This is a genomic window from Bradyrhizobium macuxiense (assembly GCF_001542415.1).
GTDB lineage: Bacteria > Pseudomonadota > Alphaproteobacteria > Rhizobiales > Xanthobacteraceae > Bradyrhizobium > Bradyrhizobium macuxiense.
This window is the reverse complement of record NZ_LNCU01000073.1, coordinates 59,154-116,163: the sequence shown is the minus strand read 5'-3', so window position 1 is coordinate 116,163 and position 57,010 is coordinate 59,154. Positions and strand designations below refer to the sequence as shown.

Genomic DNA, 57,010 nt, shown 5'->3' with positions numbered 1-57,010 from the left:
ATCGGGAAGCCCATCTTCCCGATGCCGATGAATCCGATATCCATGAGTTGTTTCCTCTGTGTTGTGTGCGAGGCAGCTTGTCTCGAACTCGATGTCGTCCCTGCGAAAGCAGGGACCCATAACCCCAGGACGGAATTATCTCATTCAACTGGGGCCACAGCCGTCGTAGCGACAACGTGCTGTGGTTATGGGTCCCGGCTCGCGCTTCGCTTGGCCGGGACGACAACGAGGGAATGCGCTGCTCAGGCCTTGTCGAGCTCTGCGAACACTTCGCGCGCGATGCGGAAGCTGTCGACGCCGGCGGGGATACCGGCGTAGATCGACACCTGCATGAAGATCTCGCGGATCTCGTCGCGGGAGACGCCGTTGGTCAGCGCGCCCTTGATGTGCGCCTTCAACTCGTGCGGCCGGTTGAGGATCGAGATCATGGCGAGATTGAGCATGCTGCGCGTCTTGCGCGGCAGTTCCTCGCGGCCCCACACCGCGCCCCAGCAATATTCCGTGACGAGCTCCTGGAACGGCTTGTTGAAGCTGTCGGAGTTCTTCAGCGCGTTGTTGACATAGGCCTCGCCGAGCACCGCCTTGCGGATCTCGAGCCCCTTGTCGTGCGTTTTCTGGTCCATGATGTTTCCTCACGTTGATGCGATGGTTCGGCCGGGACGTTACGGGGTCGAAACGCCGCAGTCACGCCTTCGTGTTATGCGTATTTCCCGGTGTGGGTTACGCCGCGGAACGGGTGCCTCAATGGCGCCGTTGTGGTAGGCTGACGTGCCGGCAACCCGGAGATTTGATTGAGCGGTGCCAACCTCGACCCGTCAGAGAATACGTCACGCGCAGCGCGCGACAGCGACGCGATCGCGCGGCTGAAACTGACGGAGGCTCTGCAGCGGGCAAAATTTGCGATCGCGTGGGAACGGGCCTGGCCGCATCTGGCGCGGTTCCTCACGGTCGCGGGCCTGTTCCTGGTCGCGTCATGGGCCGGGCTGTGGTTGGTGCTGCCGTTTGCCGCACGCGTGGGCGGCACGGCCTTGTTCGGGCTTGCCGCGCTCGCGGCGCTGGTGCCGCTGGTGAGCTTCCGCTGGCCGGCCCGCGAGGAGGGGCTGAGTCGGCTCGATCGCGGCGCCGGCATCCGCCATCGTCCGGCGACCACGCTTTCCGATACGCTCACGACGCAGGATCCGTTCGCGCTGGCGCTGTGGCAGGCGCAGCGCGAGCGCACGCTGGCCTCGATCAAGCGTATTCGCGCCGGCCTGCCGCATCCGCGCGTCGCGCTGCACGATCCCTGGGCGCTGCGCGCGCTGGTGATCGTGATGATGGTCGCAACCTATATCGCGGCTGGCGACGAGCGCGGCCTGCGTGTCGCCTCGGCCTTCGACTGGAACGGCATCATGGCGCCGGCCAACGTCCGGGTCGATGCCTGGGTGACCCCGCCGGATTACACCGGCAAGCCGCCGATCATCCTGTCGAACGCCAACAAGGACGCCGCCGCAGCCGAGAACGGCGCGCTGGCGGTGCCGGCCGGCAGCACGCTGCTGGTGCGCTCCAGCGGCGGCGCCATCGACGTCGTGGCCGGTGGCGGCGTGACCGAGGTCGCGGCCACCGAGGAGGCGCCCAAGGGCACCAGCGAGCGGCATTTCAAGATCGCCGGCGACGGCACCGCGCATGTCCGCGCGCCGGCCGGCCAGCCGCAGTGGAAGTTCTCCGCGATCCCCGACCGGGCGCCGAGCATTGCGCTCGCCAAGGATCCGGAGCGGCAGGCGCATGGCGCGCTGCAGCTGTCCTACAAGCTCGAGGATGATTACGGCGTCACCGAAGCCCGCGCGCAGTTCGTCGCGCGCCCGAGCGAGGTCCAGAAGGATCCGAGCCGCGACGGCGACAAGGCCGCGGCGCCGCGCCCGTTATTCGAAGCGCCGCAATTCCCGCTGGTGTTGCCGAACGCGCGCACCCGCAACGGGGTCGGCCAGACGGTGAAGGACCTCAGCGAGGACCCCTATGCCGGCGCCGACGTGACGCTGACCCTGACCGCGAAGGATGAGGCCGGCAACGAGGGCAAGAGCGAGCCGTTCAACATGCGCCTGCCCGAGCGCGTGTTCACCAAGCCGCTCGCGCGGGCGCTAATCGAGCAGCGCCGCATCCTCGCGCTCGACGCCAACCAGAACGGGCAGGTCTTCGCCGCGCTCGACGCGCTGATGATCGCGCCCGAGATGTTCACGCCGGAGACCGGCTACTATCTCGGCATCTACGATGTGAGCCGGCAGCTAGAGGCGGCACGCACCGACGACCAGCTGCGCGAGGTCGTCGCCAGCCTGTGGGCGCTAGCCGTCACCATTGAGGACGGCAATCTCAGCGACGTCGACAAGGCGCTGCGCGCGGCGCAGGACGCGCTCAAGCAGGCGCTGGAGCGTGGCGCGAGCGACGAGGAGATCAAGAAGCTCACCGACAATCTGCGCGCGGCTCTCGATAATTTCCTGCGCGAGCTCGCCGAGCAGTCGCGCAACAATCCGCAAGCCCTGGCGCGGCCGCTCGATCCCAACACCAAGATGCTGAGTCAGCAGGATCTGAAGAACATGCTCGATCGCATGGAGCGACTGTCGCGCTCCGGCGACAAGGATGCGGCGAGGCAACTGCTCGATCAGATGCAGCAGATGCTGGAAAACCTGCAGATGGCGCAGCCCAATCAGGGCGACAACGACATGGAGCAGGCGCTCAACGAGCTCGGCGACATGATCCGCAAGCAGCAGCAGTTGCGCGACAAGACCTTCAAGCAGGGCCAGGATTCGCGGCGTGACCGAATGCGCGGCAAGCAGGGCGACCAGTCGATGTCCGACCTGCAGCAGGATCAGCAGGCGCTGCGCGACCGGTTGAAGAAGCTGCAGGACGAACTCGCCAAGCGCGGCATGGGACCGGACCAGCGCGGCCAGAAGGGCCAGAAGGGCCAGAAGGGCAATCAGGCGCAGCAGGGCCAGCAAGGCGGCGATCAGGGCGATCAAGCCGACCAGGGTGATGACGGCGACGGCCTCGATCAGGCCGATTCCGCGATGGGCGACGCCACCGGACGGCTCGGCGAAGGCAATAGCGACGGCGCGGTGGACTCGCAAGGGAGAGCGCTGGATGCGCTACGCAAGGGCCAGCAGAGCCTCGCCGAAGCCATGCAGCAGGGCGACGGCGACCAGCCGGGCGACGGCCAGGGCAACCGCGCCGGCCGCCAGCAGAGCGGCGGCAACCAGACCGACCCGCTGGGCCGGCCACTGCACGGCCGCGAATTCGGCGACGACTACACGGTGAAGATCCCGGGCGAGATCGACGTGCAGCGCGTGCGCCGCATTCTCGAAGAGCTGCGCCGCCGCCTCGCCGATCCGTCGCGGCCGCAGACCGAGCTCGACTACATCGAACGGCTGCTGAAGGATTATTGAACTTCGGCGTCATTGCGAGGAGCGGAGCGACGAAGCAATCCATGTCTCCGCATGCGGCGCGATGGATTGCTTCGCTTCGCTCGCAATGACGGTGTCCGAGCTATTCCTGCGCAACACCCTCGTCATGCGCGGGCTTGACCCGCGCATCCATCACACTTCGCAACAATGGATTTCTTGGCGATGGATTGTCGGCGCAAGCCCGGCAATGACGAACTACGGCGTCTTCCTTGCCGCCAGCGCGTCCGCCACTGCGGTGCGGATATCCGCCACCGAGAACGGTTTCGTCACCACGTCGTGCACGATCGCATTGAGGCCGGAGGCGCGCTCGCGCTGATCGGCAAAGCCGGTCATCAGCAGGATCTTCAGGTCCGGGAAGTCGCGCGCCGAGGTGAGTGCCAGCGCGATGCCGTCCATGACAGGCATCTGGATGTCGGTGAGCAGGAGATCGAAGGCGCCCTCGTCGCGGCTCAGGATCTCGAGCGCCTCGGCGCCATCCTGCGCGGTCACGGTTTCGTGGCCGTCCATGGCGATCGCGCGCGCCACCAGCGTGCGCATGGAGTCTTCGTCGTCGGCAATCAGGACACGCGGCATGACGATCAATCGGTTCCTGGAGGGGTCGATAGCGGCCTCAGGCGCGGCCGCCTGTCAGATCCCGCTTGTTGAAGAAGCGTACGTCGATATTGCGGCCTTCGGGCGGCGGCGAGGCGAGGCGTGACTTGAAGAATGCCTGCTCGCCGGGATTGAGCATCGATTGTTCCAGCACCGCGTTCCAGGCGTAGATCTCGCTGCCTTGCGCGTCGCGGACCGAGAAGCGCAGCCGCGGCAGCTCGACCGACTTGCGCGTCTGGCCGACGATCATGCCCTCGATCACCAGCACGGACTTGCCGTCGACGGTCTCGCTGGTGACTTTGATATCCTTGAACGCGAGTCCGCGCAGATTCACGTCGAGTCCGACCATCTTGTAGAACAGCGCCGTCTGCGGCAGCAGCCGCACCACATCGTTGCGCCAGACCAGCAGCGCGACGACCAGCGCGGACATTGCGGCGCAGGCGGTCGGCAGGGCGCCGACCACGGGCATGAAGGGAATTCGGGGCAGGGAGGGCAGGCGCACCCGGGCCCGCCGGAACAGCCCCGCGAGGCCGAAGCGGCGCCGGGTTCCATCGGTTTCCTGGACCTCGGCATGGGCCTTGGCGTCTTCCCTGGCCACCTCGGGCCAATCCCGGGCGGCGTTATCGCCCTCGGCCGGCCAGTCGGCCGAAATCGAGGGGCTCTCGACCACGGGGGTCTCTTCGGCGTCGTCGCGGGCCATCGCCTCCCATTCGGCGGCAGCGTCGGAGCCGGCATAGGGGGCGGCCGCCGCCATGGTGGCCACCGGAGCCCCGACGGCATCCTCGGGGCGTGCGAGCCAGACCTCCTTGCAGCGGGAACAGCGGACGGTGCGTCCGGTCTCGCCCAGGGTGGCCAGCTTGATGGCGTAGGATGTTGTACAATGCGGGCAAATGATGTGCATGGAGCCGAATCTTCATCGTGTCTCTCCCCGGATGCTACCTGGCGACCGTTAACGAATCGGAAACCATAACCGAAGCAAAACCCTGCTGTGTGGTTCGCGGCCGGTTCGCCGGCCGGCGGGCCCGTTGTGCAGGGGTTTGGGCTGTTGCCCATCTCGAACGGAGCTAGCGCTTGGTTCGGTTCGAACATGTCGGTTTGCGTTACGGGCTCGGCCCGGAGATTTTGCGCGACCTCTCCTTCATGATCCCGGCGCACTCGTTCCAGTTCCTCACCGGACCGTCGGGCGCGGGGAAGACCTCGCTGCTGCGGCTGTTGTTCCTGTCGCTGCGGCCGACGCGCGGGCTGGTCAACCTGTTCGGCCACGACGTCTCCTTGCTCAACAAGGACCAGATCGCCGACCTGCGCAAACGCATCGGCATCGTGCTGCAGGACTTCCGCCTGCTCGACCACATGACCACCTATGAGAACGTGGCGCTGCCGTTCCGGGTCATGGGTCGGGACGAATCGAGCTATCGGCGCGAGGTGATCGATCTCCTGAAATGGGTCGGCCTCGGCGAGCGCATGGATGCGCTGCCGCCGATCCTGTCGGGCGGCGAGAAGCAGCGCGCCGCGATCGCGCGCGCGGTGATCTCGCGGCCGCAATTGTTGCTGGCGGACGAGCCGACCGGCAGTGTCGATCCGACGCTCGGACGCCGCCTGCTGCGGCTGTTCATCGAGCTCAACAAGTCAGGCACTGCGGTCATCATCGCGACTCACGACATCACGCTGATGGATCAGTACGAGGCGCGGCGCCTGGTGCTGCACCAGGGACGGTTGCACATCTATGAATAGGAGCGAGGAGCAGGTGTCGCTGGTCGATCTCGGGCGCGAACGCCCGCAGGTCCCGGCGACGGCGCGCAACATGTCGCCGATCGTGCCGCGCGCCTCGATCGCCGGCCGCGCGCTGGTCGCGGTCGTCGCGATCATGACCTTCCTTGCCTCGATCACGACCGGCGCCGTGCTGCTGGTCAGCGCCTCGGCGGCCGAGTGGCAGTCGGAGGTCGCAAGCGAGATCACCATCCAGGTGCGGCCGGTGGCCGGACGCGACCTCGATCGCGACGCGCAGGCCGCGGCGGACGCGATGCGGGCGCAAGCGGGAATTGTCGAGGTGCGTCCGTTCACCAAGGAGGAGTCAGCCAAGCTGCTCGAGCCGTGGCTCGGCAGCGGGCTCTCGATCGATGAATTGCCGGTGCCACGCGTCATCGTCGCGCGGGTGCAACCGGGCACGACGCTCGATCTCGCCACGCTGCGCGCGCGGGTGACGCAGGCCGCGCCGACCGCGAGCGTCGACGATCACCGCGCCTGGATCGAGCGCATGCGCTCGATGACCGGCGCCACGGTGTTCGCCGGCGTCGGCATCCTGATCCTCGTGATCATCGCCACCATCATCTCGGTGTCGTTCGCCACCCGCGGCGCGATGGCGGCCAACCGTCCGATCGTCGAGGTGCTGCATTTCGTCGGCGCCGGCGACAGCTATATCGCCAACCGCTTCCTGCGGCACTTTCTCCGGCTCGGTCTCGAAGGCGGGTTGATCGGCGGCGGCGCGGCGATGCTGGCGTTCGGCTTCTCGGAATCGATCGCCAACTGGTTCTCCGGCACGCCGGTCGGCGACCAGTTCGCGGCGCTGCTCGGCACGTTTTCGCTGCGTCCGTCGGGCTATCTGGCGCTGGCGGCGCAGGCGGTGCTGATCGCGGCGATCACCGCATGGGCGTCGCGGCGCACGCTGTTTGCGACCCTCGACGATATCGACTGACGGCGGCGAGATCACGATCATGATGCCGGCCTTGTGATGCGCCGCTTGAGTGTGACCTGTCGCGCATTCGCTTCCGCGTTGTCGCGGGAAAACCGGTTTCCACTTTTCCGGATCATGCTCTAAAATCCCCCGGGGGGAAGGACAACTGCATCACATGAGTTCGCAGACCGACGATACGTCGCCGAACGGCCGTGCCGTGCGCCCGCGGGGCCGGTTGCGCGCGACCGTCGTCGCGGCGCTGGCCCTGGCCTTCGTCGCCGCGGCCGTCGGTTTCGTCGGCTTCCTGTCGCAGCTACGCGGCGTCGAGGCCGATCCGCCGCATGATGCCGACGGCATCGTGGTGCTGACCGGCGGCTCGTCGCGGGTGTCGGATGCGATGGAGCTGCTGGCTGCCGGCTACGGCAAGCGGCTGTTGATCTCGGGCGTGCATCCGACCAATGACGCCGGCGACATCTCGCGCTCGGTGCCGGACAGCCGGGGCCTGATGAGCTGCTGCGTCGATCTCGACCACTCGGCGGTGAACACGCGTAGCAATGCGGCGGGGACGCGCCGCTGGGTGCGCGCGCGCGGCTTCAAGTCGCTGATCGTGGTGACCTCCAATTATCACATGCCGCGCGCCATCGTGGAACTGTCGCATGCGATGCCTGATGTCTCGCTGATCCCGTTCGCCGTGGTCGGCGACAAATGGCGCGACGAGCCCTGGTGGACGAGTGGCGCGACGTTTCGTCTGCTGCTATCGGAATACGCCAAATATGTCGCCGCGGAGGTGCGGGTGCGGCTGGCCGATGTCGGCCTCGACCTGACCTCGGATCTCGGCGAGCCGGCGGCCGCGCCGCACCGTCCGACCACGGCGCAGGCGAATTGATGTATCTTGCACCGTCATTCCGGGATGGTGCGTCAGCACCAGACCTCGGATACACAATCGTGTATCGGGGAATCTCGGATTCTCAGATGCGCGATTGCGCACCAGAGTTCGCTACGCGCCCCGGAATGACGATGTAGAGGATAGTGTGTTGAGATGGCTCTGATCTTCCTGCGCTCGCTTGTCTTCAACGTGCTGTTCTACCTGGTGCTGGTGGTGATCTGCATCATCGCGCTCCCGGCGCTGCTGCTGCCGCGGCAGGCCCTGATGGCGCTGGAGGCCTTGTGGGCAAACACCAGCCTGTTGCTGATGCGCGTCATCTGCAACATCAGGATCGAATTCCGCGGCGTCGAGAAGATTCCGCAGGGCCCGCTGATCATCGCCTCGAAGCACCAGTCGTTCTGGGAGACTTTCGCGCTGGTGCGCTTCTTCGAGTACCCGCTGTTCATCCTCAAGCGCGAGCTGATGATGATCCCGGTGTTCGGCTGGTATCTCAAGAAAGTCGGCATGATCTCGGTCGAGCGCGGCGGTGGCCCGCGCTCGCTGATCAAGACGTTGAAGCGCGCGGCAGCGGAAGTGAAGCTCGGCCGCCAGCTCGTGATCTTCCCCGAGGGCACGCGCACCGCGCCCGGCGCGCCGCCGAACTACAAGGCCGGCGTCGCGCAGATCTATGCCGAGAGCGGCGTGCCGTGCTTGCCGATCGCGCTCAATTCGGGGCTGTTCTGGCCGCGCCGCACCTTCATGCGCTATCCGGGGACGCTGGTGGTCGAATTCCTCGATCCGTTGCCGCCGGGCCTCCCGCGCGACGAGTTCATGACCCGCCTGCGCGACCAGATAGAAACCGCCACTACCCGCATCGTCGAGGCCGCCCGCGCCGAGCAGGCGCAATTGTTCGGCGGGGTGCCGAGCCCGGCGAAGGGGTAGGGCACTGACTTCAATTCAATAGGTCGAGCGGCGCACACGGTGCACCTCTCCCGCTTGCGGGCAGGGCAATCGCATATGGGCTCGATCACTCCACACACTCGTCATGCCCGGCCTTGGGCCGGGCATCCACGTCTTGCTTTCCGCGAGAGAAAGACGTGTATGGCCGGGACAAGCCCGGCCATGACGATTGTGGCAGCGCCTGCGCCAAGCTTCCCGGCGTCATATGCGATCGCCCTACGCAAGCGGGAGAGGGAGTGCAGTCTTCGCGAGACTCCTCACCGCATCACGAACGGATTCGCCGGCACGTCCGTCGCGGTCGAGATCCAGACGCTCTTGGTCTCCTGATATTCGCGCACCGCGTCGATGCCGCTTTCGCGGCCGACGCCGGAGAACTTCATGCCGCCGAACGGCATCATGTAGCTGATGGCGCGGTAGGTGTTCACCCACACGGTGCCGGCGCGCAGCTGCTTCGGCACGCGGATGGCGCGGGCGAGATCCTTGGTCCAGATGCCGGCGGCAAGGCCGTAGATCGTGTCGTTGGCGATGCTGATGGCATCTTCCTCGGTGTCGAAGGAGATGATCGACAGCACCGGCCCGAACACCTCCTCGCGCGCGATCCGCATGGTATTGTCGACGTCGGTGAAAATGGTCGGCTCGACGAACTGGCCGCCCTTGATGCCGTCGCCGGATGCCGGCTTGCCGCCGAGCAGGCAGCGCGCGCCTTCGGCCTTGGCGATGTCGATGTAGTCGAGCACCTTCTTGTACTGCGCCGGCGTCGTGATCGGGCCGACATTGGTGTCCGACTGCATCGGATCGCCGATCTTGGCGGATTTCGCGAGCTCCAGCACGCGCGCGACGAACTTCTCCTTGATCGAGCTCTGCACCAGGAGGCGCGATCCGGCGATGCAGGTCTGGCCGGTCGCGGCGAAGATGCCGGAGATCGCGCCGGCCGCGGCGGCCGTGAGGTCAGCATCCTCGAACACGATGTTGGGCGATTTGCCGCCGAGCTCGAGCGAGACACGCTTCAGGCTCTTAGCCGCGGTCTCGTAGACCTTGGCGCCGGTCGTATCCGATCCCGTGAAGGTGATCTTGGCGACGCCGGGATGCGAGATCAGCGCGGAGCCGGCCTCGGGCCCGAAGCCGGTCACCACGTTGAAGATGCCGTCGGGAATCCCGGCTTCCTTGGTCAGGGCGGCGAATTCCAGCGTGCTGGCTGAGGTGAACTCCGACGGCTTGACGATCACGGCGCAGCCGGCGGCAAGCGCGGCGGCGCATTTCCAGGCGACGAACAGCAGCGGCGAATTCCACGCGGTGAGCGCTGCGACAACGCCGACCGGCTCATGCGTCGTGTAGGCGAAGGTCTCCGCCTTGTCGATCGGCACGAGGCCGCCTTCGAGCTTGTCGACGAGCCCGCCGAAATACCACCACCACTCCGGATGGTAGCGCAGCTGGCCCAGCATCTCGGCCATCAGCTTGCCGTTGTCGCGCACCTCGATCTCGGCGAGACGCTCGGCATTGGCGGCGACGAGGTCGCCGAGCTTGCGCATCACCTTGCCGCGTGCGGACGCCGTCATCTTCGCCCAGGGGCCGCGCCACATCGCCTCGTTGGCGGCCTTCACGGCCTTGTCGGCATCGGCGGCCGTGCCGCGCGGGATCTTGGCCCAGGCCTCGCCGCGATAGGGATCGATCGTCTCGAACCACTCGCCATTGGCGGGGTCGACATACTGGCCGTTGATGTAGAGCTGATAGGTCTTCACGATATCCTCCCACGCGTCGAGGCAGTGTTGGTTTAAGGAAACGATATCACGCATTGCGCGACGCCGTCATAACGCAGTCGCGTGAGCGGAGTTGCAAACGGGGGCCTGCCGCCGTCAGCCGCGCACGGCGGCAAGCTCCGCCGCAATGATGGCGCCGAGCGCCATGTCGCCTTGCTGCCCGAAGCCGTGATGCACGACGCTGCCGTCGCGTCCGATCAGGATGCTGGTCGGCGTTCCCTGCATGCCGTAGCGCTGCATGGTGACCGGTATGGGCGTGCCGTCTCCGGCCTCGTCGACGCCGATCGGGAAGGTCAGCCGGTACTCGTGGATGAAGGCCTCCAACGACACCGGGGTCATCGCGGAATGGTGCTCGAACACGGTGTGCAGGCCGATGACCTGCAGGTCGGAATGCTTGAACAGCTCGAAGGCGCGCTGTGTCTGCGGCGTGCCGTGCGCGACGCAACCGGGACACAGCATCTGGAATGCATGCAGCAGAACCGGGCGGCCGCGCAGCGCCGCCAATGTCAGGGGCTCGCCGGTGTTGAACCAGCGCGACACTGCGAGTTCCGGTGCGAGAGTCACAGGCGATTTCCTTGCGTCTGCCGTCGGCGGCAGGTTGGCAAGATCGGGACTGCTCTGTCAACGACCGAAGTTCAGGACGAGGTTGACTGTGCCCGGCGCGCGCGGCGCGCCGCCCTTCGTCTTGAGGTCCAGAGCCGGGCGCGATCGAGATAGAGATAGACCACCGGCGTGGTGTACAGCGTCAGGATCTGGCTCAGGATCAGGCCGCCGAAGATCGCGATGCCGAGCGGCTGGCGCAACTCGCTGCCTTCGCCCATGCCGATCATCAGTGGCACCGCGCCGAACAGGGCGGCGAGCGTGGTCATCATGATCGGCCGGAACCGCATCAGGCAGGCTTCGTAGATGGCCTCGCGCGACGACAGCCCGCGCTGGCGCTCGGCATCGAGCGCGAAGTCGATCATCATGATCGCGTTCTTCTTCACGATGCCGACCAGCAGGATCACCCCGATCATGCCGATGATGTCGAACTCCGTATGCGACAGCATCAGCGCCGCTACCGCGCCGACGCCGGCCGAGGGCAGGGTGGACAGGATGGTCAGCGGATGAATGTAGCTCTCGTACAGCATGCCGAGCGAGATGTAGATCGTCGCCAGCGCCGCGAGGATGAGATACAGCTCGTTCGCCAGCGACTGTTGGAAGATCTTGGCGGCTCCCGCGAACGCGCCATGAATGCCCGTCGGCATGCCGATCTGCCGCATCGTGGTCTCGAGCACCGTGGTTGCCGTGCTCAGCGAGACGCCGGGCGCCAGGTTGAAGGAGACGGTGCTGGAGACCAGCAGATCCTGGTGGTTGACGACCAGCGGTGTCACGCCATGCTCGAATCGGGCGACGCTCGACAGCGGGATCATCGTCTCAGCGGCGGTGCTGACCGCCGTTCCAGTGGAGGAGCTGCCCTTGCCGGTGGCGCCGATCGAATTGGTCGCGAGATTGCGCACCGCATTGGCCGCGACCGAATTCACCGAGCTCTTTTGCGAGGACGAGGCCACCGTTCCGGCAACCGCGTTGGTGGTCTGCGAACCGGTCGCCGATCCACCCGACCTAGAGATATAGACCTGCCTCAAGGTTTCGGGGTCCTGCGAATAGCGTGGCGCGACCTCCATGATGACGTGATACTGGTTGCGCGCGACGAAGATCGTCGAGACCTGGCGTTGCCCGAAGGCATCGTAGAGCGTGTTGTCGAGCTGGCTGACCGTGATCCCGAGGCGGGCGGCGGTATCGCGATCGATGATCAGGTTGCTTTGCAGCGCCTTGTTCTGCTGATCGCTATTGACGTCGGTGAGCGTCGATTCCTTCTGCAACGCTGCGACGAGCTTGGGCGTCCATTCATTCAGCTCCTCGAATGTCGATCCCTGCAGCGTGTATTGATACGCCGCATTGCCGGAACGCCCGCCGGCGCCGAGATCGCCGATCGATTGCAGGAACAGGGTGGCGCCCGCCACCTCCGAAAGCTTGTCGCGCAGCCGCTCGATCACCTGATCGGCGCGTAATTTGCGTTCGTCCATCGGCTTCAGCGATGCGAACACGGTTCCGGTGTTGGTGCCGCCGCCCGGGCCCGCACCGCCGCCGCCGGTGAAGCCGACCGCGGTATCGACCGCCGGATCCTTTTTGACGATGTCGATGAACTGCGTGAGCTTTTGCCGCATCAACTGAAATGACGTGCTCTGGTCGGCCTGAATCGAGCCGATCAACAGTCCGGTGTCCTGCTGGGGGACGAAGCCCTTGGGCACGACGCCGTAGAGATGGAAGTTCAAATAGAGGGTCGTGCCCAGGATCACCATCACCAGCACCGGGTGGCGCAAGGCGATGGCGAGCGTCCAGCGGTAGCCGCTCAACATCAGATCGAAGACGCGCTCGCAGGCCCGGTAGATCCACCCGTGCGACTGGCCGCGCTCGGGGCGCAGCAGCACGGCACACATCATCGGTGTCGTCGTCAGCGAGACCACGAGCGAGATCACGATCGCGATCGTGATCGTCATGGCGAATTCGCGGAATAGGCGGCCGACCAGGCCGCCCATCAGCAGGATCGGGACAAACACCGCGATCAGCGACACGCTCATCGACAGCACCGTGAAGCCGACCTCGCGGGTGCCCTGCAGCGTCGCCTCCAGCCGCGACATCCCCGCATCCATGTGACGGGTGATGTTCTCCAGCACGACGATGGCGTCATCCACCACGAATCCGGTCGCCACCGTCAGCGCCATCAGCGAGAAGATGTCGAGCGTGTATCCCAATAGATACATCACGGCGAAAGTCGCGATCAGCGACACGCCGACGGCGACGACCGGCACCAGCGTGGCGCGCGCGTTGCGCAGGAAGGCGAACACGACGAGAATCACCAAGGCGACCGCGATCAGAAGCGTGATCTCGACGTCGTGCAGCGAGGCCCGGATCGTCTTCGAGCGGTCGACCGCAAGCGTGATGTCGATCGCGGGCGAGACCGAGGCCTTGAGCTGCGGCATCAGCCCCTTCACGTGATCCACCATCTGGATGATGTTGGCGCCGGGCTGCCGGTACACGATCATCACGATCGCCGCCTTGCCGTTGGAGAGGCCTAGCGTGCGTACATTCTCCACGGAATCGATGACGTCGCCGACATCGGTGAGGCGCACCGGCGCGCCGTTGCGATAGGCGACGACCAGCGGCTTGTAGTCGTCAGCCTTCCTGGCCTGGTCGTTGGCGTAGATCTGGTAGCGCCGCTCGCCGACGTCGATGCCGCCCTTGGGGCTATGCGCATTGGCGCTGGAGAGCGCGGCGCGGACGTCCTCGAGCCCGATGCCGTATTGATAGAGCGCCGACGGGATCAGCTCGACGCGCACCGCGGGCAGCGATCCGCCGCCGACGGAGACTTCGCCGACGCCCGCGACCTGCGACAGTTTCTGGGCCAGCACCGTCGAGGCGGCGTCATAGAGCTCGGCCGGCGTCAGCGTATCCGAGGTCAGGGTGTAGATCAGGATCGGCGCCGAGGCCGGGTTGAACTTGCGGTAGGTCGGGTTGGTTCGCAGGTTGGTCGGCAGGTCGGCGCGCGCGGCGTTGATGGCGGCCTGCACATCGCGCGCGGCGCCGTTGATGTCGCGATCGATGTCGAACTGCAGCGTGATGCGGGCCGAGCCGAGCGAGCTGACCGAGGTCATCTCGGTGACGCTGGCGATCTGGCCGAGGTGACGCTCGAGTGGGCTAGCCACCGTGGCGGCGACGTCCGCCGGACTGGCGCCGGGCAGGGTCGCCTGCACCATGATGGTCGGGATGTCGACATCGGGCAGCGGCGAGACCGGCAGCTTGAAGAATGCAATGACGCCGGCCACCACGAGTCCCAGTGACAGCAGCGTGGTAGCGACCGGACGGCGGACAAAAGGGGCGGAGAGATTCATCGAATTCGCGATCGGCGTCGTTGCGGCTGAGCTTCTATCCCTCCGCGTCGCGATGCAAAAGCCCAAATGTCAAAGGCCGCCGCCATACCTCCGCCGCGATTTCGTTGCTGCGAGCAGCGGCGCTGTACTCACCAGGAGGACCGTCGGAATGCGAGGGCGCGCCCTTCAGACCGCGTCCGGGTCGCTCTTTTCTCCACGCGTCGCGCCGCTCTCGCGGAGCCATGCCGCGATGTCGTGTCGTTCGGCCTTCTCCGCGATATCGAGCGGCGTCTGGCCGGTCCAGGGAGCGAGCCAGTTGAGGTCGGCGCCACGCTCCAGCAGATATCGCGCGGTGGCGAGCTGCCCGCCATGACAGGCATTCCAGAATGCTCCGGAAAGTTCGTCGGTTTCGAGGGCGGGATCGGCTTCGAGCCGGCGCGTGAGCTCAGGCATCAGGCCCAGTGCGGCCTCGTGCCACAGCTGCGTGCGCGCGCCGCGTTCGGCCAGCCGTCGCGCCGCCGCCCATTGCCCATAGCCGACCGCCGACGACAATGGCGGGCCGCCGTCGATCGATGAGCCGTCATGGTCGATATCGGCGCCGGCATCGAGCAGCGCATCGATCAACGTCACGTCGTCACTGCTGGCTGCCCAGTGCAGCGCGGTCTCCTGGTGCCACATCGCGACCGCCGGCGCATCGAGGTCGGCACCCGCCGCAGCGAGGATCTGCACGGTCTCGGCCGCATTGGGATTGTGCCCCGGCCAATCGGCCAGCAAATGCAGCGGGGGCCGTCCGCCGCTCTTGTGATCCTCGACCACGCACAGCGCAAGCCGGGGATCGGATGCGAGCAACTCGCGCAGGCGCTCGGATTTGCCGGCCTTGATCACCGCCGTGAACTCGGCGGCAAGCGGCTCGTCACTCCGGAGCCTTGGTCGATCGGTGGTCATCGTCGGCCTCCTGTTCGAAGACGCCGGAACAGATATGGCGGATATTACACGCGCTCTCCGCGTCCGTCTGTGACGCCGCGTCCCCCGGTCCGCGCGTCAGTCAAGCCGGGTCGAGCCCGCCTGCCGGATGGGTGTCGCGATGCAGCGGGCCGGCATCGTGCAGCATCACCGCAAGCTGATGCAGCTGCGGATCGCGAAAACCCTGCTTCTCGATTGAGGTCACGGTCGAAAGCACATAGTCACGGTTGTTGCCGGAGCGGCCGTGGCCCTGCTGCACCAGGCGCAATTGCTCGATCAGCGACAGCCGTCCGGCATATTGCACATGGCCGCGATCGACCACATAGGCGAGCGCGCTCACCCGCTGCCGCGCCTCGTTCTCGAGCCAGACCGAGCGCATCACCTCGCGGTAGACGTGGGTGGTCTGCTCGCGCGCGCGCAAATAGGCGATCGTGTCGTTGCGCTGTGAGGCGGCGACGCGGAACGCGATGCCGCGGCAGGCGCCGCCGCGGTCGAGCCCCAGCACCAGGCCGGGCTTTTCCGGCGTTCCGCGGTGATCGAAGGAATAGACGCAGAGCGCGCGGTGCTCGCCGATCAGCCGCGCCGGCACCTGTTCGAGGAAGGCGAAGCCCGGCTTCCACATCAGCGAGCCGTACCCGAACACCCAGAGGTCGCCGTCCGACGGATCGGGTGAGGGGGGACTGTTTGCTGCCATGGCGGTGATGGGCTAGCAGAACGAATCGCCCAGGCGAAGCGAATTCCGCGCTGTTTCCGGAGCTTGCTGCTGCTTAGATTTTGACAAATTCGCCCGCCAAAGGACCGGAATGTCCGACACAACCTCCGCGCCACGCCGGCGCTCGCGTTTTGGCCTCTACTTCGTGCCTGTCCTGGTCCTCATCGCCGCGGTGGCGTGGAGCGGGTTCTGGTTCTTTGCCGCGTCCCAGGTCGGGGTGCAGGCCGATGCCTGGCGGGCCCACGAGGCGGAGGCCGGCCGTGTTTATGATTGCGGCAACCGTTCGGTGGCGGGGTACCCGTTCCGGCTCGAGGTCCGCTGCTCGGATCCGAGCGTGATGCTGGTTTCCCAGACCGCGTCCCCGCAAATGTCGTTCGTGGCGCGGCTCGCCGAGATCCTGGTCGTAGCGCAGATCTATGATCCCAAGCTCGTGATCGCGGAGTTCAAGGGGCCGGCCACGCTCGCCGAACGCGGCGCCCAGCCCTCGCTGTCGATCAACTGGAGCAAGGGGCGCAGCAGCGTGGTTGGACTGCCGGCGGTGCCGCAGCGCGCTTCGCTGGTGTTCGACGATCTCGCCATCGACCGGATCGGCGGCGCCACCCCGGCGCCGGTCGCGCGCGTCGCCCATGTCGAACTGCACGGACGGCAGGTCGACGGGCCGACGCCGGACAGCCCGGCGATCGAGACCGTGTTGCAGATCTCGAACGGCACATTGCAGGACGTGCATCCGCTGCTCACGCAGCCGTTCAATGCCGACATCCACGCAAGACTGAACGGGCTGAAGGATTTTTCGCCAAAGCCCTGGCCGGATCGTTTCCGCGAGCTCCAGGCTGCCGGCGGCAGTGTCGAGATCATGCAGTCGCGGATCGAGCAGGGCGATGTTCTCTCGGTCGCCGCCGGCACGCTGCGCCTCAACGCGCAGGGACGCATCGAGGGCGAGCTGCAGATGACGGTCGCCGGCCTCGAACGCGTGATCCCCGCGCTCGGCATCGACAAGATGCTGGAGGAGGGCGTGCCGCAATCGACGCTCGATCGCGTCGCGCCCGGCGTGAAGAGCCAGGACATCAGCAATCTGTTCGGCGCGCTCGACCGCGCCATTCCTGGCCTCGGCAAGGTGATCAAGCAGAACGCCAATGCCGGCATTTCCGCCGGCATCAACTCGCTCGGCACCGAAGCCATGCTCGAGGGCAAGAAAGCCCGCAGCTTCCCGCTGCGCTTCTCCGACGGCGCGGTGTTCCTGGGCCCGCTCAAGGTCGCGCAGATTCCGCCGTTGTTCTGAGCGGGATATCTCGACAGCGTCACCGTTGCCGATTGCGTCCGGGAGAACTCACCTGTTCCAACGATGGTCCAATTGCGGCCGCCCGATCCAGACCTGGTTGAGGCATCGCGTGGTCCAGCCGAGATCCGATTTTCCTTGTAGCCGCGCCAGGGCTTCCTGATAGGGACCGACGTAGCGGAGGCGGGTCGGTATCTTGGGATACACGCGTCGTATCCGCGCAAGCGCACGTTCGGCCTTCGCGTCACGCTCGTCAAAGGCGAATCCGAAGCCCGTGCGCAGCCGGTCCGGCAACAGCTGGGCGCTAAGAGTGCGGTACCATCGCGGCGGCCGCAGCCACGGTCGTCCGCCGGCGAAGATCTGTCCGGCCACCTCGCGTGCAGCGGCGCTGACCGATAACGTATCCGATTGCAACATCGCCGCATTGTAGGCGGCGAACGATTCCCAATCCGCTGGCAAATCGCTCGACGTCAGCCCGAACAACGCCCCGAACAACCGGCTTTCAGCCCAATACCGTTCGCGCTCGTCGGCCGTGAGCGGAGGCAGGATCAGGTCGTGCACGATGAGAGCAGTATCGACGAGGGTCGCGTGAACCCAGCGCAATGCCGCCGCCTCGTTGGCGCGGTAAGGCGAGCCGCTGTCGAAGGGGCCGATGCCTTCGGGCAGGCGACCGACGATCGTGGCATGACGGCGGTGCAGGTGCCGGGCAGCAGCAAGCGCCGCGTCGAGCGAGCCGAACACCATCGTAAACACGACGTCAAAGGTGCGATGGAAGCGACCGATCGGATCCGCAAAGGTCCGCGAGTGCTCGGCCACGGCGGCGGCGACCCAGGGGTGCGCAAGCTGAAGCAGCAAGGCACGACCGGCGCCCAAAAAGATCACGGCTTCCCTGTCCATCCGCCAGGTCATCGAGGCTGGACCAAAAATGCCTTCGACCTGTCCCGCGGCCCGGGCTCGGACGAATTCAAGGGTAGCTTCCAGGTCGCCTTCAGAGACCAAATGCGGGCCCTTTCGATGCGGACGCGAATGGGATGCTACTATAGTTTGTGCGGCCTATCGCGATTCGGCAAGCGAAGCGCGCGCTGTAATCCGCGAAGTATGCTCAAGCCGCTCTCCTGATTGATGCGTGTGCGCGCCGCCGTCCGGCGTCACGGCCGGCATTAATCCACACGGCACCGAAGCCTCGCTCGAAGGCGCGCAGCCTCCCGCGGCGCTTCGCCGACGGCGTGGTGTATCTCGGTCTCCACGTCGCCATGGCTGGGACAAGCCCCGGGGCATAACGACTTCCTCCCGCGCGCATATCGCAGCTGGCGGCAAACTATTCCCGCCTCCGCGATGAGAAAAACGTGACCGCCAATCTGCGGACTGCCGCGAATAACAGCGCCTGAGTGCCGCTCTCTCCTGCCTGAGGAAACATCCTCGCGTGGGAGGGAGCACATGAAAGGACTCGGGGGGATACTGCTCGGCAGCATGCTTGTGTTGGCCGGTCCCGCATGGGCCGACGACGATGCATCCGAGCTGCGGGCGTTGAAAGCGCGGCTGAGGCAGCTCGAGCAGCGCATGGAGCAGCAGGCGCGCCGGCAGGAGGCGCTGGCCGCGAGAGCCGACACCCAGGTCGCGACCAAGGCGCCGTCGCCATTCGATCCCTGCGCGCCGGGCAAGCTCTGCTACAGGGGCGTCAGCTTCACCTTCGGCGGCTGGATCGATCTCACCGGCATCTATCGCAGCCGCAATCTCGCATCCGATACCGGTTCGGTCTTCAATGCGATCCCGTTCCCGCAAAGCAGGAACTTCAACACCGACGAAGCGCGCTTCTCCGCGCGCCAGACTCGCCTCTCGGTGCTCGCCGAAGCCAATGCGACGACCGACACCCACATTGCCGGCTTCGGCGAGATCGATTTCGAGGGCGCGGCGCAGACCGCGAATTCGGTTGCGACCAATTCGTACAATCCGCGGCTGCGGCAGGCGAGCATCGAGATCGATCGCACCGATCTCGGCCTGCATGTGCTCGCTGGCCAGACGTGGTCGCTGAACGCGCCGAGCAAGGCGGGCATCGACCCGCGCGTTGCCGATACGCCCGGCGTGATCGATTTCGAACTGGTGCCGGGTTTCCTCGGCGCGCGGCAGCCCGGCATCCGCGTCTGGCAGGACATCGGGCCCGAGTTCAAACTGGCGATCTCGGCGGAGAATCCGCAGACCTCGTTCTTCGGCGGCAACACGCCGCTGGTCGGCATGCCGGCGGTCGGGCCGCAGGGCGTGCTCAATCCGAACCTGCTGGTGAACCTGACCGGCCCGGGCGGCAGCTTCTTCAACAGCCTGAACAATGTCAGCCTCAACCACGTCCCCGATATCACGGTGAAGGCGGCGTGGGATCCGCTGCTGGGTCCGTACAAGCTGCATCTCGAGGGTTGGGCGATGTATCGCGATTTCTACGATCGCTTCAACTTTGCCAATCACGACGTCAACACGGCGAGCTTCGGCGTTCATCTCTCGGCCGAGATCGTGCCGAAGACGCTGGAGTTGCAGGCCTCGGCGTCCTACGGCGCGCTTGGCCGCTTCACGGCGACGCCGTTCCCGGACGTGACGGTGCGGCAGGACGGCTCGATCCAGCCGTTGCCGATCACCGCATTCCTGGTCGGCACCGTGTGGCACACGACGCCGTCGCTCGATCTCTACGCCTATGCGGGCCTGGAGAAGACCAGGGCGACGTTCTCCGATGTCGGCACCGTGCCGTTCGGCTATGGCAATCCGCTCTACAACAATCTCGGCTGCAATATCGAGAACTCGCCGGCGGCGACCTGCAACGGCAACACGTCCGAGGTCAGGCAGTACACCGCAGGCTTCTACGACACGATCTTCAAAGGCGCCTACGGCACCATCAAGGCCGGGGCGCAATATTCCTACACCCAGCGCTTCGCCTTCTCCGGTGTCGGCGGCGCGCCGAAGACGGACGACCACATCGTCATGACCCAGCTCCGCTACTACCCGTTCTAAAAAGGAGACTGTAGATGAGGACCGCAAGCAAATCGGGGGGCAGAGCCGCCTTCGCGCGCGACATGCTGATGGTCAGCCGGGCCGCGCATGTGCTGCAGCGCGCCGGCCTGGCGATGGCCGGTGCGATGGGCGGGACCTTCGTTGCCGCCCAGCTCGCGAAGGGGCACGTCGCGATGTTCGACACGCTTGCCTTCATCGCAATGCTGATCGTGATCGGTGCCGTCGGCTTCTATCTCGGGATCGATGTCCCGCGGCGGCCGGCCGCGATCCGGTCGCGCAAGCTCGATGCAGTCGAGCTCCTCAGTGCAAGCGGCACCTTCCTCGCGGCGATGGCCGCGCTGGTGTCGGTCTACGGCATCATCTTCGACGAGACGCCGTCCCGGGCCTGGGCGTTGGTGATCGGCTCATGGTGGATCGGCGGCGTGGCGATGCTCGCAACGGCCGGGCTGCTCGGCCGCCAGCGCCTGGCGCGGACCGTCGCGGCGATATCGGCGACTCCCGGTCGATATTCAGCTCCGCAGCGATAGCGAAGCCTGCGGAGTTGGTCGTCCGGCCCGCGTAAGCGGACCGGACGACGCCGCTCGCAGCGCCGGCTACGCGGAGAGCGGGGCGCCAATTGCTCGGGGCCCATGGGTGCGATCGGCACCCGGCTTTCCCTGCGTCTTCTGCTTCAGAGTGGCGAAACGAAATGCAAAGCTCAGGCAATTCATGTCGCGAGAATGCGAAAGTATGTCTCACAGACCGCGCAACAAACTCGCTGTCGTCCCTGCGAAAGCAGGGACCCATAGCCACCGGCGCCAGTTGGCTTGCTGCGCTGTGGCCAAAGCTCACTTCAACGATACAGCCCTGTGGTTATGGGTCCCTGCTTTCGCAGGGACGACAGCGGAGGATGTGGCGCCAGATCGGCCTACGGGGACTGCGACCTTGAATGCGTCGCCATCTCGGTTTCAACTTTCATTGGGACGATGCATCGAGAGCGCCACGCGCCCATCTCCTACCTCGTCCATGCCATCTTCAGCACCGGCCGTCCCGAGGTCGGGTTGACGTCCTCGCCGGCATGCACGAAGCCGTTGCGTTCGTAGAAGCGGATGGCGCGGGCGTTGTCCTTGTTGACCAGCAACGTGACGCCATCGGGCGACAGGCGCTTGGCCTCGTCGACCAGCGCGCTTGCGAGCGGCGAGCCCCAGTGAGCGGGATCGACCACGAGCTGATCGAGATAGCCGGCCTTGTCGATGGTGACGAAGCCGGTCAGCGCGCCACTCTGCTCGGCGACGACGATCGCGGCGCTCGGCACCAGCTCGCTCCGCCAACGCTCGCGCCACCACGCCACGCGCGCCGTGAAGTCGATCGAGGGATAGGCCTGCTGCCAGGTCTGCCGCCACAGTTCGATGGCCGCGTCCTCATCCGCAGCGCGATAGGGACGAAGCTCGAAGCCGTGTGCCACCTAGCGTTCCGTCAGCTTCAGCTCGATGCGGCGGTTGCGCTTGTAGGCGTCTTCGGTCTGCGCGGTGTCGAGCGGCTGGAATTCGCCGAAGCCGGCGGCGACGAGCCGCTGCGGCGGCACACCGAGCGACACCAGATACTGCACCACCGAGATCGCGCGCGCCGAGGACAGCTCCCAGTTCGATTTGAACACCGGGCTGTTGATCGGCCGCACGTCGGTGTGGCCGTCGACCCGCAGCACCCAGGGGATCTCGCTCGGAATCTTCTTGTCGATATCGATCAGCGCGCTAGCCACCGTATCGAGCTCAGTCTTGCCCTCGGGCAGCAGGGTGGCCTGTCCAGTGTCGAAGAACACTTCCGACTGGAACACAAAGCGGTCGCCGACGATGCGGATATCCGGGCGGTTGCCGAGGATGGTGCGCAGACGGCCGAAGAACTCGGAGCGGTACTTCGACAATTCCTGCACCCGCTGCGCCAGCGCGACGTTCAGCCGCTGGCCGAGATCGGCGATGCGGTTCTGCGATTCCTTGTCGCGCTTCTCGGAGGCGTCGAGCGCCTCTTCGAGCGCCGCGAGCTGGCGGCGCAGTGCGCTGATCTGCTGGTTCAGCACCTCGATCTGCGCCAGCGCGCGCGACGAGACGCCCTTCTCGGATTCCAGCGCCTTGTTGAGCTCGTTGGCGCGGCCCTCCGCGTCGTTGCCGGAGTTCGCGAGCCCCTCATAGAGCCCCTTCATGCGGTCGCGCTCGCCTTCGGCGGAGGCGAGGCTGGCGCGCAGCTGCGCCATCTGGTCGTCGAGGTTGAGCTTGCCGAGCTTCTCCATCGACAGCAGATCGTTGAGCTGCGCGATCTTGGCGTTGAGCTGTTCCAGCGCCTTGTCCTTGCCGGTGACTTCCTGCGACAGGAAGAACTGCACCACCAGGAACACCGTGAGCAGGAACACGATCGACAGCACCAGCGTCGACAGCGCGTCGACAAAGCCGGGCCAATAGTTGAAGGCGGACTCGCTGCGGCGTGCGCGGGCAAGGGCCATGGGCTTGCCTCCTGGCTAACTCTTCTCGGGCTGGCGGGCGAGACGCTCGAGCAGGCGCTTGATCTCGCGATTCTGCTCGCCCTGGCCGTCGGCCCATTCCCGGATCATCTGTTGCTCGGTGCGCATATGCGCAACCAGGCCCTGTATCGCCTCGGCGAGATTGGCCATCGCCGCGGTGGTGCTGCGGCCGCCGCCTTCCTCGACCGCGGTGCGCAGCCGGTCGATCGCACCCTGCAATTCGCCGCCGCCCACGCCGGCCTCCTCGCCGGAAATGCCGCGCACAGTGGTGGCGAGCCAGTCCTCAAGGTCGGTGTAGAAGCGGTTCTGGGCCTGGCTCGATTGCAGATCGAGGAAGCCGAGGATCAGCGAGCCGGCGAGGCCGAACAGCGAGGACGAGAACGAGATGCCCATGCCGCCGAGCGGGGCGGCGAGGCCCTCCCTCAGCGAATCGAACAGCGCGCCGGCATCGCCGCCGACCTTGAGCCCGTCGATCACCTTGCCGACCGAGCCTACGGTCTCGATCAGGCCCCAGAAGGTGCCGAGCAGGCCGAGGAAGACGAGCAGGCCGGTCATGTAGCGCGAAATGTCGCGGGCCTCGTCGAGGCGGGTCGCGATCGAATCGAGCAGATGCCGCATGGTCTGCTGCGTGATGCTCATCCGCCCCGAGCGCTCGCCGCCGAGGATCGCGGCCATCGGGGCCAGCAGCGTCGGGCGGCGGTCGATCGCAAGGCCGGGATCGGCGATGCGGAAATTATTGACCCAGGCAACCTCGGGGTAGAGCCGGATCACCTGGCGGAACGCCAGGATGATGCCGACGAGCAGAACCAGGCCGATCAGGGCGTTCAGGCCGGGATTGGCGAAGAACGCCATGATGATCTGCTTGTACAGCACAACCCCGACCAGGCCGCAAAGCACCAGGAACACCAGCATCCGCACCAGGAAGATCCGGGGCGAGGACAGCTTGCTCAGTTCGATCTCCATATCGGAGCGGGAAGGAGGCATTGCCGGGTCATCCGTTCGCGAAGGCCGCATCTGCGATCAATATGGCACAGCGGCGGAGGGAGGAAAGTGAGGAAAGCCGCATCCGGGCCGCGAAGGGGGATTCTTCGGTTGAAGGCGACCTTTCGCACACACCTCGCAAAGCCGTCCCGGCGTTTCCCGCGCGTCCTTGGACGTTGCCGCCGATGACCGTCCCGCCGCAGGCCATGGAGCCGCGCGCGTCGGGCTCGCAGTGCCGGTTGAGAGGGCGGCGATTCGGCGACGTCGCCTCACAAAGTTGCGGCAATGCCACCCTCGCACGCATGCAAATGCCGCGTTCGCGCTCACGCATTGCTTAATGGAGCCTCACAGCCTGCGATGGAACCCGCTCACAATCCGGTGAATCGATAAAAGATGCCGCAAATTCAGTGCGATAGGCTTATGTGACAATGAGCCGCCCGCTGAACGCATTGCGTCGCAGCAAGCACATTTTATTTTCTACCGGCAACGGAGCGGTGTCGATGCGATGCCGCCGTTTGTTTGTTCACACCAATCAGGGGCGACCTCTTCAATGTCTGGACTTCGCGCGCAATCGGCATGCATTGCGTTGATGCTGGCCGTGGCGGCGCCATTGCTTGCGGGCTGCGACGAACCGAACACGGCGACCGCCGCCGCGCAGGCACCCGAGCCGGATGTCAGCGTCGTCACCGTGAAGCAGCAGGCGCGCGCGATGGTGCGCGAGCTGCCGGGCCGTATCGCGCCGACGCGCGTTTCCGACGTCCGCCCGCGCGTCTCCGGCATCATCGTCAACCGCATGTTCCATCAGGGCAGCGAGGTGAAGGCCGGCGATCCGCTTTACCAGATCGATCCGCGCCCGTTCGAAGTCGAGTTGCAATCGAACGAGGCGGCGCTGTCGCGCGCCAAGGCGGTGCTCGAGCAGGCCTCGTTGCAGGCCCGCCGCATTGCGACCCTGACCCACCAGCGCGCGACCTCCGAGGCCGAGAACGAGAGGGCGATCGCCAACCTGAAGCAGGCCGAGGCCGACGTTCAGGGCCGCGAAGCCGATGTCGCGCGTGCCAAGCTCAACCTGGACTATGCGACGATCCGCGCGCCGATCGACGGCATTGTCGGCGCGGCGCTGGTCAGCGAGGGCGCGCTCGTCGTGCAGAACGACGCCACGAGTCTCGCGACGATCCAGCAGCTCGACCCGATCTATGCCGACTTCCAGCAGTCGGCCAGCGAGATGAACCAGCTCCGCCGTGCCTTCGAGAACGGCGATCTCGAGCGCATCGAGGCCGATGCGCTGAAGGTTCGCCTCGTGCTCGACGACGGCACGATCTATTCGCAGCCGGGCAAGCTGTTGTTCTCCGACGCCAAGGTCGATGCCTATACCGGCCAGGTGACGCTGCGCGGCGAGTTCCCGAACCCGCACAAGGTCCTGCTGCCCGGCATGTATGTTCGCGTGCAGATCGAGCAGGGCATCGACAGCGATGCCATCGCGGTGCCGCAGCAGGCGATCCAGCGCAACGGCGGCGGCGGTAGCGAGGTCTATGTCGTCAAGGCCGATAATCATGTCGCGGTGCAGTCCGTGCGCACCGGCTCGCTGCAGGGCGGCCAGTGGTTCGTCACCGACGGTCTGAAGGCCGGCGACAAGGTCGTCGTGGAAGGCTTCCAGAAATTTGCCGCGGGCGACAAGGTTCGGCCGCATCTCTGGCAGCAGGTCGACGCGTCGGCCGGGGCCGCGACGGACGCGCAGCAAGCCGCCCACGTCGAGCGGTGATCCGATATGCCTAGCTTCTTCATCGACAGGCCGATCTTCGCCTGGGTCGTCGCGCTGTTCATCTGTCTGGTCGGCGCGATCTCGATTCCGCTGCTCGCGGTCGCTCAATATCCGATCATTGCGCCGCCCTCGATCTCGATCTCGACCAGCTATCCCGGCGCATCGCCCGAGAACCTGTACAACAGCGTCACGCGGCTGATCGAGGAGGAGCTCAACGGCGCCGCCAACATCCTGAACTTCGAATCGACCTCTGACTCGCTCGGCCAGGTCGAGATCATCGCCAACTTCAAGCCGGGCACCGACACCAGCCAGGCCTCGGTCGAGGTGCAGAACCGCCTCAAGCGCGTCGAGGCGCGGCTGCCGCGCGCCGTGATCCAGCAGGGCATCCTGGTCGAGGAAGCCTCGTCCGCGGTGCTGCAGATCATCACGCTGAAATCGACCGACGGCAGCCTCGACGAGGTCGGCCTCGGCGACTTCATGATACGCAACGTGCTGGGCGAGGTCCGCCGTATTCCCGGAGTCGGCCGCGCCACGCTGTATTCGACCGAGCGAAGTCTGCGCATCTGGATCGATCCGGCCAAGCTGGTCGGCTATGGCCTCTCGGCTGACGACGTCAACCGGGCGATCACGGCGCAGAACGCTCAGGTCGCCTCGGGCAGCATCGGCGCCGAGCCGAGCACCGATACGCAGAAGATCTCCGCGCAGGTTCTGGTGAAGGGCCAGCTTTCCTCGCCCGACGAGTTCGGCGCGATCATCCTGCGCGCCAACAATGACGGTTCGACCGTCCGCCTGCGCGACGTAGCGCGAATCGAGGTCGGCGGCCTCAGCTACCAGTTCAACACGCGCCTGAACGGCAAGCCGACCGCGGGCCTCTCGGTGCTGTTGTCGCCGAAGGGCAATGCGCTGGCGACCGCGAGCGCGGTCGAGGCCAAGATGAAGGAGCTGTCGCGCTTCTTCCCGGCCAATATCAGCTACGACATCCCCTACAACATCACGCCGGTGGTCGAGGCCTCGATCGAGAAGGTGCTGATGACGCTGGTCGAGGCGGTGGTGCTGGTGTTCATCGTGATGTTCCTGTTCCTGCAGAACATCCGCTACACCATCATTCCGACCATCGTGGTTCCGGTGGCGCTGCTCGGCGCCTGCGCCACGCTGATGATCGTGGGCTTCTCGATCAACATGCTGACCATGTTCGGCATGGTGCTGGCGGTCGGCATTCTGGTCGACGACGCCATCGTCGTGGTCGAGAACGTCGAGCGCATCATGGCCGAGGAGGGCCTGCCGCCGAAGCAAGCGACCAAGAAGGCGATGTCGCAGATCACCGGCGCCATCATCGGCATCACGCTGGTGCTGATGGCGGTGTTCGTGCCTATGGCGTTCTTCCCCGGCTCGGTCGGCATCATCTACCGCCAGTTCTCGGTTACAATGGTTGCGGCGATCGCGTTCTCGGCGCTGCTCGCGCTGTCATTGACGCCGGCGCTGTGCGCGACGCTGCTCAAGCCGGTGCAGAAGGGCCACGGCCATGCCCGCAAGGGCGTGTTCGGCTGGTTCAACCGTGTGCTCGACACCAGCCGCGCCGGCTATACGCGCACGGTGCAGGGGTCGCTGAAGCGCACCGGTCGCCTGATGGTGCTCTACGCCGTGCTGTTCGCAGCCGTCGCCTACGGCTTCGTGCGGCTGCCCGGCGGCTTCCTGCCGGTGGACGACCAGGGCTTCATCACGACCGACGTGCAGACGCCGTCGGAATCGTCCTATGGGCGCACCGAAGCCGCGGTCGAGAAGGTCGAGAAATATCTGCTCGAGCGTGACGGCATCGAGAACGTGACGTTCCTCACCGGCTTCAGCTTCCTCGGCCAGGGCATGAACACCGCGCAGGCCTTCATCACCCTGAAGGACTGGTCGGAGCGCGGCCCGAAGGATTCGGCGGCCGCCATCGTCGCCGACATCAACCGCGAGCTGTCGTCGCTCCGCGACGCCAGGATCTCGGCGCTGCAGCCGCCGCCGATCGACAATCTCGGCAACTCCTCGGGCTTCTCGTTTCGCCTGCAGGACCGCGGCCAGAAAGGCTATGCGGCGCTGATCGCCGCGTCGGATCGCCTCGTCACCGAAGCCAATGCCAGCCCGATCCTGCAGAAGGTCTATGTCGAAGGTCTGCCCTCGGCGCCGCAGGTCAATCTGGTGATCGACCGCGAGAAAGCGGGCGCGTTCGGCGTTACCTTCGAGGACATCAACAACACGATCTCGACCAATCTCGGCTCGAACTACATCAACGACTTCCCGAACCGCGGACGCATGCAGCGCGTCATCGTGCAGGCCGACAAGACCAGCCGCATGAACGCGGACGACATCCTGAACTACAACGTCAAGAACAGCCGCGGCCAGCTGGTGCCGTTCTCCGCCTTCGCGACCATCGAGTGGGCGAAGGGACCGACGCAGATCGCGGGCTTCAACTACTATCCGGCGGTGCGCATCTCCGGCGAGGCCAAGCCCGGCTTCACCTCGGGCGATGCGATCGCGGAGATGGAGCGCCTTGCCGACAAGCTGCCGCGCGGCTTCGGCTATGAATGGACCGGCCAGTCGCTGCAGGAGAAGCTGTCGGGCTCGCAGGCACCGTTCCTGCTGGCGCTGTCGGTGCTGGTGGTGTTCCTGCTGCTCGCCGCGCTCTACGAGAGCTGGACCATTCCGCTCGCGGTGCTGCTCACCATTCCGCTCGGCATTCTCGGCGCCGTGGTGGCGGCGACGCTGCGGGGGCTCTCCAACGACGTCTATTTCACCGTCGGCCTGATCACCATCATCGGTCTCGCCGCCAAGGACGCGATCCTGATCATCGAGTTTGCGAAGGATCTGCGCGCGCAGGGCAAGCCGCTGGTCGAGGCCACGATCGAGGCGTGCAGCCTGCGCTTCCGCCCGATCCTGATGACCGGCCTTGCCTTCGTCTGCGGCGTGCTGCCGATGGCGATCGCGACCGGCGCCGGCGGCGCCAGCCAGCAGGCGCTCGGCACATCAGTGATGGGCGGCATGATCGCCGTCGTCATCCTGGCGCTGCTGCTGGTACCGGTGTTCTTCGTCAGCGTGCAGCGCGTGCTGGCGGGTGACCGGGAGACGGCAGAGAAAGCGGAGGTCTTTGGCCCGCCCGCGCCGGCGCAGGGGACGCGCTAAATGATCATGGCCGGGCTTGCCGCCTTCGCTAAGGCTTCGGCGCGCCTCAGACCGTTAGCCTCGTCGAAGCCTTGGCGTAGACGGGACCCGGCCATCCATCATAGGAACGGCTTTTTCGAAGGTCGATGGATGCGCGGGTCAAGCCCGCGCATGACGAGCTCTTACTGCCCGAGCGGCTTCAAGATCTTGATCAGCTCGCCGTGCACGAACTCGTTGCCGCAGACGACGTGACCGGTCTGCAGCGGGTCGTCATTGCCCTGGATGCCCGAGACCGTGCCGCCGGCCTCCCTGACCATCAACATGCCGGCCGCGATGTCCCAGGGCTGCAGATTGCGCTCCCAGTAGCCGTCGAGCCGGCCGGCGGCGACGAAGGCGAGGTCGAGCGAGGCGGCGCCGAAGCGGCGGAAGCCCGCGACCTTGGTCTGCAGCGCGGCCATCTCGTGCAGCGCCACCTGATGGTTGCCGCGGCCGATATGCGGCAGCCCGCAGGCCACCACGCATTCGTTGAGCTGGCGGCGGCCGGCGACGCGCAGGCGCTGGTCGTTGAGGAAGGCGCCCTTGCCGCGCTCGGCGATGTAGAGCTCGTCATTGGCGGGATTGTAGATCACGCCCGCGATCACGGTGTCCTCGCGCTTGAGCCCGATCGAGATCGCGAATTGCGGGATGCCGTGCAGGAAGTTGGTGGTGCCGTCGAGCGGATCGACGATCCAGGTGTGGCTCTTGTCGGAGCCCTCGCGCTTGCCGCCTTCCTCGCCGAGGAAGCCGTAGCCGGGACGGGCCTTTTCGAGGTCGGTGTAGAGCATCTCCTCAGCGCGCTTGTCGGCGAGCGAGACGAAATTCGCCGGCCCCTTCAGCGACACCTGGAGATGCTCGATCTCGCCGAGGTCGCGCTTGAGGCTGCGGCCGGCGCGCCGCGCGGCCTTGACCATGACATTGATGAGGGCGGAGTAGAGCATGGGGCGACGGCTTCTTTGGTGCTGATAGGCGGGGCGGCGGAACGTGGTTCCGCCACCCTGAGGAGCGCGGAACGCGCGTCTCGAAGGATCGACGGCCACCAGCCGGGCCGTGCATCCTTCGAGGCTCGCTTCGCTCGCACCTCAGGATGACGGTGAAAGAGAGCGATGAGGCTGTCCGAGGTTTCCCGACTGGGTTGCCCTCTGGAGCCCGCGCCGTCAAGGCGTCATTTGACGTCGTGTCCGATCCATTTCCGGGCGGCTGCCTCGCCCTTGGCGCGGTCATCCGGGGTCATGTCGGCGAGGATGTCGTCAAGATCGGGGTCACCCTTGCCGGCGGTCTTGGCCACCAGGTGCCATTTCAGCGCCTCGACCTTGTCCATCGGCGCGCCGGCGCCGGTCGCCAGCACGTGGGCGAGGCGGTTTTGCGCGATCGCGCTGTTCTGCCGGGCCGCCTTGCGCAGCAGCGCCACCGCGGCCGGCACGTTCCGCGGCGTGCCGGTGCCGTTGTAGAGCGCGATGGCATATTCGACCTCGGCGTCGACATTGTCGGCCAGCGACGCGGCCTGCAGCAGCCGTGCCGCCTTTTCGAGGTCCTTGGGCACCCCGGTGCCCTCCTTGTAGAAGGTGGCCAGCGCGTACTGCGCTTGCGGATTACCGGCGTCGGCGGCCATGCGCAGCAGCTCGGCGGAACGGTTGACGTCCTGCGGCAGGGTCTGGCCGTCGAGATAGAGCAGCGCGAGATTATAGGCCGCCTTGGGCTCGCCGAGCTTGACCGCCGATGCCAGCAGCTTGACCGCGGCATCCTTGTCGACCGGGCCGCCGCGGCCAGCGATCTTCATCATGGCAAGCGCGAACATCGCCTCGCGGTCGCCGGCGTCGGACGCGCGCTTGTACCAGTCGTCGGCCTTGGCGTAGTCGCGCTTGACCCCGAGCCCGTTGGCGTAGAGTTCGCCGAGCATCGTCATGGCCTTGGGATCGTTGTTGTACTGGACTCGCGTGGTCGCCAGGTCGAACGCGGTCTTGTACAGCCCGCGCTGATAGGCACCGTAGACGAGATCGACGTTGGGATCCTCGAAACCTGGCGTCGGTGTCGGCGAGGGCGTCGGGGTCGGCGAAGCGGCGGCCGCCGGCTTCGGCGTGGGTTTCTTGGCGACCGGCGAATGCACCTTCGGCTTGGGCTGCTTCGGGGCCTCTTTCTTCGGCGCCGGCGCCTGCTGCGCCGGGGGCGTGATCGACAGCTGCGCCACCGCGCCGCTCGCCAGCATCGTGCAGCCGAGCGCGACACCTATCGGACGCAGGCGCTTCATTCCGGAGTCATCCCTCGGCCCTGGCCCTTGCGATCACGCTCGCATGCGCCTGCGTGATCGTTTCACCGACCTCGATCAGGGCCGCTTTCGCGCCACGCGGATCGGCCCAGATGAAGTCGCCGACCAGGACGAAATCCGCTCCGGCCGCGGCGAACGCCTCGGCCTCCTCACGCGAGGTGGCGAAGCCGACGCAGGGCGGCTCGAACAATTCGTCCCACCATTCCAGCCGCTCGGCGATGGCCTCGGCGGACGGGCGCTGCCCTTTGGCATCGGGTTCGCCGAACAGCACGTAGTCGGCACCGGCTTCGCCCGCAGCCATGGAATCGTGACGCGTCGCAAGCCCGCCGACACCGACGATGCGGTCCGGCTTCAGCGACGGTGCCGCGTCTTCCATCGCCGCGATGCCGCTCAGATGCGCGCCGTCGGCGCCACCGCGGGCCACCAGCTCGGGATGGCCGTCGATCAACAGCGCTGCGCCGGCGTTCTGGATCGCAGGCGCCAACGCCTTGATCCGCGAGATCATGGTGCGCTGGTCAGTCTCGTTGAGCCGCACCAGGACCGCGGCGATGTCGGCTGCGGCCAGCAGATCGGGAAGCTCCGCCACAAGTTGCGCGGGTTCGTCGACGGGCAGCGTCGCGAGATAGAGGCGCGGCGCCGGCCGCGGCGGAACGGGCTTTGTGGCCAACTATGCCGCCTGTTTCTCGAGGCCGGCGTCCCACTTGCCGGTGCTCGCCAGTCCGTTCATCCGGGCGCGATGCGAGAAGGCCTGCTGGCCCGCGGGGACATTGCCGGCCTTGCCGGACCACGCCTTCTGCGGCGCCGCTTGCAGCGCGCGGCCATAGGAGAAGGTCAGCGGCCAGGGCAGGTTGCCGATCTTGTTCATGGCGTCGAGATGCGCGGTCGCTTCCTCGTCGCTCTGACCGCCGGAGAGGAAGGCGATGCCCGGCACGGCAGCCGGCACGCAGCTCTTGAGCAGGCGGACCGTCTTCTCAGCGACTTCCGCGACGGAGGCCTGCTTCGCGCACTTCTTGCCCGAGATCGCCATGTTCGGCTTCAGGATCATGCCTTCGAGCGCGACGCGCTGTACCCGCAATTCCTGGAACGTCTTGTTCAGCACCCGCTGTGTCACATCGTAACAACGGTCGATGTCGTTATCGCCGTCCATCAGCACTTCAGGTTCGACGATCGGCACGATCTGTGCGGCCTGGCACAGCGCGGCGTAGCGCGCCAGCGCGTGAGCGTTGACGCGGATCGCGGTCATCGATGGGATTCCCCGGCCGTCAGTGCCGCTGCCGATATCGATCACCGCGCGCCATTTCGCGAAGCGCGCGCCGCGCTCGTAATATTTCTTCAGCCGTTCGGCGAGCTTGTCGAGGCCGACGGTGACGAGTTCGCCGGGGCAGGCGGGCAGCGGCTGGGTGCCTTCATCGACCTTGATGCCGGGGATGGCGCCGGCTTGCTCGATCAGCTTGACCAGCGGCGTGCCGTCCTTGGCGTTCTGCCAGATCGTCTCGTCGTAGAGGATGACGCCGGAGATGTATTTGCTCATCGCTTCCTGCGAGCGGAACAGCATCTCGCGATAGTCGCGGCGGTTCTCCTCGGTCGACTCCACCTTGATGGCGTCGAACCGCTTCTTGATGGTGCCTGAGGATTCGTCGGCAGCGAGGATGCCCTTGCCCGGGGTGACCATGGCGCGGGCGACTTTGTTGAGGTCAGCAAGATTCATCGAGACGTCCTCCGGAGCGCATGCCTTTGCAAACCAAAATAGGCGGTTCTCGGGCAATTGCCTAGAAAACGTTCGTCGCGGGCCGCGGTTGCAGCGGGGCCGCCGCGGGGGACACCGGCTCCGACTGTGTCAGAACCGGTATCCCGAGTTAATGTTTGTCAGGCGATCTTGTGATCAGGCGATCTTGGGGTTGAGCTGACCCGAGGCGTAGCGCTTGGCCATTTCCGCCGTGGTCAGCACCTTCTTGAACTTGCTGGCCTGGCCCGCGGTATTGAACTCCTGCAGCCGCTGCTTGCACAGCTTGGTCATCGCCTCCATGGCGGGCTTCAGGTACTTGCGCGGATCGAACTCTTCCGGATGGTCCTTCAGAACCTTGCGGATCTGACCGGTCATCGCCATCCGGTTGTCGGTGTCGATGTTGATCTTGCGTACGCCGTTCTTGATGCCGTGCTGAATTTCGGCGACCGGCACGCCCCAGGTCGGCTTCATCTTGCCGCCATTGGCGTTGATGACGTCCTGCAGGTCCTGCGGCACCGACGAGGAACCATGCATCACCAGATGCATGTTCGGCAGCTTGCGGTGGATCTCCTCGATCACATTCATGGCGAGGATGTCGCCGTCGGGCTTGCGGGTGAACTTGTAGGCGCCGTGCGAGGTGCCCATCGCGATCGCCAGCGCGTCGACCTTGGTCTCCTTGACGAACTTCACGGCCTCGTCGGGATTGGTGAGCAGCTGGTCATGCGACAGCTTGCCTTCGGCGCCATGGCCGTCTTCCTTGTCGCCCATGCCGGTCTCGAGCGAGCCGAGCACGCCGAGCTCGCCTTCCACCGAGATGCCGCCGAGATGGGCCATGTTGGTCACGGTCCTGGTGACGCCGACATTGTAGTCCCAGTCGCCCGGCGTCTTGCCGTCGGCCTTCAGCGAGCCGTCCATCATGACGGAGGTGAAGCCGGCCTGGATCGCGGTCATGCAAGTGGCTGGCTCGTTGCCGTGGTCGAGATGCACGCAGACCGGAATCTGCGGATAGATCTCGGTGACGGCGTCCATCATGTGCTTGAGCATGACGTCGTTGGCATAGGAGCGCGCGCCGCGCGAAGCCTGGATGATGACGGGGGCATCGACTTCGGAGGCTGCGGCCATGATCGACAGGGCCTGCTCCATATTGTTTATGTTGAACGCCGGAACGCCATAATCATGCTCGGCCGCGTGGTCGAGCAGTTGCCGCAACGTAATGCGAGCCATTCAGTCTTCTCCCTGTATTGCAGCGCTTTCGCGCGTGAACCCCGGTGAATCAGCCCTTCTTCAGAACTTCGACGCCGGGTAGCGGCTTGCCTTCCATCCACTCAAGAAACGCGCCGCCCGCGGTCGAGACGTAGGAAAAATCCCCGGCGACGCCAGCCTGGTTCAGCGCCGCGACGGTGTCGCCGCCGCCGGCGACCGAGATCAGCTTCTTGGTCTTGGTCCGTTCGGCGGCATGTTTCGCCGACACCACGGTGCCGCGATCGAACGGCGTCAGCTCGAAGGCGCCGAGCGGTCCGTTCCAGACCAGCGTTGCCGCATCGTCGATCGTGGCATGGATGCGCGCGATCGATTGCGGGCCGACGTCGAGGATCATGCCGTCGGCCGGAATCGCGTCGAGCCCGTAGGCATGCGACGGCGCATTGGCCGCGAACTGGCTGGCGACCACGGCGTCCACTGGCAGAATGATCGCGCAGTTCGAGGCGTTGGCCTTGTCCAGGATCTTGAGCGCGGTCGCAGCGAGATCCTTCTCGGCCAGCGACTTGCCGACGGGGACACCCTGCGCGTGCAGGAAGGTGTTGGCCATGCCGCCGCCGATCACCAGCGCGTCGACCTTGGTCACCAGGTTTTCGAGAAGATCGATCTTGGTCGACACCTTGGCGCCGCCGATGATCGCGATGACAGGCTTGGTCGGGGCGTCCAGCGCCTTGCCGAGCGCATCGAGTTCGGCCTGCATGGTGCGTCCGGCATAGGCCGGCAGCTTGTGGCCGACGCCTTCGGTCGAGGCATGCGCGCGGTGCGCGGCCGAGAAGGCGTCGTTGACCCAGATGTCGCCGAGCTTTGCCAGCTCCGTGACGAAGCCGGCGTCGTTCTTTTCCTCTTCCTTGTGGAAGCGCGTGTTCTCGAGGCACAGGATATCGCCATCCCTGAGCGCTGCGACCGCCGTGGCGGCGGGCTCACCGATGCAGTCTTCGGCGAAAGCGACGGGACGCTTGATGACCTTCGACAATTCTTCGGCGACCGGCTTGAGCGACTCCTTGGGATCGCGTCCCTTGGGGCGGCCGAAATGGGCGAGCAGGATCACCTTGCCGCCCTTGTCGGAGATCTCGGTGATGGTGGGCGCGACGCGCTCGAGCCGGGTGGCGTCGGTGACGCGGCCATTTTCCATGGGGACGTTGAGGTCGACGCGCAACAGCACGCGTTTGCCCTTCACGTCGACGTCGTCGAGAGTGCGGAATGATTTTGTCACGGAGCGTTTCCTAACGTCATGGCAGGGCATAGCCGTCCAAGGCACGGCATCACTTCGCTTTGCCAAGTCCCGGCCATCCATCCATGTCTTGAAATGCGGGGCCAAAGACGTGGATGCCCGGCACAAGGCCGGGCATGACGGATAGTCGGGCTTACAGCAGCTTCCCGATCGCGACGGCGGTGTCGGCCATGCGGTTGGAGAAGCCCCACTCGTTGTCGTACCACGACATCACGCGCACCAGCGTGCCGTTCTGCACCTTGGTCTGGTCCATGTGGAAGGTCGACGAGTGCGGATCGTGGTTGAAGTCGATCGAGACGTTCGGCGCGGTGGTGTAGCCGAGGATGCCCTTGAGCTGCTGCTCGGAGGCGCGCTTCATCGCCTCGTTGATTTCCTTGGCATCGGTTGCGCGCGTCGCGACGATCTTGAGGTCGACCACCGAGACGTTCGGGGTCGGGACGCGGATCGCGACGCCGTCGAGCTTGCCCTTCAACTCCGGCAGCACCAGGCCTATCGCCTTCGCCGCACCGGTCGAGGTCGGGATCATCGACATCGCCGCCGCCCGGCCGCGATAGAGGTCCTTGTGCAGGGTGTCCAAGGTCGGCTGGTCGCCGGTGTAGGCGTGGATCGTGGTCATGAATCCGGTCTCGATGCCGACCGTGTCGTTCAGCACCTTGGCGACCGGGGCCAGGCAGTTGGTGGTGCAGGAGCCGTTCGAGATCACCATGTGGTCCTTGGTCAGCGTCTCGTGGTTGACGCCGTAGACGATGGTGGCGTCGGCGCCGTCAGCAGGGGCCGAGACCAGGACGCGCTTGGCGCCGGCTGTGAGGTGCGCGGAGGCCTTGTCCTTCGCGGTGAAGATGCCGGTGCATTCCAGCGCGACATCGACGCCGAGCGCCTTCCACGGCAGCTTGGAGGGATCGCGCTCTGCGGAGACCTTGATCTTGCTGTCGCCGACGCTGATGGTGTCACCATCGACGGTCACGGTGCCGGGGAAACGGCCGTGCACGGAGTCGAAGCGCAGCAGGTGTGCATTGGTCTCGACCGGGCCGAGGTCGTTGATGCCGACCACCTCGATGTCCTTGCGGCCGGACTCGGCGATGGCGCGCAACACATTGCGGCCGATGCGGCCAAACCCGTTGATCGCGACGCGGATTGCCATGCTCGTCTCTCCTCTAAAGCTGGTGCCAGCCCCGCGGGAGGGCTCCCACGAGGGTTTTACGGCGGAACGCCCGGTTCAGCCGGGCGCGGACGGAAAAGATGGAGCTTTGGTAATCCTTTTTTGCGGCAAGCTCAACCTTCGGCCGGCGGGTGTCTGGCCAGCGTCAGACGCGCTTCAACGCAGCGTTAACGACGGCCTCAGAAGTAATGCCGAAGTGCTTGAAAAGGTCCTTCGCCGGGCCGCTGGCCCCAAATCCGTGCATGCCCACGAATTCACCATCATGGCCGATCACGGCATCCCAGCCCCAGCGCACGGCGGCCTCGATCGCGATCTTGACCGGAGCGTTGCCGATAATGGCGTTTTGCCGCTCGGCGGGCTGCGCCAGCAGCAATTCCAGCGAGGGCACCGAGACGACCCGCGTCGCGATGCCGCGCCCGGCGAGCTGCTTCTGCGCCTCGACCGCGAGCTGGACCTCGGAACCGGAGGCGAACAATGACACTTTTGCGTCACCCTGCGCCGCCACCAGCTCATAGGCGCCGTGGCTGCAGGGATTGTCGTTCGGCGCGGTGGTGCGGAGCTGCGGCAGATTTTGGCGGGTCAGCGCCAGCACCGTCGGACCGTCGATGCGGTTGAGCGCCAGTTCCCAGCACTCGGCGGTCTCAACCGCGTCGCAGGGACGGAACACGCGCATGTTGGGCATCGCGCGCAGCGCCGAGAGATGCTCGACCGGCTGGTGAGTCGGGCCGTCCTCGCCGAGGCCGATCGAGTCATGGGTCATGACATAGACGACGCCGGTGCCCATCAGCGCCGACAGCCGCATCGCGGGGCGCGCATAGTCGGTGAAGACCAGGAAGGTGGCGCCATTCGGTGCGAAGCCGCCATGCAGGAAGATGCCGTTCAGGCACGCCGCCATGCCGTGCTCACGGATGCCGTAATGGATGAAGCGGCCCTTCGGCGTCTTGGCAGCGAACGCCACCGCCGACTTCGCCTTGTTGTTGTTGGAGCCGGTGAGGTCGGCGGAGCCGGCCACGAACTCCATCGGCATCGCGGCAGCGATCACCTCGATCGCGGCTTCCGACGATTTGCGGGTCGCGACATTGAGCGGATTTTCCAACAGCGCCTTCTTGTGCGCGCGCAGCGCCTTCGCCAGCGACTGCGGGCGCTCGTGACGTATGCGGCGCTCGAACTCGGCGCGCTTGCGGCTGCCGAGCTGGGCGAACTGCTCATCCCATGCCTTGTGCGCTTCCGCACCGCGGCTGCCGGCCTCGCGCCAGGCCTTCAGCACATCATCGGGCACCGAGAACGGCTCGAGCGAGATGCCGAGATTTTCCTTGGCCGCCTTCAACTCATCGGCGCCGAGCGCCTCGCCATGCGCCTTGGCGGTGCCGGCCTTGTGCGGCGCGCCGTAGCCGATCGTGGTCTTGCAGGCGATCAGCGACGGCTTGTTCGACTTCTGCGCGCGGGCGATCGCGGCGGCGATCGCCTTCGGATCCTGGCCGTCGATCAACTCCGCAGCCCAGCCGGCCGACTTGAAACGCTTCACCTGGTCGACGGAGTCGGAGATCGAGGTCGGACCGTCGATCGAGATGCCGTTGTCGTCGTACAGCACGATCATCTTGTTGAGCCGCCAGTGGCCGGCCAGCGCAATTGCTTCCTGCGAGATGCCTTCCATCAGGTCGCCGTCGGAGGCGAGCACATAGGTGTGGTGGTTGACGATCTTCTTGCCGAACTCGGCGGCGAGCATCTTCTCGGCCAGCGCCATGCCGACCGCGGTTGCAATGCCCTGACCGAGCGGGCCGGTGGTGGTCTCGATGCCCTTGGTGTGGAAATTCTCGGGGTGTCCCGGCGTCAGCGATCCGAGCTGGCGGAAATGCTTGAGCTGGTCGAGCGTCATGTCCTTGTTGCCGGTGAGGTACAGCAAGGCATAGAGCAGCATCGAGCCGTGGCCGGCCGACAGCACGAAGCGGTCGCGGTCGGGCCAGGCCGTATCAGCCGCATCGAATTTCAGGAATTGGGTGAACAGCACCGTGGCCATGTCGGCCGCACCCATCGGCAGGCCGGGATGGCCGGAATTGGCCTTCTCGACAGCGTCCATGGCAAGGCCACGGATCGCATTGGCCATACGGGTGTGATCGACCTGCGTCATGATGAAAAATCCGCCTGGAATGAGGAGTTGGTTGCGAGACGCATCGGGGCGGGCAGCCGCGACACGCGCGTGATGGCCTTACGGGGTTGAGGGTGGATTAGCACCTCAATTCCCCAAGTCCAAGGCGATCAAACACCCCAAAACGGGGAAAAGTTGCTCAAAACCGGCCATATTGATTGTTCGGTGCATAGTTCTGCGCCGACATTGCGCCGGCCTCGCTCACCACGTAAATTTCGTCTCCTAAGCGCTTGCCGATACGCCGGTTTTGCCGTGCGGCAGGCTTATCTTGAGCAGGCTATCCCAGCCACCTTACTTGAAGGGTCTGCGCCGCGTGTCATGAGTGATCGTCCCGCCAACGGGTCTGGCAATACCGAGGCACCACTTGCCGATATCGATGCCGCGACCAAGCGGCTGATGTCGGCGCTCGATGCGCTGGAGAGCTCGGTGGAGCGGCGGCGCGAGGCCGATCGCGACGAGAACGAGCTGGCCAGCCGGATCCAGGCGCTCGGCGCCGATCGCTCGAGGCTCGCCGACGAGCTCGACGGATCGCTGGTCAAGACGCGCAAGCTCGAACGCGCCAATCGCGAGATCGCGGAAAAGCTCGACGCGGCGATCGGCACCATCCGCGCCGTGCTGGAGAGCGGAGAGACGAGATGAGCCACATCAACGTCACCATCAATGGCCGGCAATACCGCATGGCCTGCGAGGAGGGCCAGGAGGTGCGGCTGCTGAAGCTCGCCGAGAGCCTGGAGCAGCGCATCGAATCGCTGCGCGGCAAGTTCGGCGAGATCGGCGATGCACGGCTGACGGTGATGGCGGCGCTCACGGCCTGTGACGAGCTGGTCGACTCAGCCTCTCGCATCCGCAGTCTCGAGGAAGAGGTCGAGCAGCTCCGCAGCGCACGCGTTGCCGCGGCCGACCGCGCCCGCGCGACCCAGGTTGCCGTCTGCAATGCGCTCAATGCCGCGGCCGAACGGATCGAGCGCACCACGCAGGTGCTCAACCGCACCGTCGGCGGCGGCATCGCGATCGGCTGATCCCGGTCATCTCGGCGAAGGCCAGGACGTGAGTTGTCTTGCCGCTGGCGGAATAACCACTTCATAGCTACATTGGCCTTTGCGAAGCTGCGTCGTGCGTCAGGAGCCATATATCCCCGGGGCCTTATCGATCCTTTAGGGAACTGTCCCTGGCCGGGTCCGTGGACCCGGACATATGGTGCCCACCTACTTTCGTAGGGAACTCCGGGATCGAGCGCTCCAACGGCCTCTGCGGCTTCGCACTCCAAAGCGCGATGGGATCATCGCGCTTTGGCGTTGTGAGCCTCCGGAGAATTGCTTCATATTTTTCCGGATCATGCTTTGAGTATCTGCTGTTTCCTGGTCGTCGCGCTGCGGCGGTTTGATCGAGTGGCAGTGCTTGCTCCGCCGATGCGGAGTATCCGGTGAGCCGCGGCCTGGCCGTAAGATTGCACGCGTCTCTGGAATTCTGGATCGTCCGCCGTCACGGACGATAACAGTGGAAGATGGTCATGCATGCATCTCCATCGAAGGCCGAACTCCGGGCCCTGGCGCTGGCCAAGCGCGATGCGCTGAGCGACGCGCAGCGCAGCGACGCCGCCGAGGCGCTGGCCAAACGCGGTGCGCCGTTCGACATCACGCAAGGCATGATCGTATCGGGCTATGCGCCGATCCGCAGCGAGATCGATCCGACGCCGCTGATGCTGAAGCTTGCGGCCAAGGGCGGGCGGCTTGCGCTGCCCTGCATCAATGCGCGCGGCCAGTCGCTGACCTTTCGCGCCTGGTCACCTCATGAAAAGCTGATGTTGGGGCCGCTCGGCATCCCCGAGCCGTCGCCGGCCGCGGCCGAAGTGCATCCTGACGTGATGCTGGTGCCGCTTGCGGCCTTCGACAAGCTTGGCCACCGTATCGGCTATGGCGCCGGGTATTACGACTATACCTTCGCGCATCTGCGCAAGGTCAAGCATGTGATCGGCGTTGGATTGGCCTTCGCCGCGCAGGAAACCAAGGCGATTCCAGCGTTGTCGCACGACGTTCCGCTGGATTATGTGTTAACGGAGCGCAAGACGTTCGATTTCCGGAGTGCCTAGCATTGCGTATTCTCTTCGTCGGTGACGTCGTCGGCAGGACCGGCCGCACCGCCATCACCGACCACCTTCCCGGCATGATCAGGGACTGGTCGCTCGATCTCGTCATCGTCAATGGTGAGAACTCCGCCGGCGGCTTCGGCATCACCGAGGCGATCTACCACGAGTTGCTCGACGCCGGCGCCGATGCGATCACGCTCGGCAACCACGCCTGGAATCAGAAGGAGGCGCTGGTCTTCATCGAGCGCGCGCCGCGGCTGATCCGTCCGCTGAATTTTCCGCGCCACTCGCCCGGCCGCGGTGCCGCGCTGGTCGACACCAAGAACGGCAAGCGCGCGCTCGTCATCAATGCGATCGGCCGCGTGTTCATGGAGCCGTCCAATAACGATCCGTTTGCCGCGATCGAGCGTGAGCTCGAAGCCTGTCCATTGCGCGAGGGTGCTGATGCCATCGTGGTCGATTTCCACGGCGAAGCGACCAGCGAGAAGCAGGGCATGGGATTCTTCTGCGATGGCCGCGCCAGCCTCGTGGTCGGTACCCACACCCATGTGCCGACCGCCGATCACCAGGTGCTGCCCAATGGCACCGCCTATATGAGCGACGCCGGCATGACCGGCGACTATGATTCGGTGATCGGCATGCAGAAGGAGGAGCCGCTGCAGCGCTTCCTCACCGGTATTCCGTCTGCCCGCTTCGAGCCGGCGTCGGGAGTGGCGACGCTGAGCGGCGTTGCGGTCGAGACCGACGATGCGACGGGGCTCGCCGTGAAGATCGCGCCGGTGCGGGCCGGCGGGAGACTTTCGCCCGCGGTACCGGGGTTCTGGGTGAAGTGAATGCTGCGTCATTCGGGGCGCGAGCTGCGATCTGCCCCCGTCATTGCGAGCGAAGCAAAGCAATCCATTGCGCGGCAAGCGTCGATATGGATTGCTTCGTCGCTTCAGCGCAAAATTGCTTTGCAATTTTGTCGCGAGCTCCTCGCAATGACGGCGGCAACTGTCAGCTCTGCCGGAAGCCCATGCGGAATGCGCCCCAGTGGCGGCCGCGGACGAATATCGGCGATGACAGGTCCTTCATCAGCACGAAATTGCCGCCGCCCATGTCGCGACGGTAGGTCTGCAGCAGGAACGGTTTGGTGCTGCCTGCGACCTTCTTCACCGCGCGGTCGTTGAACAGGCGGCGGTTGCGGCAATTGGCGTTGTTCCAGACCGGATCGGAGCCCTGCGGCAGGCGATAGTTCGGATTGTGGGTCGGCAGATAGCCGCCTCTTGCCCAGGCGACGCAGAATACGATGCGCGGGTCGCTCTTCTGCAGCGGGTCCTGGATCGCGGGCAGCACGCGATCGGTGAAGCTGACGTAGTCGGTCAGATATTGTTTCGGATTGGTGCCTGATATTTCGCGGTAGGTCTCGTCCGTCAATTGCGCGAGCGTGATTTCGCCGCGTGCGACGGCGTTCTCGAACAGGTCGGAGATTTGCTTCGCCGTCTCGATCACGCAGCGGATCAACGGCGCATCCGCGGTCTCAACGCCGCTGTCGGCGATAGTCACGATCAGGCTTTCGGAGATATCGAGCAGTTTCGCCACCCGCTCGTCGGCGTGCTTGAGATCGCGCGAGGAGAGATCGACGCCCTTGGCAAGTTCGTTCAGCTCCGCGATCACGGTGTCGCAATGACCCAGATTGGAGGTCGCGGCGCGCGCGACGCTGCCGATCTCGGCGCCCACCGATGAAAACCCCTCTTGCACGCGCATGATGATGCCGGAGATCTGCTGGGCGCCTTCGCCGGCGCTCTTCGCGCGCAGCGAAGCGTCGCTGCTCTCGCCGATCAGGCTGCCGATCTGGCCGTCGAGATCGCGCACGGTGTCGGAAATCTGATGCGTCGCCTGGCGGGTCGCTTCCGCAAGGTTCTTCACCTCGCTCGCGACGACGGCAAAGCCGCGGCCGGCGGTGCCGGCGCGCGCGGCCTCGATCGTGGCGTTGAGTGCAAGCAGGTTGGTTTGCTTCGCGATCGCCTCGATCGAACCGGAGACCTTGGCGACCTGGCTCAGCGCGGAGCCGACGGCGGCAAGCCGCGTCTCGATCCGTGCGACCGCCGCGACCAGTTCCGAGATGTGACCGACCGCCGTCTCGATTGCGTTGCGCGACTCCGCGATCTGGCCGACCGCGGCGGATGCGGTCGATTGCACCGCCTGCGATGCATTGGCGATGTCGTGATTGGCCGACACCATCGTCTCGGCTGTCTTCTGCAGGTGGTGGAACCGCTCCGACTGGTTGGTGACGCGGTTGGCGACCTCCTGGACGTTGCCGGCGATGTCGGCAAGTTCCACACCGAGGCCGCCGATACGGTCGGCGAGCTGGTCGACGAGCCGTTCGGCCAGCGTCCGGCTGGATGACGTGTCCAGAACTGCGAGCTGAGCTGCCGACATTTTCGAGCGTCCTTCCGTGTGAGCGGGCCGTCGACCCGCCGCGGCATTCCCGTCCTGACCTAAAGCGTGATTCGCGCTTTCGGTCTTGCCTGAGCGTGCACTCGCGCTTGTCGTGACTACAAGAAATCCGATCAAAGCTTGTAGGCGGTGCGGAAACCTCCCCAGTGCCGGCCGCGCACCCGGATCGGCACGTCGATCTCGCGCATCATCACGGTGGTGCCGTTGCCCATGTCGCGCGCATAGGTCTGGATCAGATAGGCGCGCTGGTTGCGGCCGGCGGCGAGCCCCGCCGGATCGTTGAAGATGCGGCGGTTGCGGCAATTGGCGGTGTTGTAGGCGACGTCGCCCGGCCGCTGCGGATGCGAGTAGAGCTTGTTGTGAACCGGCAGGTAGCCGTTCTGGTCGATCGCGACGCAGAACGCCATCCGCGCGTCCTTGGCGAGGAACGCCTCCTGGAACGTGGGCAGCGCGCGTTCCGCCCAATCGAGCATTCTGGTGCGGTGCTGCACCGGATTGGTGCCTGGTATCTCGACATAGTCGGTGTCGAACAGGTCTTCGATCGTGATTGCGCCGCTCGCGATGGCGTTCTCGAATATCCGGGTCAGCGCGCCGCCGGCTTCCATCGCACGGGTGACGAACTCGGTGTTCTCCTCGTGGATCGCCCACATCCTGTCTTCAATCTTTCCGCGCAAGCTCGCGTCTGCCGCCTCGAACCGCGCCTGCGCGCCGGCCTTGGAGCGCTCGCCGATCTTGACCCGGCAGGGCCCGATGTCCTGCAGCGTCGCGCTCAGGCTCTCATGGGCGGGTAGCTTGTCGGCCTCCGGCCCGCCGATCAGGATGCCGTCCATCGCGAGCTCGTAGACCGGCGCGGTGATCGTGCCGCGGGCGGCCTTGATCTCGATTGTGAGGCTGCAGGGCAGGCGCTCGGTCTTGCGGTGATCGTCGCGCTCGTTCTGCCTCAGCAGCACCGCGCAGCGCGCCTTCAGCTTCTGGGCGAAGGCGGTCACGGCCTTGCCGGCCCTGGCGACGTCGTCGCCATGCGCCTCGGCCTGCCGCGTCGCGCTGTCGATCTCGCCGGCGCTGGTGCCGACCGAGACGATGAAATGAGAGGCGGACGCCGCGTTCTGGCCCATCTCGCCGGTGATCTGGTTCTGCTCGGCGACCGCGCCGTTGACGTTCTCGAACACGGGGCGGATTGCCTCGATCGCCTGCGAGATGCGATGCACGGCGTCGGCCGACCCGGTCGCGTCCTTCTGCAAGGCCTCGATCTTCTTCGTGATCTCCTCGGTGGCGCTCTGGGTCTGCACCGCGAGCGCCTTCACCTCGGTTGCAACCACTGCAAAGCCCTTGCCCGCGGCGCCGGCGCGCGCCGCCTCGATCGTCGAGTTGAGCGCGAGCAGCGTGGTCTGGCGCGCGATCTGCGCGATCAGATTGACGACGTTGCCGATTGCGGCCGAGGATTCGCGGAGGCGATCGACATTGGTGGTGGCCTCGCGCGCGGCGGCTGCGGCGTCGTCAGCCAGCATGCTGGCGCTGCGCACCTGCTGGCCGATGCCTTCGGCCGAATGGGTGAACCGGTCGGCGGCTTCCGAAAATGTCGTCGCAGTGCTCTGTGCGGCGCTGCTGCGGCCGGTCAGGGCGTCGGTGCGGGCGCGGATGGTCGCGAGCGTTGCGGCCGTCGCATCAGCGCCGTCGGCCACCGAACCCGCGGCGCGCTCGAGCTGGCGGATCATGCCGCCAAGCTCCAGTTCCAGCAGTTCCAGGATTTCCCTCGCCGAATCGCTCTCAGTCGAGGTGGCAGCTTCCGGGGTGACCGGAACCTTTGACTCTGCGGCAGGTGCGACCGGCTCCGGCCCTCGCCTGCGAAACAAACCGAACGCCATGGGGGACTCTTCGGAGTTGGGAAGGAACGGCCCATCCTCTCACCCGGGCATGAAGTCATGGTTAACAAGTGCCTCATATTCCGGCATGCGGTAGTATGTGCGACGGAACGTCTCGCCGATCTTTGATTTTGGCCGGTGAGGGGCCTATAAGGCCGCGTTTTCCACCCAACCTGACCTAAGCTTTCAAGAGACGACGCATGGCCGGCCATTCCCAATTCAAGAACATCATGCACCGGAAGGGCCGGCAGGATGCCCAGAAGTCCAAGCTTTTCGGCAAGCTGGCCCGCGAAATCACCGTGGCGGCCAAGCTCGGCACCCCCGATCCGGCGATGAATCCGCGTCTGCGCGCTGCCGTGGTCGCAGCCCGCGCCGAGAACATGCCGAAGGACAATATCGAGCGTGCCATCAAGAAGGCGGCCGGTAGCGACGGCGAGAACTATGACGAGATCCGCTACGAGGGTTACGGCCCCGGCGGTGTCGCCGTGATCGTCGAGGCGCTGACCGACAACCGCAACCGCGCCGCCTCCGACATCCGCTCCTTCTTCACCAAATCCGGCGGCAATCTCGGCGAAACCGGCTCGGTCGCCTTCATGTTCGACCACACCGGCATCATCGAATATGACGCCAGCGCCGCGTCCGACGATGCCATGCTGGATGCCGCGATCGAAGCGGGCGCCGACGACGTGGTCTCGAGCGAAAGCGGCCATGAGGTCTACGCTTCGCAGGACACCTTCCGCGAAGTCGCCAAGGCGCTGGAGGCGAAGTTCGGCGAGCCGCGCAAGGCGGCACTGACCTGGAAGCCGCAAAATACTGTTTCGGTCGACGACGAGACCGGCGAAAAGCTCTTGAAGCTGATGGACCTGCTCAACGAGCACGACGACGTGCAGAACGTGTACGCCAATTTCGAGGTGTCCGACGCGCTGATCGCGAAGATGGGCGGCTAGTTGCCTGCTGTCATTGCCGGGCTCGACCCGGCAATCCATCGCTCAAAAGAACCTCTTTGATTGATGGATGCGCGGGTCAGGCCCGCGCATGACGACCTTCGGGTGTCGCGCTTTCGCGGGGATGACCAGCGGGGGACACTCCGTTTGTGTTTCGTTCTCTCGGCGCAGGCAGTATCACTACGCCATGACATCGCAGCCGATTCGCTCCCCCGTCCGCATCATTGGCATCGATCCGGGTCTCCGCCGTACCGGCTGGGGCGTGATCGAGACCGAGGGCAACCGGCTGGTTTACATCGCCTGCGGCTCGGTCGAGCCGCCGGACAAGCTGCCGCTGGCGAGCCGTCTGCTCGCGATCCATGAGGGGCTCGCCGCCGTGCTCGGTGATTACAAGCCGGCCGAGGCAGCCGTGGAGCAGACCTTCGTCAACAAGGACGGCGCCGCCACGCTGAAGCTGGGGCAGGCGCGCGGCGTCGCCATGCTGGCGCCCGCAATGTTCGGTATTTCGATTGCGGAATATGCGCCGAACCAGGTCAAGAAGACCGTGGTCGGCGCCGGGCATGCCGAGAAGAACCAGATCCAGGTGATGCTAAAGATACTGTTGCCGAAAGCCGAGCCGCCGTCCGCCGACGCGGCCGATGCGCTCGCGATCGCGATCACGCACGCGCATCACCGCCAGAGCGCGGCGCTGCGGCTCAAGGTGGCGAACCTATGATCGGCGGAAACCCGCCGCCGTCATGCCCGGCCTTGTGCCGGGCATCCACGTTTTTTCTTCGCGGCGTCGAAGACGTGGATGGCCGGGACAAGCCCGGCCATGACGAGAGAGAGGTATCTGCCGCGCCGGGGTGGTCACTATGATCGGCAAGCTCAAGGGCCTGATCGATTCCTATGGCGAGGACTATGTGATCCTCGACGTCGGCGGGGTCGGCTACCAGGTGCATTGCGCCAGCCGCACGCTGCAGGCGCTGCCGTCGCCGGGCGGCGCGGCGGTGCTGTCGATCGAGACCTACGTCCGCGAGGACCAGATCAAGCTGTTCGGCTTCCGCACCGATCATGAGCGCGAATGGTTTCGCCTGCTGCAGACCGTGCAGGGCGTCGGCGCCAAGGTCGCGCTCGCGGTGCTTGGCACGCTGCCGCCGACCGACCTCGCAAATGCCATCGCGCTGCGCGACAAGGCGGCAGTCGCCCGCACGCCGGGGGTCGGGCCGAAGGTCGCCGAGCGCATCGTCAGCGAATTGAAGGACAAGGCGCCGGGCTTTGCCGATGTCGATCCGGCCGTGGTGCATCTTTCGGGCGCGATAGACAACAACCGCGCGCCGCGTCCCGTGACGGACGCGATCTCGGCGCTGGTCAATCTCGGCTACGGCCAGCCGCAGGCCGCCGCCGCGATCGCCGCCGCCTCGCGCAGCGCGGGTGAGAAGGCGGAGACGGCGCAACTGATCCGGCTGGGCCTGAAGGAATTGTCGAAGTGAGTTGTGTGTCGAAACCGGTCCTTTCTTTACCTCTCCCCGCTTGCGGGGAGAGGTTGGATTGCATCGCAGATGCAATCCGGGTGAGGGGGTACAGGTCTGAACGCACGTCTCGCTCGCGGATGCAGCCCCTCACCCCAACCCTCTTAGAGCGGGCTTCGCTCGTCTCGCCCCCGCAAGGGCAGGGAGAGGGAGAACAACGCTCTCGTGCTGGTTTTGCGTCATGAACACGCCCTCCCGCATCGTTACGCCCGAACGTCGCTCCGATGATGTCGGCGACACTGCGCTGCGTCCGCAGTCGCTGACTGAGTTCGTCGGCCAGGCGCAGGCGCGCAAGAATCTCTCGATCTTCATCGAGGCGGCCAAGAAGCGCGGCGAGGCGCTGGATCACGTGCTGTTTGTCGGGCCGCCGGGTCTCGGCAAGACCACGCTGGCGCAGATTGTCGCGCGCGAGCTCGGCGTCGGTTTTCGCGCGACGTCGGGGCCGGTGATTGCCAAGGCCGGCGATCTCGCGGCGCTGCTCACCAATCTCGAAGAGCGCGACGTGCTGTTCATCGACGAGATCCATCGCCTCAGCCCCGCGGTGGAAGAGGTGCTCTATCCGGCGATGGAGGATTTTCAGCTCGACCTGATCATCGGCGAGGGGCCGGCGGCGCGCTCGGTGAAGATCGAGCTGTCGAAATTCACGCTGGTCGGCGCGACGACGCGCGCGGGCCTGCTCACCAATCCGCTGCGCGATCGCTTCGGCATTCCGATCCGGCTGAACTTCTACACCGAGGAGGAACTGGAGAAGATCGTCACCCGCGGCGCCCGCGTGCTCAACATCGGCATGAGCCCCGACGGCGCCAACGAGATCGCGCGGCGCGCCCGCGGCACGCCGCGCATCGCCGGCCGCCTGCTGCGGCGGGNCGGGTCAGGGACTTTGCTTCCGCGGCGGATGCCGATTCCGTCGACCGCGGCATCGCCGATCGCGCGCTGAGCGCGCTCGAAGTCGACAGCGCCGGCCTCGATGCGATGGACCGCCGCTATCTCACGACGATCGCGATGAACTATGGCGGCGGCCCGGTCGGCGTCGAGACCATGGCCGCGGCGCTGTCGGAGCCGCGCGACGCGATCGAGGACATCATCGAGCCCTATCTGATCCAGTGCGGCTATCTGCAGCGCACCCCGCGCGGCCGTCTCTTGACCTCGCACGCCTTCCGTCACCTCGGCCTTGCCGAGCCCAACCGCGATGCGGCGCAGTTCGGCCTGTTCGGCGGCAATGGCGACGAGGACTGATCCGCTCGCGTGTTTGCGAGCGAAGCGGGCAGCGATTCGCGTGAGGGAAGCGCGATCCCGGAGCTTCGGTTAGGAATAGCCCTTCACGAAGTCGATGAATTGCTCGTTCTCCAACGCGAGACCTTGCGCGAATTGCAGCGCCGCCGCGTTGGTGAATCCGCCAAAGCTGATCAGATAGCAGGCGAAGGCGGCCGACGCCCGGTCGCCGGATGAACAATGCAGCAGGCCCGGTGGGGTCCACTCATTCAGCGCTCGCGCAATCGCATGCCCCTGATGGTTGAACTGGGCCTGCGACATCGCAATGTGCGGCAGCGGAATGTTGCCGTAGGCGACGCCGTTGAGAATGAGTTGATCGGTTTCGGTCAGGTCGAACGGCACCAGCGGAGAGATGTATTCGGCGGGGTCGCGTACCGACAGCACCGACTCGATGCCGGCCTGCGCGATCGCCTGATACGGGCTCGCGCCAGGCCAGATGTAGATCGGCTGCGACGTGACGTAGAAGGTCTTCAATCCGGTCAATTTGAAACAGACATCATGCGCGACCGGCAGCGTGCATTTCGTGACGGCAAAGTGGAAGGGCACGACAATATCCTTGCAGGTGAACCGAGAAAGACAATACCTGTAGTTGCAATTTGCCGCCAGCATCATCCGGCCTTTGCTGGCGGGGATTGCCGTTGCGCTCTCGAAGACGTGAAAAGACGTGTTGGTGCAGCGCATGGCGTTGCCCGGTAACCCTAAGGGGTAACCATTGGGTCGTGGCTGCAGGTCTTCTGCACAAACGCGGCCCAATTTCGCTTCAATCAACGGGCCTATGCTCGACCAGGCATCATTGATCGCACGTCCCATGATTTCACGTCGCCAGCTTCTTCGTTCCGTCGGCGGATTGAGCGCCGCGGGCGTCTCTACAGCTGCCTATGGCGTCAGCGAGCCCGTCGTCCGGCTCACGCTGACGCGCTACGATTTGTCGCCCCGGCAGTGGCCGGCGGATTTTCCGCTCAAGATCGCCGTGCTCGCCGACATCCATGCCTGCGATCCCTGGATGTCGCTCGATCGCATATCGGAGATCGTCGACCGCACCAACGCGCTGAACGCGGATATCGTGGTCATGCTCGGCGACTATGTCGCGGGGCTTCGTCACGTCACGCGCTTCATCCCGGCATCCGAATGGGCCGCGGTGCTCAAAGGCCTCAAGGCGCCGCTCGGCGTGCACGCCATCCTCGGCAATCACGATTATTGGGAAGACAAGACTGTGCAGCGCCTGGGGAAGGGCATCCCGGTCGCGCGCCGGGCACTGGAGCGGGCGGGCATTCCCGTCTACGAGAACGACGCGGTGCGCCTCACCAAGGACGGCCGTCCGTTCTGGCTCGCCGGCCTCGGCGACCAACTCGCCTATCTGCCGGCGCGGCGCTATCGCCGCATGGCGCATGTCGGCATCGACGATCTCGGCGCCACGCTCGATAAGGTGACCGATGATGCGCCGGTGATCCTGCTCGCGCACGAGCCCGATATCGCTCTCCGCGTGCCCTCGCGCGTCGCGCTGCAACTGTCCGGCCACACCCATGGCGGCCAGATCCGGCTGCTCGGCTGGTCGCCCGCAGTGCCCGTGAAGCACGGCATGCGGCTCGCCTACGGTCATCTCAAGCTGAAGACCGACGTCATCGTCTCCGGCGGGCTCGGCTGCAGCATCATGCCGTTCCGCCTCGGCGTTCCCCCGGAGATCGTGCAGGTGACGCTCGGTGCAAAGGGGCCGGTGGTCTCCTGACCACGCTTGCGCGGCCGCGCGATTTTGCGCACAACGACCACAGATGTAGCGCAATCGGGGCCGCAAGTGACCTATCCTCATATCGACGGCGCGATCCGCGACGGTCGCCACCATATGCAGGTCCGCGTCTATTACGAGGACACGGATTTCTCCGGCATCGTCTATCACGCCAACTATCTGCGCTTCATGGAGCGCGGGCGTACCAACCATCTGCGCCTGATGGGCGCCGAGCAGCAGGCGCTGTTCGAGGAGGCGCAGGACGAGACCGGAGGTTTTGCCTTCGTGGTGCGCTCGATGACGCTCGATTTCCTCAAGCCAGCGCGGATGGACGACATCCTCGACGTCGTCACCTGGCCGATCGCGGTGAAGGGCGCGTCCATCATGCTGGCGCAGGAGGTCAAGCGCGGGGATGACGTGCTTGTGAAAGCCCAGGTCCGCGTCGCCTTCATCAGCGGCGGCCGCGCGCAGCCGATTCCAAAGGCCATTCGCGCGCTGATGAAGGCCGATATGGTCTAGCTATCGGCCGATAGGCGCCGGGCCATCGACTCTCAGTGTCGGCGCACTAGATTTGCGCCTGATAACAACCGAAAGGGATCGCCGATGTCACGCCCGCCGCTGCCGCCTTTCACCCGTGCAACCGCCGCGCAGAAGGCGCGCATGGCGGAGGATGCCTGGAATTCGCGCGACCCAGCGCGCGTTGCGCTCGCCTATACCGAGGACAGCCGCTGGCGCAACCGCTCCGAGGTGTTCGAAGGCCGCGAGGCGATCGTGGCCTTCCTGACCCGCAAATGGGAAAGGGAGCGTGAGTATCGCCTGATCAAGGATCTCTGGGCGTTCGACGGCAACCGCATCGCAGTGCGCTTCCAGTACGAATGGCACGATGCCGGCGGCAACTGGTTTCGTTCCTACGGCAACGAGCAGTGGGAGTTCGACGAGCACGGCCTGATGCGCCGCCGCGAAGCCTCGATCAACGACATCGCGATACCAGAGAAGGACCGCCGCTTTCACTGGCCCGCGCCCGGCGCGCGGCCGGCCGATGTGCCGGGATTGGGTGACAGTCCGTTCTGATCGGCTCGTAGCCCGAATGGAGCGAAGCGAAATCCGGGACAGTCTCTCCTGCGGCTGAATCTTTCCCCGGATTGCGCGGCGCTCCATCCGCGCCACGGGATCTGTGTTTACCTCGCCCCCGCTTGCGGGGAGAGGTCGGATCGCATCGCACGACGCGATCCGGGTGAGGGGTACAGGTCCAACCTCGCTCATCACTTGTGGAAGCAGCCCCTCACCCCAACCCTCTAAGAGCGAGCTTCGCTCGTCTCGACCCCGTAAGAACGGGGAGAGGGAGCGCAGCGTGGCTTACGCCGCGGCCCTCTCCCTGGCCTTCTCGGCCTTGTAGAGCTCGAACTCCTCCGCGATCGCCTTCGCGACCGAGGGCCGCGTGCGCAGGCGCTCGGAATAGGCCTTCAGCGCCGGCCACTTCGCGAGCTCGATCGGCGGGGTCGCCATGGTCCAGTTGATGACGGTGACGAGATAGGCGTCTGCGACGCTGAAATGGTCGAGCACATAGTCGCGGCCCTTCAGGTGATCCTCGAGGTAGTCGAGCCGCGAGACGTATTTCTCCAGCGCGTAGCTCTTGGCCTCCGGCGGGGCCTTCTTGTCGAGCAGCGGCAGGAACAGGCCCTTGTGCAGTTCGGTGCCGATGAAGCACAGCCATTGGTGCAGCTTTGAGCGCTCGGCACTCGATGCCGTGCCGATGCCGGCCTGCGGGAAGCGGTCCGCGACATATTGCAGGATCGCCGCGTTCTCGGTCAGCACCACGCCGTCATCGGTGCGCAGCGTCGGCACCAGCCCGAGCGGATTGACCTTGTTGAAGTCGGAACCATCGCTCCGCACCTGCTTTGTTCTCGGATCGACCTCGAGATAATTGGCCGGCTGGCCGGCTTCGTACAGCGCGACGCGGGTCGCCATCGAACAGGCGAGCGGCGAGAAATAAAGATCCATTGGTGCCTCCTTGGGGTGCGTGGCGCGGGTGGTCCCGGCCGATATTGATTTTTGTACTGTCTCGAATAATATCGGGATGGTCAAGGAATTTAATTGCGAAATGGTACAAAAAAATAGGAAGCCGCCATCTGCTGCCAAAATCGATGCGCCGGGTGCGCCGAAGCGGCGCGGTCGGCCGCGCGCCTATGTGCCCGACGTCGCGCTCGGCAAGGCGCTCGATCTGTTCAGGCGTGACGGTTTCGCCGCGACCTCGCTCGATGATCTAAGCGCCGCCACCGGCATGAACCGGCCGAGCCTCTATGGCGCGTTCGGCGACAAGCGCGAGCTCTACATCAAGAGCTATCAGCGCTATCGCGACGAGGCGCGTGCGGCGATGGTCGACATCTTCCGCGCCGAGGCGCCCCTGCGGGAGCGGCTTGCGCGCATCTATGCGATCGCGCTCGACATCTATCTTTCCGGCGACACCGGCCCGCGCGGCTGCTTCACGGTGATGACCGCGGGCTCCGAAGCGGTGTCCGATCCCGATATCCGTGCCATGGTGGTGGAGGGGCTGACCGAACTCGACAAGGCGTTTTCGATCTGCTTCCGCCTCGCGAAGGAGCGCGGCGAATTGCCTGACAGTGCTGACGGCACTGCTCTGGCGCACCTCGCTTCCGCCACCATCCACACCATCGCGATCCGCGCGCGCGCCCGCGTGCCGCGCAAGGAGCTCGAGGCGATCGTGAATGGCGCCCTCGACGTGATATGCGCGGCCAGATAGCCGCCGCGAAATTTCGCCGGCGTCAAATGTCGGCCGCTGGCATCCCCGGCCGTCTTCCGTAAGGTGCCCTCATTCACGGAAGCGGAACATCATGGGAAAAGTCAGGACTTCAGCGTTCACGGTCTCGATCGACGGCTTTGGTGCCGCTCCGCGTCAGAGCCTCGAACATCCATTCGGCGAAGGCGGGCTGGCGCTGCCCGCCAGCTGGTTCTTCGAGACGCGGACGTTCCGCGAAATGTTTGGCCCGGGCGGCGGGACCACCGGGCTCGACGACGAGATCGCGCGCAAGTCGATGGAGAACATCGGGGCCTGGATCCTCGGGCGGAACATGTTCGGTCCGATCCGCGGACCGTGGCCGGATCACTCATGGAAGGGCTGGTGGGGCGACAACCCGCCGTACCACACGCCGGTATTCGTGCTGACCCATCATGTGCGGCCTGACCTCGAGATGGAAGGCGGCACGACCTTCCACTTCGTGAACGAAGGGGTCGAGGCCACGCTGGAGCGGGCGCGGGCGGTGGCGCAGGGCAAGGACATCAGGGTCGGCGGCGGTGTGTCGGTCGTGCGCCAGTTCCTGCAGGCGCGTCTGCTCGACGAACTCAACCTGGTCTTGCCGCCGGTCGTGCTCGGGCAGGGTGAGAGCCTGTTCTCGGGGCTCGACCTGCCGAAGCTGGGTTATGTCGTTGACTCGCATGTCGCGAGCCCGAACGCGACGCACGTCACCTTTGTGCGCAAGCCGTCGTAGGTCGGCGGACCTTAGTCACGCCGAGACAGGTTTCTCCGCTTCGTCATTGCGAGCGCAGCGAAGCAATCCATCGTGCCGCAAGTGGAGACATGGATTGCTTCGTCGCTTCGCTCCTCGCAATGACGTTCCGGGCCTAATACCCCCGCTTGCGGTCGACGAGGTTCTCCAGCGCCTGGCCGGCCTCGAAACGCGCGATCTGCTGCGCGACGTATTTCGAGATCTCGTCGGCGTCGGTGTCGGCGGCATTGTGCGGCGTCAGCACCACTTTCGGGTGGCTCCAGAACGGGCTCGCCTCCGGCAGCGGCTCGGTCTCGTAGACGTCGAGCGAGGCCGCGCCCAGCGTGCCGTCGTCGAGCGCGCGCAGGATGTCGGCCTCGTTCTGCAGGCCGCCGCGGCCGGCATTGATGATGACGGGCGCGCCGAGCAGGCTCTCGCGGTTCAGCTTCGCGAACACGTCGCGATTGAGCACGTGCCGCGTCTCCGGCGTCAGCGGCAGCAGGCAGACCAGGATGTTGGTTTGGCGCAGGAATGCGTCGAGCCCGTCGGCGCCGTGGAAGCAGGCGATGCCGTCGATCCGCTTCTCGTTGCGGCTCCAGCCGACCACCCGGAAGCCCAGCGCCCGCAAAGCATGCGCCGAGGCGGCGCCGAGCGTGCCGAGCCCCATGATGCCGACGGTGAGCGCGCCCGCCGCCCATTGGTACTTCGGCGCCCAGCGCTTCGCCCGCTGCGACTCGCGCAGATACAATTCCTGCCGGTGGTGCATCAGCACATGCAGCACGACATATTCGGTCATGCGGTCGGTGAGGTCGCCGACCGCGACGCGCACCAGCGGCACGTCGGGCAGCGAGTGATCGGCCATCAGCGCATCGACGCCGGCGCCGAGATTGAAGATGATGCGCAGATTGGCGAAGGCGGCCAAGTCGCCGGGCTTCGGTTTCCACACTGCTGCATAGTGCACCTCGGCGGGGTCGAGCGCCGGGTCCGGCAGCAGCACCACACGGCGGTCGGGGCAGACCTCCTCGAACCGCGCCTTCCAGCGCGGAGGCGACCAGTTTTGCTGGTTGCTGTTCACCAGCAGCGCGAGCGCGCCCTTACCCATCCAGATACCTCCAAAACCAACGTGATCCACATCACAGAGCGGACCGAACCGCGCTCCCAGTCTCCTGCCATCAACCGGGGAGAACTTCCATGCGCAAACTGATCCTGATCTCCGCCGTGACGCTCGCCTCGGCCCAGGCCGGCCAGAGCCGCGGCCTCGTGCTCGCGGTCAATGACACGCCAGCTGCTGCGGCGGCGGCGACCGCGCCGGCTACTCAGCCGCCGCAGGCACCTCAACCGCCGCAGGCCACCCAGGCTCAACCCGACCAGGCGCCGCCGGTCCAGACCCGGGCTGCGCAGATACCGGACGGTGAAGCCGACCTACTCCTACCGCCGGGAGAGCGACGAGGCGAAGGCGCGCCGGATCGCCGCGCGCTACGGCACCTATTGGTAGCCGCAATGCCGTCTTGATCGACAGTGATCCCATCGGGCCGTAGGCGTCAGAACCTGCGAGCAAAATTTCTTTCGTTCCGCTGTCGGGGGCGGGCATAATCGTTCGTTCTTGAAATGAACGGAGATGCCCTTTCGATGCTGTACGCCATCCTCTGCTACCACGATGAAGACATGGTGGGTTCCTGGAGCAAGGAACACGACGCCAGCGTCATGCAGAAACTGTCCGTCGTGCAGGACAAGCTTGCCAAGCAGGGTCGGCTCGGCCCGGTGGCGCGCCTGCTGCCGACCACGGCTGCAACCACGCTGCGCAAGGACGATCCGCCTTTGGTGCTCGATGGCCCGTTCGCCGAGACCAAGGAGCAGCTGCTGGGCTTTTACATCGTCGACTGCAAGAACCTCGATGAGGTGCTCGACGTCGCCCGCGACCTCGGCAAGGCCAATCCCGGTGGCACCTATGAGATCCGCCCCGTCGGGGTCTTCAACCCGGGGAGCGTCAAGCCATGACCGATACCGCCTGGATCGATGCCGCGCTGACGTCCGCGCGCCCCCAGGCGGTCGGTGCACTGCTGCGCTATTTCCGCAACCTCGATACGGCCGAGGAGGCGTTCCAGAACGCCTGCCTGCGGGCGCTGAAGAGCTGGCCGCAGAACGGCCCGCCGCGCGATCCCGCGGCGTGGCTGATCATGGTCGGCCGCAACGTCGCGATCGACGAGGTTCGCCGCAACAAGAAGCAGGAGCCGCTGCCGGATGACGACCAGGCGATCTCCGACCTCGACGATGCCGAGGACGAGATCGCCGAGCGGCTCGACGGCTCGCATTATCGCGACGACATCCTGCGGCTCCTGTTCATCTGCTGCCACAAGGACCTGCCGGCGACGCAGCAGATCGCGCTCGCGCTGCGCATCGTCTCCGGCCTTACCGTAAAGCGGATCGCGCGCGCCTTCCTGGTCAGCGAGGCGGCGATGGAGCAGCGCATCACGCGGGCGAAGGCGCGCGTCGCCGACGCCAAGGTCGCATTCGAGACGCCGGGCGCCGTCGAGCGCAGCGNGCCTCGGTCGCTGCGATGATCTACCTGATCTTCAACGAGGGCTATTCGGCGGGCGGCGACACCGCCGACGTCCGCTCTCCCCTGTGCGAGGAGGCGATCCGCCTCGCCCGCCTGCTGCTCCGCCTGTTCCAGAGCGAGCCGGAGATCATGGGGCTGACGGCGCTGCTGTTGCTGCAGCACGCCCGCGCCGCCGCGCGATTCGATGCGGACGGCCAGGTGATCCTGCTCGACGACCAGGATCGCAACCGCTGGAATAAGGAGCTGATTGCCGAGGGGCTGGCGCTGATCGACAAGGCGATGCGGCACCGCCGGAGCGGGCCGTATCAGGTGCAGGCCGCGATTGCAGCACTGCATGCCCGCGCGGCGAAGCCAGAGGATACCGACTGGACGCAGATCGATCTGCTCTATGGCGCGCTCGAGCTCATGCAGCCGTCGCCGGTGGTGACGCTGAACCGCGCGGTCGCCGTCTCGAAGGTGAGGGGCGCCGAAGCCGCCCTTGGCATGATCGAGCCGCTGGCGCCGCGGCTCTCCAACTACTTCCATTATTTCGGCGTGCGCGGCGCATTTCTGATGCAGCTCGGCCGCAACGACGAGGCACGCGTCGCCTTCGACCGCGCCATCGCGCTTGCCAACACCACCGCGGAAGCCGCCCACATCCGCATGCATATCGACCGCCTGATGCGCGACAGCCAGCCGCGCAACAAGAAGGCGAAGTAGTCGCCGAACATCTCTCATCCGTCATGCCCGCGCTTGTCCCGGGCATCTACGTCTTTGCTTTCGGGGACTAGGAAGACGTGGATGGCCGGG

52 protein-coding genes, 1 other RNA gene and 2 pseudogenes (1 of these 55 running past the window's edge) are annotated in these 57,010 nt (G+C 65.7%); 29 read left to right on the top strand and 26 right to left on the bottom strand.

Features of this window, described 5'->3' with window-relative positions; all coding sequences use genetic code 11:
- Both AS156_RS21875 and AS156_RS21870 read right to left on the bottom strand, forming a co-directional pair.
- A protein-coding gene (locus AS156_RS21875) for an NAD(P)-dependent oxidoreductase (RefSeq protein WP_066508569.1) crosses the window boundary here: on the bottom strand, positions 1–44 show its 5' end (the start). 868 nt of this gene lie to the left of the window's left edge; only the first 44 of its 912 coding nucleotides appear in the window; it begins with the start codon at positions 42–44; its stop codon lies off the left edge, out of view.
- A 198-nt stretch (positions 45–242) separates the two neighbouring features.
- Positions 243–623 carry a carboxymuconolactone decarboxylase family protein gene (locus AS156_RS21870; RefSeq protein ID WP_050629459.1) on the bottom strand — a complete coding sequence of 127 codons (381 nt, stop codon included), beginning with the start codon at positions 621–623 and terminating at the stop codon, positions 243–245.
- A gap of 168 nt (positions 624–791) precedes the next feature.
- Here AS156_RS21870 and AS156_RS21865 point away from each other — a divergent pair, with 168 nt between their 5' ends.
- On the top strand, positions 792–3,413 hold the full coding sequence (locus AS156_RS21865) for a TIGR02302 family protein (protein ID WP_066508565.1): 2,622 nt from the start codon (positions 792–794) through the stop codon (positions 3,411–3,413).
- A gap of 213 nt (positions 3,414–3,626) precedes the next feature.
- On the opposite strand, the gene AS156_RS21860 is transcribed toward AS156_RS21865, so the two are convergent.
- Together AS156_RS21860 and AS156_RS21855 are read right to left on the bottom strand one after the other, a co-directional pair.
- The gene (locus AS156_RS21860) at positions 3,627–4,004 is read right to left on the bottom strand and encodes a response regulator (protein WP_066508563.1); all 378 of its coding nucleotides are present in this window, start codon (positions 4,002–4,004) and stop codon (positions 3,627–3,629) included.
- Positions 4,005–4,041: 37 nt separating this feature from the next.
- Positions 4,042–4,923, bottom strand: a complete 882-nt coding sequence (locus AS156_RS21855; protein WP_066508562.1) for an MJ0042-type zinc finger domain-containing protein — start codon at positions 4,921–4,923, stop codon at positions 4,042–4,044.
- Between the two features lie 170 nt (positions 4,924–5,093).
- Between AS156_RS21855 and ftsE the strand changes: the two genes are divergently transcribed.
- From ftsE to AS156_RS21835, 4 genes are all read left to right on the top strand, one after another.
- Entirely contained in the window at positions 5,094–5,753 is a 660-nt protein-coding gene (gene ftsE, locus AS156_RS21850) for a cell division ATP-binding protein FtsE (protein WP_066508561.1), read from the top strand.
- Positions 5,746–6,714: a cell division protein FtsX gene (locus AS156_RS21845; RefSeq protein ID WP_066508557.1), complete on the top strand. Its 969-nt coding sequence runs from the start codon at positions 5,746–5,748 to the stop codon at positions 6,712–6,714. Before ftsE ends, AS156_RS21845 begins: the two co-directional genes overlap by 8 nt.
- A gap of 154 nt (positions 6,715–6,868) precedes the next feature.
- Positions 6,869–7,579, top strand: a complete 711-nt coding sequence (locus AS156_RS21840) for a YdcF family protein (protein ID WP_066508556.1) — start codon at positions 6,869–6,871, stop codon at positions 7,577–7,579.
- 153 nt (positions 7,580–7,732) lie between these two features.
- A complete protein-coding gene (locus tag AS156_RS21835; RefSeq protein WP_066508555.1) occupies positions 7,733–8,500 on the top strand; it encodes a lysophospholipid acyltransferase family protein in 768 nt (255 codons plus the stop codon).
- Between the two features lie 275 nt (positions 8,501–8,775).
- Here the strand turns inward: AS156_RS21835 and AS156_RS21830 are convergent, their stop codons facing one another.
- From AS156_RS21830 to AS156_RS21810, 5 genes are all read right to left on the bottom strand, one after another.
- A complete protein-coding gene (locus AS156_RS21830) occupies positions 8,776–10,257 on the bottom strand; it encodes an aldehyde dehydrogenase (RefSeq protein ID WP_066508622.1) in 1,482 nt (493 codons plus the stop codon).
- A 114-nt stretch (positions 10,258–10,371) separates the two neighbouring features.
- Positions 10,372–10,839 carry a peroxiredoxin family protein gene (locus tag AS156_RS21825; RefSeq protein ID WP_066508551.1) on the bottom strand — a complete coding sequence of 156 codons (468 nt, stop codon included), beginning with the start codon at positions 10,837–10,839 and terminating at the stop codon, positions 10,372–10,374.
- 71 nt (positions 10,840–10,910) lie between these two features.
- Positions 10,911–14,207 (bottom strand): efflux RND transporter permease subunit, encoded by a 3,297-nt coding sequence (locus AS156_RS21820; protein ID WP_066508549.1) that lies wholly within the window; start codon positions 14,205–14,207, stop codon positions 10,911–10,913.
- A gap of 165 nt (positions 14,208–14,372) precedes the next feature.
- Complete coding sequence (locus tag AS156_RS21815; RefSeq protein ID WP_066508547.1) at positions 14,373–15,131, bottom strand: ankyrin repeat domain-containing protein; 759 nt, start codon at positions 15,129–15,131, stop codon at positions 14,373–14,375.
- A gap of 100 nt (positions 15,132–15,231) precedes the next feature.
- Complete coding sequence (locus tag AS156_RS21810) at positions 15,232–15,843, bottom strand: gamma-glutamylcyclotransferase (protein ID WP_066508545.1); 612 nt, start codon at positions 15,841–15,843, stop codon at positions 15,232–15,234.
- A gap of 109 nt (positions 15,844–15,952) precedes the next feature.
- On the opposite strand from AS156_RS21810, the gene AS156_RS21805 reads away from it, so the two are divergent.
- Positions 15,953–17,140 carry a DUF2125 domain-containing protein gene (locus AS156_RS21805; RefSeq protein WP_066508543.1) on the top strand — a complete coding sequence of 396 codons (1,188 nt, stop codon included), beginning with the start codon at positions 15,953–15,955 and terminating at the stop codon, positions 17,138–17,140.
- 48 nt (positions 17,141–17,188) lie between these two features.
- On the opposite strand, the gene AS156_RS21800 is transcribed toward AS156_RS21805, so the two are convergent.
- The gene (locus AS156_RS21800; protein ID WP_066508541.1) at positions 17,189–18,136 is read right to left on the bottom strand and encodes an oxygenase MpaB family protein; all 948 of its coding nucleotides are present in this window, start codon (positions 18,134–18,136) and stop codon (positions 17,189–17,191) included.
- Positions 18,137–18,574: 438 nt separating this feature from the next.
- Between AS156_RS21800 and AS156_RS21795 the strand changes: the two genes are divergently transcribed.
- Together AS156_RS21795 and AS156_RS21790 are read left to right on the top strand one after the other, a co-directional pair.
- Entirely contained in the window at positions 18,575–20,131 is a 1,557-nt protein-coding gene (locus AS156_RS21795) for a hypothetical protein (protein ID WP_245312998.1), read from the top strand.
- A 14-nt stretch (positions 20,132–20,145) separates the two neighbouring features.
- Positions 20,146–20,658: a hypothetical protein gene (locus tag AS156_RS21790; RefSeq protein WP_066508540.1), complete on the top strand. Its 513-nt coding sequence runs from the start codon at positions 20,146–20,148 to the stop codon at positions 20,656–20,658.
- Between the two features lie 467 nt (positions 20,659–21,125).
- Here AS156_RS21790 and AS156_RS21785 read toward each other — a convergent pair whose 3' ends face one another.
- From AS156_RS21785 to AS156_RS21775, 3 genes are read right to left on the bottom strand one after another with little or no spacing between them, the layout of a single operon-like run.
- Positions 21,126–21,575, bottom strand: coding sequence for a GNAT family N-acetyltransferase (locus AS156_RS21785; protein WP_066508539.1), 450 nt, complete (start codon positions 21,573–21,575; stop codon positions 21,126–21,128).
- Positions 21,576–22,604 carry a peptidoglycan -binding protein gene (locus tag AS156_RS21780; RefSeq protein ID WP_066508538.1) on the bottom strand — a complete coding sequence of 343 codons (1,029 nt, stop codon included), beginning with the start codon at positions 22,602–22,604 and terminating at the stop codon, positions 21,576–21,578.
- 15 nt (positions 22,605–22,619) lie between these two features.
- A complete protein-coding gene (locus AS156_RS21775; protein WP_066508536.1) occupies positions 22,620–23,606 on the bottom strand; it encodes a flagellar motor protein MotA in 987 nt (328 codons plus the stop codon).
- Positions 23,607–24,153: 547 nt separating this feature from the next.
- Here AS156_RS21775 and AS156_RS21770 point away from each other — a divergent pair.
- Both AS156_RS21770 and AS156_RS21765 read left to right on the top strand, forming a co-directional pair.
- The gene (locus AS156_RS21770; protein ID WP_082747670.1) at positions 24,154–25,362 is read left to right on the top strand and encodes an efflux RND transporter periplasmic adaptor subunit; all 1,209 of its coding nucleotides are present in this window, start codon (positions 24,154–24,156) and stop codon (positions 25,360–25,362) included.
- A gap of 6 nt (positions 25,363–25,368) precedes the next feature.
- On the top strand, positions 25,369–28,521 hold the full coding sequence (locus tag AS156_RS21765; RefSeq protein WP_066508528.1) for a multidrug efflux RND transporter permease subunit: 3,153 nt from the start codon (positions 25,369–25,371) through the stop codon (positions 28,519–28,521).
- A 161-nt stretch (positions 28,522–28,682) separates the two neighbouring features.
- On the opposite strand, the gene AS156_RS21760 is transcribed toward AS156_RS21765, so the two are convergent.
- The 8 genes from AS156_RS21760 to tkt all read right to left on the bottom strand — a co-directional run bounded on the left by AS156_RS21760 (position 28,683) and on the right by tkt (position 38,303).
- Positions 28,683–29,477: an inositol monophosphatase family protein gene (locus tag AS156_RS21760; protein ID WP_066508526.1), complete on the bottom strand. Its 795-nt coding sequence runs from the start codon at positions 29,475–29,477 to the stop codon at positions 28,683–28,685.
- Positions 29,478–29,701: 224 nt separating this feature from the next.
- Positions 29,702–30,784, bottom strand: a complete 1,083-nt coding sequence (locus AS156_RS21755; protein WP_066508524.1) for a tetratricopeptide repeat protein — start codon at positions 30,782–30,784, stop codon at positions 29,702–29,704.
- Between the two features lie 7 nt (positions 30,785–30,791).
- Positions 30,792–31,469, bottom strand: a complete 678-nt coding sequence (locus AS156_RS21750; RefSeq protein ID WP_066508522.1) for a thiamine phosphate synthase — start codon at positions 31,467–31,469, stop codon at positions 30,792–30,794.
- Positions 31,470–32,510 (bottom strand): class I fructose-bisphosphate aldolase, encoded by a 1,041-nt coding sequence (locus AS156_RS21745; protein WP_066508519.1) that lies wholly within the window; start codon positions 32,508–32,510, stop codon positions 31,470–31,472. It lies immediately after the preceding gene.
- Between the two features lie 174 nt (positions 32,511–32,684).
- Positions 32,685–33,752 (bottom strand): class II fructose-bisphosphate aldolase, encoded by a 1,068-nt coding sequence (gene fba / locus AS156_RS21740; RefSeq protein WP_066508517.1) that lies wholly within the window; start codon positions 33,750–33,752, stop codon positions 32,685–32,687.
- 49 nt (positions 33,753–33,801) lie between these two features.
- A complete protein-coding gene (locus AS156_RS21735; protein ID WP_066508515.1) occupies positions 33,802–34,998 on the bottom strand; it encodes a phosphoglycerate kinase in 1,197 nt (398 codons plus the stop codon).
- Between the two features lie 151 nt (positions 34,999–35,149).
- Positions 35,150–36,157, bottom strand: coding sequence for a type I glyceraldehyde-3-phosphate dehydrogenase (gene gap / locus AS156_RS21730; RefSeq protein WP_066508512.1), 1,008 nt, complete (start codon positions 36,155–36,157; stop codon positions 35,150–35,152).
- A 163-nt stretch (positions 36,158–36,320) separates the two neighbouring features.
- Positions 36,321–38,303 carry a transketolase gene (tkt, locus tag AS156_RS21725; protein ID WP_066508507.1) on the bottom strand — a complete coding sequence of 661 codons (1,983 nt, stop codon included), beginning with the start codon at positions 38,301–38,303 and terminating at the stop codon, positions 36,321–36,323.
- 336 nt (positions 38,304–38,639) lie between these two features.
- Between tkt and AS156_RS21720 the strand changes: the two genes are divergently transcribed.
- The 5 genes from AS156_RS21720 (at position 38,640) to AS156_RS21700 (ending at position 41,240) form a co-directional block, all read left to right on the top strand.
- On the top strand, positions 38,640–38,960 hold the full coding sequence (locus tag AS156_RS21720; RefSeq protein WP_066508505.1) for a DUF4164 domain-containing protein: 321 nt from the start codon (positions 38,640–38,642) through the stop codon (positions 38,958–38,960).
- A complete protein-coding gene (locus AS156_RS21715; protein ID WP_066508503.1) occupies positions 38,957–39,340 on the top strand; it encodes a cell division protein ZapA in 384 nt (127 codons plus the stop codon). Before AS156_RS21720 ends, AS156_RS21715 begins: the two co-directional genes overlap by 4 nt.
- Positions 39,341–39,421: 81 nt before the next feature.
- Positions 39,422–39,582, top strand: a non-coding RNA gene (gene ssrS, locus AS156_RS21710) — 6S RNA.
- Positions 39,583–39,831: 249 nt separating this feature from the next.
- Positions 39,832–40,410 carry a 5-formyltetrahydrofolate cyclo-ligase gene (locus AS156_RS21705; protein ID WP_066508619.1) on the top strand — a complete coding sequence of 193 codons (579 nt, stop codon included), beginning with the start codon at positions 39,832–39,834 and terminating at the stop codon, positions 40,408–40,410.
- Between the two features lie 2 nt (positions 40,411–40,412).
- Positions 40,413–41,240: a TIGR00282 family metallophosphoesterase gene (locus AS156_RS21700; protein ID WP_066508499.1), complete on the top strand. Its 828-nt coding sequence runs from the start codon at positions 40,413–40,415 to the stop codon at positions 41,238–41,240.
- Positions 41,241–41,403: 163 nt separating this feature from the next.
- Here the strand turns inward: AS156_RS21700 and AS156_RS21695 are convergent, their stop codons facing one another.
- Positions 41,404–42,828 (bottom strand): methyl-accepting chemotaxis protein, encoded by a 1,425-nt coding sequence (locus AS156_RS21695; RefSeq protein WP_066508497.1) that lies wholly within the window; start codon positions 42,826–42,828, stop codon positions 41,404–41,406.
- A 131-nt stretch (positions 42,829–42,959) separates the two neighbouring features.
- Positions 42,960–44,711, bottom strand: coding sequence for a methyl-accepting chemotaxis protein (locus AS156_RS21690; protein ID WP_066508495.1), 1,752 nt, complete (start codon positions 44,709–44,711; stop codon positions 42,960–42,962).
- A 197-nt stretch (positions 44,712–44,908) separates the two neighbouring features.
- Here AS156_RS21690 and AS156_RS21685 point away from each other — a divergent pair, with 197 nt between their 5' ends.
- The 5 genes and pseudogenes from AS156_RS21685 to AS156_RS44710 form a co-directional block, all read left to right on the top strand.
- Positions 44,909–45,655, top strand: coding sequence for a YebC/PmpR family DNA-binding transcriptional regulator (locus tag AS156_RS21685; protein ID WP_066508493.1), 747 nt, complete (start codon positions 44,909–44,911; stop codon positions 45,653–45,655).
- A gap of 184 nt (positions 45,656–45,839) precedes the next feature.
- Complete coding sequence (gene ruvC, locus AS156_RS21680; RefSeq protein ID WP_066508491.1) at positions 45,840–46,367, top strand: crossover junction endodeoxyribonuclease RuvC; 528 nt, start codon at positions 45,840–45,842, stop codon at positions 46,365–46,367.
- A 139-nt stretch (positions 46,368–46,506) separates the two neighbouring features.
- Complete coding sequence (gene ruvA, locus AS156_RS21675) at positions 46,507–47,124, top strand: Holliday junction branch migration protein RuvA (RefSeq protein ID WP_066508489.1); 618 nt, start codon at positions 46,507–46,509, stop codon at positions 47,122–47,124.
- A gap of 220 nt (positions 47,125–47,344) precedes the next feature.
- Positions 47,345–48,029: pseudogene (gene ruvB, locus AS156_RS44715) on the top strand (Holliday junction branch migration DNA helicase RuvB); the annotation flags it as partial.
- A gap of 1 nt (position 48,030) precedes the next feature.
- A partial coding sequence (locus AS156_RS44710; RefSeq protein WP_283807938.1) for a Holliday junction DNA helicase RuvB C-terminal domain-containing protein occupies positions 48,031–48,399 on the top strand: 369 nt, incomplete at its 5' end.
- A 69-nt stretch (positions 48,400–48,468) separates the two neighbouring features.
- Here the strand turns inward: AS156_RS44710 and AS156_RS21665 are convergent.
- On the bottom strand, positions 48,469–48,981 hold the full coding sequence (locus AS156_RS21665; protein ID WP_136626364.1) for a protein-tyrosine phosphatase family protein: 513 nt from the start codon (positions 48,979–48,981) through the stop codon (positions 48,469–48,471).
- Positions 48,982–49,243: 262 nt separating this feature from the next.
- Here AS156_RS21665 and AS156_RS21660 point away from each other — a divergent pair, with 262 nt between their 5' ends.
- The 3 genes from AS156_RS21660 to AS156_RS21650 all read left to right on the top strand — a co-directional run bounded on the left by AS156_RS21660 (position 49,244) and on the right by AS156_RS21650 (position 51,229).
- Positions 49,244–50,161, top strand: coding sequence for a metallophosphoesterase (locus AS156_RS21660; protein WP_066508618.1), 918 nt, complete (start codon positions 49,244–49,246; stop codon positions 50,159–50,161).
- Positions 50,162–50,227: 66 nt separating this feature from the next.
- Positions 50,228–50,677, top strand: a complete 450-nt coding sequence (gene ybgC, locus AS156_RS21655; RefSeq protein ID WP_245312997.1) for a tol-pal system-associated acyl-CoA thioesterase — start codon at positions 50,228–50,230, stop codon at positions 50,675–50,677.
- An 84-nt stretch (positions 50,678–50,761) separates the two neighbouring features.
- Positions 50,762–51,229, top strand: a complete 468-nt coding sequence (locus AS156_RS21650) for a nuclear transport factor 2 family protein (protein WP_066508487.1) — start codon at positions 50,762–50,764, stop codon at positions 51,227–51,229.
- Between the two features lie 285 nt (positions 51,230–51,514).
- Here AS156_RS21650 and AS156_RS21645 read toward each other — a convergent pair whose 3' ends face one another.
- On the bottom strand, positions 51,515–52,159 hold the full coding sequence (locus AS156_RS21645) for a glutathione binding-like protein (protein WP_066508485.1): 645 nt from the start codon (positions 52,157–52,159) through the stop codon (positions 51,515–51,517).
- Between the two features lie 100 nt (positions 52,160–52,259).
- On the opposite strand from AS156_RS21645, the gene AS156_RS21640 reads away from it, so the two are divergent.
- Positions 52,260–52,919: a TetR/AcrR family transcriptional regulator gene (locus AS156_RS21640; RefSeq protein ID WP_066508615.1), complete on the top strand. Its 660-nt coding sequence runs from the start codon at positions 52,260–52,262 to the stop codon at positions 52,917–52,919.
- 91 nt (positions 52,920–53,010) lie between these two features.
- Positions 53,011–53,664, top strand: coding sequence for a dihydrofolate reductase family protein (locus AS156_RS21635; RefSeq protein WP_066508483.1), 654 nt, complete (start codon positions 53,011–53,013; stop codon positions 53,662–53,664).
- 133 nt (positions 53,665–53,797) lie between these two features.
- On the opposite strand, the gene AS156_RS21630 is transcribed toward AS156_RS21635, so the two are convergent.
- Entirely contained in the window at positions 53,798–54,763 is a 966-nt protein-coding gene (locus tag AS156_RS21630; protein WP_066508481.1) for a 2-hydroxyacid dehydrogenase, read from the bottom strand.
- Between the two features lie 89 nt (positions 54,764–54,852).
- Between AS156_RS21630 and AS156_RS21625 the strand changes: the two genes are divergently transcribed.
- The 4 genes and pseudogenes from AS156_RS21625 to AS156_RS44700 all read left to right on the top strand — a co-directional run.
- A complete protein-coding gene (locus AS156_RS21625; protein ID WP_066508479.1) occupies positions 54,853–55,173 on the top strand; it encodes a hypothetical protein in 321 nt (106 codons plus the stop codon).
- A gap of 117 nt (positions 55,174–55,290) precedes the next feature.
- Entirely contained in the window at positions 55,291–55,659 is a 369-nt protein-coding gene (locus tag AS156_RS21620; RefSeq protein WP_066508612.1) for a YciI family protein, read from the top strand.
- Positions 55,656–56,202: pseudogene (locus AS156_RS44705) on the top strand (sigma-70 family RNA polymerase sigma factor); the annotation flags it as partial. The gene AS156_RS21620 and the pseudogene AS156_RS44705, both read left to right, overlap by 4 nt.
- A gap of 1 nt (position 56,203) precedes the next feature.
- A partial coding sequence (locus AS156_RS44700) for an RNA polymerase sigma factor (protein ID WP_347336641.1) occupies positions 56,204–56,920 on the top strand: 717 nt, incomplete at its 5' end.
- Between the last annotated feature and the right edge of the window lie 90 nt (positions 56,921–57,010).

Excerpts from the sequence above, each read along its gene's own strand:
- AS156_RS21695 (WP_066508497.1), bottom strand. The coding sequence starts at position 42,828 with ATGTCGGCAGCTCAGCTCGCAGTTCTGGACACGTCATCCAGCCGGACG.
- AS156_RS21685 (WP_066508493.1), top strand. The coding sequence starts at position 44,909 with ATGGCCGGCCATTCCCAATTCAAGAACATCATGCACCGGAAGGGCCGG.
- AS156_RS21765 (WP_066508528.1), top strand. The coding sequence starts at position 25,369 with ATGCCTAGCTTCTTCATCGACAGGCCGATCTTCGCCTGGGTCGTCGCG.
- AS156_RS21650 (WP_066508487.1), top strand. The coding sequence starts at position 50,762 with ATGTCACGCCCGCCGCTGCCGCCTTTCACCCGTGCAACCGCCGCGCAG.
- AS156_RS21820 (WP_066508549.1), bottom strand. The coding sequence starts at position 14,207 with ATGAATCTCTCCGCCCCTTTTGTCCGCCGTCCGGTCGCTACCACGCTG.
- AS156_RS21630 (WP_066508481.1), bottom strand. The coding sequence starts at position 54,763 with ATGGGTAAGGGCGCGCTCGCGCTGCTGGTGAACAGCAACCAGCAAAAC.
- AS156_RS21720 (WP_066508505.1), top strand. The coding sequence starts at position 38,640 with ATGAGTGATCGTCCCGCCAACGGGTCTGGCAATACCGAGGCACCACTT.
- AS156_RS21870 (WP_050629459.1), bottom strand. The coding sequence starts at position 623 with ATGGACCAGAAAACGCACGACAAGGGGCTCGAGATCCGCAAGGCGGTG.
- AS156_RS21620 (WP_066508612.1), top strand. The coding sequence starts at position 55,291 with ATGCTGTACGCCATCCTCTGCTACCACGATGAAGACATGGTGGGTTCC.
- AS156_RS21755 (WP_066508524.1), bottom strand. The coding sequence starts at position 30,784 with ATGAAGCGCCTGCGTCCGATAGGTGTCGCGCTCGGCTGCACGATGCTG.
- AS156_RS21815 (WP_066508547.1), bottom strand. The coding sequence starts at position 15,131 with ATGACCACCGATCGACCAAGGCTCCGGAGTGACGAGCCGCTTGCCGCC.
- AS156_RS21640 (WP_066508615.1), top strand. The coding sequence starts at position 52,260 with ATGGTACAAAAAAATAGGAAGCCGCCATCTGCTGCCAAAATCGATGCG.
- AS156_RS21840 (WP_066508556.1), top strand. The coding sequence starts at position 6,869 with ATGAGTTCGCAGACCGACGATACGTCGCCGAACGGCCGTGCCGTGCGC.
- AS156_RS21860 (WP_066508563.1), bottom strand. The coding sequence starts at position 4,004 with ATGCCGCGTGTCCTGATTGCCGACGACGAAGACTCCATGCGCACGCTG.
- AS156_RS21705 (WP_066508619.1), top strand. The coding sequence starts at position 39,832 with ATGCATGCATCTCCATCGAAGGCCGAACTCCGGGCCCTGGCGCTGGCC.
- AS156_RS21770 (WP_082747670.1), top strand. The coding sequence starts at position 24,154 with ATGTCTGGACTTCGCGCGCAATCGGCATGCATTGCGTTGATGCTGGCC.
- gap (WP_066508512.1), bottom strand. The coding sequence starts at position 36,157 with ATGGCAATCCGCGTCGCGATCAACGGGTTTGGCCGCATCGGCCGCAAT.
- AS156_RS21660 (WP_066508618.1), top strand. The coding sequence starts at position 49,244 with ATGATTTCACGTCGCCAGCTTCTTCGTTCCGTCGGCGGATTGAGCGCC.
- AS156_RS21810 (WP_066508545.1), bottom strand. The coding sequence starts at position 15,843 with ATGGCAGCAAACAGTCCCCCCTCACCCGATCCGTCGGACGGCGACCTC.
- ruvC (WP_066508491.1), top strand. The coding sequence starts at position 45,840 with ATGACATCGCAGCCGATTCGCTCCCCCGTCCGCATCATTGGCATCGAT.
- AS156_RS21845 (WP_066508557.1), top strand. The coding sequence starts at position 5,746 with ATGAATAGGAGCGAGGAGCAGGTGTCGCTGGTCGATCTCGGGCGCGAA.
- tkt (WP_066508507.1), bottom strand. The coding sequence starts at position 38,303 with ATGACGCAGGTCGATCACACCCGTATGGCCAATGCGATCCGTGGCCTT.
- AS156_RS21760 (WP_066508526.1), bottom strand. The coding sequence starts at position 29,477 with ATGCTCTACTCCGCCCTCATCAATGTCATGGTCAAGGCCGCGCGGCGC.
- AS156_RS21745 (WP_066508519.1), bottom strand. The coding sequence starts at position 32,510 with ATGAATCTTGCTGACCTCAACAAAGTCGCCCGCGCCATGGTCACCCCG.
- AS156_RS21775 (WP_066508536.1), bottom strand. The coding sequence starts at position 23,606 with ATGCCTCCTTCCCGCTCCGATATGGAGATCGAACTGAGCAAGCTGTCC.
- AS156_RS21635 (WP_066508483.1), top strand. The coding sequence starts at position 53,011 with ATGGGAAAAGTCAGGACTTCAGCGTTCACGGTCTCGATCGACGGCTTT.
- AS156_RS21625 (WP_066508479.1), top strand. The coding sequence starts at position 54,853 with ATGCGCAAACTGATCCTGATCTCCGCCGTGACGCTCGCCTCGGCCCAG.
- fba (WP_066508517.1), bottom strand. The coding sequence starts at position 33,752 with ATGGCTCGCATTACGTTGCGGCAACTGCTCGACCACGCGGCCGAGCAT.
- AS156_RS21790 (WP_066508540.1), top strand. The coding sequence starts at position 20,146 with ATGAGGACCGCAAGCAAATCGGGGGGCAGAGCCGCCTTCGCGCGCGAC.
- AS156_RS21795 (WP_245312998.1), top strand. The coding sequence starts at position 18,575 with ATGAAAGGACTCGGGGGGATACTGCTCGGCAGCATGCTTGTGTTGGCC.
- AS156_RS21780 (WP_066508538.1), bottom strand. The coding sequence starts at position 22,604 with ATGGCCCTTGCCCGCGCACGCCGCAGCGAGTCCGCCTTCAACTATTGG.
- AS156_RS21715 (WP_066508503.1), top strand. The coding sequence starts at position 38,957 with ATGAGCCACATCAACGTCACCATCAATGGCCGGCAATACCGCATGGCC.
- AS156_RS21855 (WP_066508562.1), bottom strand. The coding sequence starts at position 4,923 with ATGCACATCATTTGCCCGCATTGTACAACATCCTACGCCATCAAGCTG.
- ruvA (WP_066508489.1), top strand. The coding sequence starts at position 46,507 with ATGATCGGCAAGCTCAAGGGCCTGATCGATTCCTATGGCGAGGACTAT.
- AS156_RS21645 (WP_066508485.1), bottom strand. The coding sequence starts at position 52,159 with ATGGATCTTTATTTCTCGCCGCTCGCCTGTTCGATGGCGACCCGCGTC.
- AS156_RS21690 (WP_066508495.1), bottom strand. The coding sequence starts at position 44,711 with ATGGCGTTCGGTTTGTTTCGCAGGCGAGGGCCGGAGCCGGTCGCACCT.
- AS156_RS21805 (WP_066508543.1), top strand. The coding sequence starts at position 15,953 with ATGTCCGACACAACCTCCGCGCCACGCCGGCGCTCGCGTTTTGGCCTC.
- AS156_RS21835 (WP_066508555.1), top strand. The coding sequence starts at position 7,733 with ATGGCTCTGATCTTCCTGCGCTCGCTTGTCTTCAACGTGCTGTTCTAC.